At 69.2% G+C, this 57,671-nt stretch carries 45 protein-coding genes and 1 pseudogene (1 of these 46 running past the window's edge); 22 read left to right on the top strand and 24 right to left on the bottom strand.

Going from position 1 to position 57,671, the window contains the following annotated elements; translation table 11 throughout:
• On the top strand, window positions 1-327 hold the 3' portion of the coding sequence (locus IE198_RS35300; protein ID WP_229834092.1) for a peptidoglycan-binding domain-containing protein. It extends 54 nt beyond the left edge of the window; only the last 327 of its 381 coding nucleotides appear in the window; the start codon falls outside the window, past its left edge; it ends in the stop codon at window positions 325-327.
• Window positions 328-428: 101 nt separating this feature from the next.
• Complete coding sequence (locus IE198_RS19020) at window positions 429-1,085, top strand: TetR/AcrR family transcriptional regulator (RefSeq protein WP_189888135.1); 657 nt, start codon at window positions 429-431, stop codon at window positions 1,083-1,085.
• Here the strand turns inward: IE198_RS19020 and IE198_RS19015 are convergent.
• The 4 genes from IE198_RS19015 to IE198_RS19000 form a co-directional block, all read right to left on the bottom strand.
• Entirely contained in the window at window positions 1,069-2,436 is a 1,368-nt protein-coding gene (locus tag IE198_RS19015) for a phenylacetate--CoA ligase family protein (RefSeq protein ID WP_189888133.1), read from the bottom strand. The two genes, IE198_RS19020 and IE198_RS19015, sit on opposite strands and share 17 nt — an antisense overlap.
• A complete protein-coding gene (locus IE198_RS19010; protein ID WP_189888131.1) occupies window positions 2,433-4,094 on the bottom strand; it encodes a carboxylesterase/lipase family protein in 1,662 nt (553 codons plus the stop codon). Before IE198_RS19010 ends, IE198_RS19015 begins: the two co-directional genes overlap by 4 nt.
• 35 nt (window positions 4,095-4,129) lie before the next feature.
• Window positions 4,130-5,377: a right-handed parallel beta-helix repeat-containing protein gene (locus IE198_RS19005; RefSeq protein ID WP_189888129.1), complete on the bottom strand. Its 1,248-nt coding sequence runs from the start codon at window positions 5,375-5,377 to the stop codon at window positions 4,130-4,132.
• 443 nt (window positions 5,378-5,820) lie between these two features.
• Complete coding sequence (locus IE198_RS19000; RefSeq protein ID WP_189888126.1) at window positions 5,821-7,095, bottom strand: ABC transporter substrate-binding protein; 1,275 nt, start codon at window positions 7,093-7,095, stop codon at window positions 5,821-5,823.
• 241 nt (window positions 7,096-7,336) lie between these two features.
• Between IE198_RS19000 and IE198_RS18995 the strand changes: the two genes are divergently transcribed.
• The 4 genes from IE198_RS18995 to IE198_RS18980 all read left to right on the top strand — a co-directional run bounded on the left by IE198_RS18995 (window position 7,337) and on the right by IE198_RS18980 (window position 12,852).
• The gene (locus IE198_RS18995; RefSeq protein WP_189888124.1) at window positions 7,337-7,843 is read left to right on the top strand and encodes a PadR family transcriptional regulator; all 507 of its coding nucleotides are present in this window, start codon (window positions 7,337-7,339) and stop codon (window positions 7,841-7,843) included.
• Window positions 7,840-8,652, top strand: a complete 813-nt coding sequence (locus IE198_RS18990) for an ABC transporter ATP-binding protein (protein ID WP_189888122.1) — start codon at window positions 7,840-7,842, stop codon at window positions 8,650-8,652. The genes IE198_RS18995 and IE198_RS18990 overlap by 4 nt, the downstream gene beginning before the upstream one ends.
• 3 nt (window positions 8,653-8,655) lie before the next feature.
• The gene (locus IE198_RS18985; RefSeq protein ID WP_189888120.1) at window positions 8,656-10,962 is read left to right on the top strand and encodes an ABC transporter permease; all 2,307 of its coding nucleotides are present in this window, start codon (window positions 8,656-8,658) and stop codon (window positions 10,960-10,962) included.
• Window positions 10,963-11,703: 741 nt separating this feature from the next.
• The gene (locus tag IE198_RS18980) at window positions 11,704-12,852 is read left to right on the top strand and encodes an FG-GAP repeat domain-containing protein (protein ID WP_189888118.1); all 1,149 of its coding nucleotides are present in this window, start codon (window positions 11,704-11,706) and stop codon (window positions 12,850-12,852) included.
• 30 nt (window positions 12,853-12,882) lie between these two features.
• On the opposite strand, the gene IE198_RS18975 is transcribed toward IE198_RS18980, so the two are convergent.
• The 5 genes from IE198_RS18975 to IE198_RS18955 form a co-directional block, all read right to left on the bottom strand.
• Entirely contained in the window at window positions 12,883-13,233 is a 351-nt protein-coding gene (locus IE198_RS18975) for a hypothetical protein (RefSeq protein ID WP_189888116.1), read from the bottom strand.
• A 354-nt stretch (window positions 13,234-13,587) separates the two neighbouring features.
• Window positions 13,588-14,571, bottom strand: a complete 984-nt coding sequence (locus IE198_RS18970; RefSeq protein ID WP_229834090.1) for a peptidase — start codon at window positions 14,569-14,571, stop codon at window positions 13,588-13,590.
• Between the two features lie 47 nt (window positions 14,572-14,618).
• Window positions 14,619-15,179 (bottom strand): hypothetical protein, encoded by a 561-nt coding sequence (locus tag IE198_RS18965; RefSeq protein ID WP_229834087.1) that lies wholly within the window; start codon window positions 15,177-15,179, stop codon window positions 14,619-14,621.
• Window positions 15,180-15,593: 414 nt separating this feature from the next.
• Window positions 15,594-15,995 (bottom strand): ATP-binding protein, encoded by a 402-nt coding sequence (locus IE198_RS18960; RefSeq protein WP_189888111.1) that lies wholly within the window; start codon window positions 15,993-15,995, stop codon window positions 15,594-15,596.
• A gap of 649 nt (window positions 15,996-16,644) precedes the next feature.
• A complete protein-coding gene (locus tag IE198_RS18955; protein WP_229834085.1) occupies window positions 16,645-19,095 on the bottom strand; it encodes an XRE family transcriptional regulator in 2,451 nt (816 codons plus the stop codon).
• A gap of 187 nt (window positions 19,096-19,282) precedes the next feature.
• Here IE198_RS18955 and IE198_RS18950 point away from each other — a divergent pair, with 187 nt between their 5' ends.
• The gene (locus tag IE198_RS18950) at window positions 19,283-19,738 is read left to right on the top strand and encodes a carboxymuconolactone decarboxylase family protein (RefSeq protein ID WP_189888105.1); all 456 of its coding nucleotides are present in this window, start codon (window positions 19,283-19,285) and stop codon (window positions 19,736-19,738) included.
• Between the two features lie 368 nt (window positions 19,739-20,106).
• Complete coding sequence (locus IE198_RS18945) at window positions 20,107-20,502, top strand: iron chaperone (RefSeq protein WP_189888325.1); 396 nt, start codon at window positions 20,107-20,109, stop codon at window positions 20,500-20,502.
• 344 nt (window positions 20,503-20,846) lie between these two features.
• Here the strand turns inward: IE198_RS18945 and IE198_RS18940 are convergent, their stop codons facing one another.
• The 8 genes from IE198_RS18940 to IE198_RS18905 form a co-directional block, all read right to left on the bottom strand.
• On the bottom strand, window positions 20,847-21,038 hold the full coding sequence (locus IE198_RS18940) for a hypothetical protein (protein ID WP_189888103.1): 192 nt from the start codon (window positions 21,036-21,038) through the stop codon (window positions 20,847-20,849).
• A gap of 77 nt (window positions 21,039-21,115) precedes the next feature.
• Window positions 21,116-21,568, bottom strand: coding sequence for a DUF6098 family protein (locus tag IE198_RS18935; RefSeq protein WP_189888100.1), 453 nt, complete (start codon window positions 21,566-21,568; stop codon window positions 21,116-21,118).
• 19 nt (window positions 21,569-21,587) lie between these two features.
• On the bottom strand, window positions 21,588-21,815 hold the full coding sequence (locus IE198_RS18930; protein ID WP_189888097.1) for a DUF5133 domain-containing protein: 228 nt from the start codon (window positions 21,813-21,815) through the stop codon (window positions 21,588-21,590).
• Window positions 21,816-22,090: 275 nt separating this feature from the next.
• Window positions 22,091-23,365 (bottom strand): MFS transporter, encoded by a 1,275-nt coding sequence (locus tag IE198_RS18925; protein WP_189888094.1) that lies wholly within the window; start codon window positions 23,363-23,365, stop codon window positions 22,091-22,093.
• Window positions 23,366-23,508: 143 nt separating this feature from the next.
• Window positions 23,509-24,438, bottom strand: a complete 930-nt coding sequence (locus IE198_RS18920) for a 5-oxoprolinase subunit C family protein (RefSeq protein WP_189888091.1) — start codon at window positions 24,436-24,438, stop codon at window positions 23,509-23,511.
• Entirely contained in the window at window positions 24,435-25,106 is a 672-nt protein-coding gene (locus IE198_RS18915) for a 5-oxoprolinase subunit B family protein (RefSeq protein ID WP_189888087.1), read from the bottom strand. The genes IE198_RS18920 and IE198_RS18915 overlap by 4 nt, the downstream gene beginning before the upstream one ends.
• Window positions 25,103-25,867: a LamB/YcsF family protein gene (locus IE198_RS18910; protein WP_189888084.1), complete on the bottom strand. Its 765-nt coding sequence runs from the start codon at window positions 25,865-25,867 to the stop codon at window positions 25,103-25,105. Before IE198_RS18910 ends, IE198_RS18915 begins: the two co-directional genes overlap by 4 nt.
• A gap of 53 nt (window positions 25,868-25,920) precedes the next feature.
• Window positions 25,921-26,736, bottom strand: coding sequence for a putative hydro-lyase (locus IE198_RS18905; protein WP_189888082.1), 816 nt, complete (start codon window positions 26,734-26,736; stop codon window positions 25,921-25,923).
• Between the two features lie 206 nt (window positions 26,737-26,942).
• On the opposite strand from IE198_RS18905, the gene IE198_RS18900 reads away from it, so the two are divergent.
• Complete coding sequence (locus IE198_RS18900; protein WP_189888079.1) at window positions 26,943-27,638, top strand: GntR family transcriptional regulator; 696 nt, start codon at window positions 26,943-26,945, stop codon at window positions 27,636-27,638.
• 10 nt (window positions 27,639-27,648) lie between these two features.
• On the opposite strand, the gene IE198_RS18895 is transcribed toward IE198_RS18900, so the two are convergent.
• The 4 genes from IE198_RS18895 to IE198_RS18880 form a co-directional block, all read right to left on the bottom strand.
• The gene (locus IE198_RS18895; protein ID WP_189888076.1) at window positions 27,649-28,920 is read right to left on the bottom strand and encodes an ABC transporter substrate-binding protein; all 1,272 of its coding nucleotides are present in this window, start codon (window positions 28,918-28,920) and stop codon (window positions 27,649-27,651) included.
• Complete coding sequence (locus IE198_RS18890) at window positions 28,920-31,145, bottom strand: sensor histidine kinase (RefSeq protein WP_189888074.1); 2,226 nt, start codon at window positions 31,143-31,145, stop codon at window positions 28,920-28,922. Before IE198_RS18890 ends, IE198_RS18895 begins: the two co-directional genes overlap by 1 nt.
• 250 nt (window positions 31,146-31,395) lie before the next feature.
• A complete protein-coding gene (locus tag IE198_RS18885) occupies window positions 31,396-32,730 on the bottom strand; it encodes an MFS transporter (protein WP_189888071.1) in 1,335 nt (444 codons plus the stop codon).
• 83 nt (window positions 32,731-32,813) lie between these two features.
• Window positions 32,814-33,248 (bottom strand): ATP-binding protein, encoded by a 435-nt coding sequence (locus tag IE198_RS18880; protein ID WP_189888068.1) that lies wholly within the window; start codon window positions 33,246-33,248, stop codon window positions 32,814-32,816.
• 657 nt (window positions 33,249-33,905) lie between these two features.
• On the opposite strand from IE198_RS18880, the pseudogene IE198_RS36370 reads away from it, so the two are divergent.
• The 12 genes and pseudogenes from IE198_RS36370 to pdxR all read left to right on the top strand — a co-directional run.
• Window positions 33,906-34,051: pseudogene (locus IE198_RS36370) on the top strand (biotin carboxylase N-terminal domain-containing protein); the annotation flags it as partial.
• Between the two features lie 173 nt (window positions 34,052-34,224).
• On the top strand, window positions 34,225-35,802 hold the full coding sequence (locus IE198_RS18875) for an acyl-CoA carboxylase subunit beta (RefSeq protein WP_189888065.1): 1,578 nt from the start codon (window positions 34,225-34,227) through the stop codon (window positions 35,800-35,802).
• Window positions 35,803-35,849: 47 nt separating this feature from the next.
• On the top strand, window positions 35,850-36,065 hold the full coding sequence (locus IE198_RS18870) for an acyl-CoA carboxylase epsilon subunit (RefSeq protein WP_189888062.1): 216 nt from the start codon (window positions 35,850-35,852) through the stop codon (window positions 36,063-36,065).
• A gap of 276 nt (window positions 36,066-36,341) precedes the next feature.
• A complete protein-coding gene (locus tag IE198_RS18865; protein WP_189888059.1) occupies window positions 36,342-38,252 on the top strand; it encodes a glycoside hydrolase family 15 protein in 1,911 nt (636 codons plus the stop codon).
• Between the two features lie 79 nt (window positions 38,253-38,331).
• Window positions 38,332-39,906: a GMC oxidoreductase gene (locus IE198_RS18860; RefSeq protein ID WP_189888056.1), complete on the top strand. Its 1,575-nt coding sequence runs from the start codon at window positions 38,332-38,334 to the stop codon at window positions 39,904-39,906.
• Window positions 39,907-39,937: 31 nt separating this feature from the next.
• Window positions 39,938-41,347 carry a glucose-6-phosphate dehydrogenase gene (gene zwf / locus IE198_RS18855; RefSeq protein WP_189888054.1) on the top strand — a complete coding sequence of 470 codons (1,410 nt, stop codon included), beginning with the start codon at window positions 39,938-39,940 and terminating at the stop codon, window positions 41,345-41,347.
• Between the two features lie 473 nt (window positions 41,348-41,820).
• Window positions 41,821-42,867: a magnesium transporter CorA family protein gene (locus IE198_RS18850; RefSeq protein ID WP_229834084.1), complete on the top strand. Its 1,047-nt coding sequence runs from the start codon at window positions 41,821-41,823 to the stop codon at window positions 42,865-42,867.
• A 247-nt stretch (window positions 42,868-43,114) separates the two neighbouring features.
• On the top strand, window positions 43,115-44,956 hold the full coding sequence (ggt, locus tag IE198_RS18845) for a gamma-glutamyltransferase (RefSeq protein ID WP_189888051.1): 1,842 nt from the start codon (window positions 43,115-43,117) through the stop codon (window positions 44,954-44,956).
• 579 nt (window positions 44,957-45,535) lie between these two features.
• Window positions 45,536-46,495 (top strand): chorismate synthase, encoded by a 960-nt coding sequence (locus tag IE198_RS18840; RefSeq protein ID WP_229834083.1) that lies wholly within the window; start codon window positions 45,536-45,538, stop codon window positions 46,493-46,495.
• On the top strand, window positions 46,492-47,607 hold the full coding sequence (gene menC / locus IE198_RS18835; protein ID WP_189888048.1) for an o-succinylbenzoate synthase: 1,116 nt from the start codon (window positions 46,492-46,494) through the stop codon (window positions 47,605-47,607). Before IE198_RS18840 ends, menC begins: the two co-directional genes overlap by 4 nt.
• A 490-nt stretch (window positions 47,608-48,097) precedes the next feature.
• Entirely contained in the window at window positions 48,098-48,556 is a 459-nt protein-coding gene (locus IE198_RS18830) for an Lrp/AsnC family transcriptional regulator (protein WP_189888045.1), read from the top strand.
• A 498-nt stretch (window positions 48,557-49,054) separates the two neighbouring features.
• Window positions 49,055-50,464 carry a MocR-like pyridoxine biosynthesis transcription factor PdxR gene (gene pdxR, locus IE198_RS18825; RefSeq protein ID WP_189888042.1) on the top strand — a complete coding sequence of 470 codons (1,410 nt, stop codon included), beginning with the start codon at window positions 49,055-49,057 and terminating at the stop codon, window positions 50,462-50,464.
• A gap of 42 nt (window positions 50,465-50,506) precedes the next feature.
• Here pdxR and IE198_RS18820 read toward each other — a convergent pair whose 3' ends face one another.
• Both IE198_RS18820 and IE198_RS18815 read right to left on the bottom strand, forming a co-directional pair.
• Window positions 50,507-51,475, bottom strand: a complete 969-nt coding sequence (locus IE198_RS18820) for a hypothetical protein (RefSeq protein WP_189888039.1) — start codon at window positions 51,473-51,475, stop codon at window positions 50,507-50,509.
• 32 nt (window positions 51,476-51,507) lie between these two features.
• Window positions 51,508-52,944 carry an APC family permease gene (locus IE198_RS18815; RefSeq protein ID WP_189888321.1) on the bottom strand — a complete coding sequence of 479 codons (1,437 nt, stop codon included), beginning with the start codon at window positions 52,942-52,944 and terminating at the stop codon, window positions 51,508-51,510.
• 832 nt (window positions 52,945-53,776) lie between these two features.
• Here IE198_RS18815 and IE198_RS18810 point away from each other — a divergent pair.
• Complete coding sequence (locus IE198_RS18810) at window positions 53,777-54,664, top strand: ABC transporter substrate-binding protein (RefSeq protein ID WP_189888037.1); 888 nt, start codon at window positions 53,777-53,779, stop codon at window positions 54,662-54,664.
• Window positions 54,665-54,721: 57 nt separating this feature from the next.
• Here the strand turns inward: IE198_RS18810 and IE198_RS18805 are convergent, their stop codons facing one another.
• Entirely contained in the window at window positions 54,722-57,460 is a 2,739-nt protein-coding gene (locus IE198_RS18805; protein WP_189888034.1) for a SpoIIE family protein phosphatase, read from the bottom strand.
• Between the last annotated feature and the right edge of the window lie 211 nt (window positions 57,461-57,671).

The following is a 57,671-nucleotide window of genomic DNA, read 5'->3' as shown; positions in this document are numbered from 1 at the left end:
GCGGTTCCCTCTCCGCCCTCCGGGCAACCGGACCGGCCACTGCCCGACTCCCCCGCTCCCCCCGCTCCCCCCGCTCCCCCCTCGCTCCCCGAGATCCCGGGCACGGGCGTGCTGCGCCAGGGCGACAGTGGCCATGGAGTGTACGAGTTGCAGGTACGTCTGCAACAGGTGCCGAACATCTACGACGGCGGCGCGATCGACGGCCGCTACGGCTTGGAGGTCCGGGCGGCCGTGGCCAGATTCCAGGAGCGGTACGGGATTAGCGGTGACGAAACCGGTATCTACGGCGACGACACTCGCCACGCCCTCATGCTGCGGACCAAATAGTCGGCAGCCACGGGACGAGGACGTCTCGGGACGACCGGCCCCCGCCCCGGACTTCCCTTTCCCAGGGCGTCCGGGACCGGCGCTCCTCTAGAGTCGGCAGTATGACGCAGGCACCGGCCCAGCACCGCGGCACGCGGTCCCGCGACGCGATCCTCGATACGGCCGGGGACCTGATGTCGCGGCACGGCTACGCCGCCACGTCCATCTCGATGATCTCCGCCGCCTGCGGCCTGCCTGTCAGTTCCCTGTACTGGCACTTCGGCAGCAAGGACGGGATCTACGTCGCGGTGCTGCAGCGCGCCAGGACCGCTCTGCTGGCGGCGCTGCCCCCCGTCGAGGTGCCAGGGACCGACGTCGCGCAGCGTCTGGACACCTTCCTCGACGAGGTCAAGGACGCGTTCCAGCGCCATCCGCACGGGCTGAAGCTGCTCCTCGGGCTGGGCATGGTGCAGCAGGATGCCAGTGCGGCGGCCGTGGCGGAGGTGCACCACTACCGCGACGCGCTGTTGGCCTGGGCCACGGACTCGGTGAGTGCCGTCTTCGGCCTGCGTGACCGCCCGGAGGTGTCGGACGAACTGGCGCGCTTCACACTCAGGGTGGCGAGCGGAACCGCCGTTGCACGCTGGTTCGAGCCGGCCGCCGCACTGGAGACCGGCCCACTGCGCGTTGCGTTGCTGGCGCTGGCGGCGCACCGCGGCGTTCTCCCGCACGGCGCGCGGCCCGAGGCCCCTTCGCGGGGCGTCACGCGCAGGGAATGACCACCCGGTACTTGCCCCCCGGAGACTGCTCGGGCGGTTCATGTGCGCGCTCGATCCTCACCTGGTCCGTCCGGTGGTCGGTGAGCAGGGCGGCCAGCCCCGTCCGCACCGCGTTCCACAATCGGTCATGATCGGCTCCGGCGGTCGCCCGGATACGCACCCTCAGGGTCGTGGAAGTCGTCTGCACGATCTGGAACAGGTCGATGTCCGGAAGGCTCTCCAGCAGGGTCTCGAAGGCCATGGGCACGATACGGACGGTCCCACCGTCCCGGCTCGGGAAGGACAGGAGGTCTGCGGCGCGACCACGGACCTTGACCGCGGGCAGCGGGTCTCCGCACGGACACGGGTCCGGACGCCACAGGACACTGTCGCCCAGGTCGTAGCGCAGGATCGGCTGCGCCCATCGGCCGAGGCTCGTCAGCAGCACGGTGAAGGACTCCTGACCGGGCGGGACGGGACGGTAATCGGCGTCGACCGGCTCCAGGATCAGCCAGTCGCTGTGGGTGTGCAGCCACCCGAGCGGGCAGCCGTACCCCAGGGCGAGACTCTCGTTGCAGGCGTAGGTGTTGACGACATGCGCCCCGAAGGCGGAGCTGACGCGCCGGTGCTCACGGTCGCTGAGGCCCTCGGCGACCAGTGACACGACGGCCGGGGCGATGCGCAGACGGCCGGCCAGTTGCTCACCGGCGAGCAGCGCGATCACGCTGGCGTAGCCGCTCAGGAGCACCGGGCGGTACCGGTTGAGCTGGTCCACCAGTTCGGGCAGCGGGCTGTGCACCGACAGGACCCGGCTCCCCCGGGCGTGCAGGCGGCCGGCCGCACGCGAGCGGGCGATGACGGCGTACGCGGCCAGATGGCCGCTGGTGGCGACGACGTGCGCCGCCCGCATCCGGTGCACGAGCATCCGCGCCGTCAGGGAAGGGGTGAGGGTGCGGCGGGCGGCGCGCAGCGACAGTGCCCTGACCACCGCCGCGGCCCGGTCGTCGAGCAGGAAGACACCGCGGTGCCCGGTGGTTCCGGACGTGGTGGAGACGAGGTACTTGCCGAGGAAGGGCTCGCCGACCCGGGCAGGGTCCGCGATGAAGTCCCGAACACGGCCGAGGGTCGCCTCCGGATCGGTGACCCAGTCGTCGAAGCGGGCCATGAGGGTGTCCTTGCGTGTCACCGGCAGCAGGGTCGGGTCCACCACGCGTTCCGGCAGCGTCCGGTACAGCTCGCGGTAGTACGGGGAGCGGGCGCGGGCGAAGTCGACCATTGCGGCCAGGCGCTCCCGCTGTCGGTCCGCCAGGGCGGCCGGGCCCTGCCGTACAGCGAGGCGCCCGTCCTGGACCAGGGTGAACGTCGATGTCATCGCACGACTCCTCGGAGAGCGGAGGACTGCTGCCAGAAATCGCAGTGATGGTCCGTCGCAAAATCCGTGGTGGGGGCGACGCGGTCCGGCGCCAGTACCTGGATGCCGTCCCCGTCGGGGGTGTAGCGCGGCCAGGCGGGGGTGCCGGGTCCGTTGGGGTCGCCGGTGGCCGCGAACCGGGCCCAGTAGGCGGTCATCGTGGCGGACAGCCGCCGCTGGGCAGCCGTCAGGGGCGGCACCGAGTCCATGGGGAAGAGGTAGGCCAGTTCGGAGGCGTGGAACGCACCCTGCGGGGTGTGCGGCGCCGGGATGAACGGCGGCGCCTGGGGGTCGTTGAACTCGTAGGCGTAGACCGGCACCCGGCCGCTGTACAGGCGGCTGTCGGCCCGTGCGGGGCAGGCGAACCGCTGGTCGGTGGCCACGGCGGAATAGGCCACGTTGGGAGACGGAAAGGCAGCGGCGGGGTACGTCCCCAGGACCGCGGCGGCCCGGTCGCCGTGCTGGAGCCTGATCAGGGCGGCATACGAGTCGGGTGTCAGGGGACCGCCGCCGAGCAGGTCCACGTAGAGCGCGGTGAAGTAGCGGTATTCGTCGTGGGTACTGCCGCTCAGCGTCGGGACCGCGTTCACCCGCCCCTCGGCCCACGCCGTGCGAGGAGGACGCGGGAGGACTTGTGGTCCGGTGTTCGGTCCCCACAAGGACGCAGCACCCTGCCCGGCGTCGCGGATGAGCTCGGCGGTGGGTACGGCGCGCAGACAGGCTGCCGCGGTGGACGGGTCGGCGCAGCCGACCGAAGCCGCAAATCCGCTCCCCTTCCGCTCGGCCGCGCTGAGCGTGAGCGGTGTGAGACCGCCGTCGGAGGCACAGCTTCCGCTCTGCTGGATGGCCCGGTGGAACAGGCCCCTCGCCGTCGGCGAGGCGATGTGGAAGCAGGTGTCCGCGGACCCGGCGGACTGGCCGCCCAGAGTGACCCGGTTCCGGTCGCCGCCGAAGGCGCCGATGTTCCGCCGTACCCAGCGCAGTGCGGCCTGCTGGTCCATCAGGCCGTAGTCCCCGGAGGCGCGGTCGGCGCTCTCGGCCGACAGGGCGGGGTGGGCGAGGAAACCCAGTGCTCCGAGGCGGTAGTTGACGGTCACGACCACCATGCCGCGCGCGGCCAGCGCCGCACCGTCGTAGTCGCTGCCCGCGCCGTAGGCATTGCCGCCGCCGTGCAGCCACACCAGCACCGGGAGGGGTTCGCGGCCCGTGCGGGCGGGCGTCCACACATTGAGGTACAGGCAGTCCTCCGTGGTGCTGCCGGTCCGGTTGGACTCCCCGGGCAGAACGGGGCCTCCGTCGGGCAGCAGTGTCAGCGGGAGTTGGGGACAGGGGTGGGCCGGTGCAGTGGTGTTCCGTACGCCGGACCACCGCGCGGGGGGCTGGGGCGGACGCCAGCGCCGCTCGCCGGTCGGCGGGGCGGCGAAGGGAATGCCCTGGAAGACCCGACCGCCGTCGTGGCCGGCCGCGCCGCGCACCCAGCCGTGGGAGGTGGGCAGGACCAGGCGGTCGTGGCCGGTGTCGGCCCAAACCGGTGGCGGGGGTGCGGTGAGTGACAGCAGCAGGACCGCGGCGGCGGTGAGGGCGCGGCTCAGGAAGTAGCGCAGGCCGGTGGATCTCATCGAGTCGCTCCTGGTGCCGATACAGGTGGCCGTGGTCATGGCGTGTGCTCATAGGCGCCGATGTCGCAGGCGCCGCCTTGGGGGCGGGCGACCCCGCGCTGATCGGTGGCCGGGCAGTCACGTGCCGCGTCGAGGGCGGGGCTGCCCGGCAGCAGCGCGGCAGTGTCCGTGGGGCCGCCGTTGTCGGTGAGCGGTCCCAGCAGCGGGGTACGACTGGGCAGATCGCCCGCGGCGGTGAGCCGGCAACTGCCGTCGCTGTCGCTGTTGTGACCTCCCGACGCGATGGTGGCGAAGGCCTTCTGGCAGTCGGCCACCGTGCCGTTGACGGTGTTGTTCGCGACGACGGAGTTGCGCAGGGTCAGACGCCCCAGGGGCAGATCGATGATGTCGGGGATCGGCCGGGGCAGGCTGTCGAGGTAGGCGGGGGCGATGTTGATTCCACCCCCGCCGTCGCTGGAACGGTTGCCGGTGATGGTCGAGTTGAGGATCTCGACCGGTCCCAGGCCGCGGATGTCGATGCCGCCGCCGTAGCCGCCGAGGCTGCCGGGACGGTCACCGGGGTCCGTCACCCGGTTGTCGGCGATCGTCGAGTTGGTCACGGTGCCGCTGTCGTCGAACCTGATGCCGCCGGCCTCTCCCGCCACGTTCCCGCTGACGGTGCTGTCGATCAGATCCAGGTGGGAATCGGGGACGTTGAAGATGCCGCCGCCGTAACCGGCGGAGTTCCCGGACACGGTGACTCGTCGCAGGGTCATGTGCTGTGCGTTGGCGATGGCGCCACCACCGGTGTCGGTGAAGGGCAGTTCGCGCTGCTTGGCCAATCCTCCGGTGATCGTCAGATCGGACAGCCGGGTGTCCGCCCGCATGCGGAAGGCACGGTCCAGCCGGTTGGCGTCGATGACGGTGTTCCGCGCCCCGGAGCCCTGGATCGTGGTGGAGGCATTGACGTTCAGGTCGCCCGTGGTCGGGTCGGGATGGTCGCCGATGATCAGCCGGGGATCGGGCGGGATGGTCAGCCGGTAGTGGCCCGGCGGCAGCGTGATGGTACTGCCCGGCCGGGCGTTGGCGGCCATCACCGCGGCACGCAGGCTGCACGCGCCCGATGCGGCGCGGCACCGGCCGTCCGACGGGTCAGCGTCCACCGCGTCGGACGTGGTGTCCACGATGAACGCCGCCGGCCCGTCGGCCGGGGGCGCGGCGGTGCTGGAAGCGGGAGCGGCGAGGTTCGCCGCCATGGCGAGGACGACGGCGGCCAGTGCCGCCGGGGCGCTTGGGTTCCTCATCCGGGGAACTCCTCTCAGCAAAGGAATCTGGACGTGCGAGGACGCCGGCTCGTGCAGTTACTTCTTGCTGGTGCTGGGAATTGCGGCTCGTGCGAGGAACACGGCCGGCGCAGGGGCCGGCGGGATTGCACTGGAGCGGCGAGACAGACAGACAACAGGGGACGCCGGACGCGAACGCCCCTCTCTGTAGCGAGCGTTCCATTCAGATGGGCTCGTGTCTACATGCGCGCCGGACACAAAATCGGACGAGCAGGAGACCGGCGATTCGCCTCATTACGTCGTATCGCCTCACGACGGCGCCGCCGTTCTTCCGGCGTGCAGCGAGTGGCGCGCCGACCCGCCCGCGGGTCGATCCTGCCGGCCGTCACCACCGCGGCGCGGGGACGCCTTGATGTTCAACACAGCGTTTCCTACGGACGGAACGCGCTGTCGGCCGCATGGTGTCAGCGCTGCCGGGCGATGGCCTCGAGTTCCCGCTTCAGCCGGGCGATGGCCTCGTCGGTCGTGTCGCGCTGGGCCATGGCGTCGTGGACGACGGCCTGGATCACGAGGTTCACCTGGTCGTACCGCGGGCTCTTGGGCCGCGGCTTCGCCGCCAGGACGGCCTCCCGGAGCGTGGGCAGGTAGGGGAACTTCCGCACCAGCGCGGGGTCGTTGTAGAGGTCGGCCCGAACCGGTGGCAGGCCGCCGTCGACGAGGACCTGCCGCTGCACCTTCTGGCTGGTCAGGTAGACGAGGAGGTCGGTTGCCGAGTCACGGTGGCGTGAGTCGGCGTTGATCGCGAGATTGGAGCCGCCGAGGATGCCCGCTGCATTCCCGCCCAGTCCCGGCAGCGGCGTCACACCGAACTTGCCTGCGACCTCGGAGTCCTTGCCGCCGGCCAAGGCGTGCACATAGGGCCAGTTGCGCAGGAAGAGGAGCTTCCCGTCCTGGAAGGCCTTGCGCGACTCCTCCTCCTTGTAGGTGAGCGCCTTCTTGGGGATCCAGCCGTCTCGGACACCCCGGGTCAGGAGTTCCAGGCCCCGGCGCGCGGCGGGAGAGTCCACGGTCACCCGCCTGCCCTCGTCGACGAGGATCGTGCCGCCTGTGGACTGCACGGCCTCCGCAGCGTTCACCGTGAGCCCCTCGTAGGGAAGGAACTGCCCCGCGTAGCCGTCAAGGCCGTACTTCGGTGCCACCGTCTTGGCCAGTCGCTCGAGCTCGGCCCATGTGCGCGGCGGTTTCTCCCCCTCCTTCTCCAGCACGTCCTTGCGGTAGTAGAGCAGGCCGGCATTGGTGACATAGGGCAGCGCATAGAGGCGGCCGTCGAACGTGGCCGTCTGCACCACCGGCGGCAGGAACTGCTTGATCGGGAAGCGGTCGGCGTTCAGGGGGGAGATCCAGCCGGCCGCGGCGAATTCCGAGGTCCAGGCCACATCGATGTTGAGAACGTCGTAGCGGGCGCTGCCGGACCGCAGGCTGGTGGCCATCTGGGCCCGGACCTCGTCGGCTGCCTCCGGGAGCTCGACGAGGGTGACCTTCTCACCGGGGTGTGCCTGGTTCCAGTCCTTCAAGACCCCTTCCAGGTACCCGGTGAGGTCTTCACCGGTCACCAGGGTCAACGGTCCTCTCCTGGCCGCGGACTCGTCCACACCGCTCACGGCGGTGTGGCTGACGTAGCCGGCGCAGATCAGCGCAGCGACGAGGAGTCCCCGGCTGGCGATTCGCGTCCACCGCATGGCTCCTCCTGGTACAGCGATGCCAACTCGCCGGGCAACCGTGCCCCGTATATCCGTTGCGTAGTGGAATGCTGACGGCGTAGCGGCGGGTGCAGCGATACAGCACGTCAGGCAGCCGTACGCTGGATACCCGTTATGTAAGCGGAATGCGCCGGTGCGGAGAGGTCCGTAGCCTGCGGCCGCACGCCGGGCTGTGGGGCACCCGCGCCAAATCCTACGCCGGGAAGGGAGGCGGGCGAACGTGCGTCTCCCCCTTCTGGCACTGCTGGCGAAAGGGCCCGCCCATGGCTACGAGCTCAAGCAGGCGCTGGAGGGCCTGCTGGGCGCCGCATACCCTCAGCCGAATATCGGGCAGATCTACGTCACCCTCGGCAGACTGGAGAAGTCGGGACTGATCGAGGGCGAGGACGTCACCCAGGAGAACCGCCCGAACAAGCGCATCTACCGGCTCACCCCGGCAGGGCGCAAGGCGGTGGAGGCATGGTTCGAGAAGCCCACCGACGAGCCGCGGGTGCGGGACGAGTTCTTCATGAAGATCGCCCTGGCGCCGGACTCGGGTGTGGCCGACCAGATCGCGCTGATCAACCAGCAGCGCCGCCATTACCTCAACACCATGCGTGATCTGTCGAAGCTGGCAGCGACCGAGGACCGGGACAACCGGCTCGGGCAACTGCTCATCGAAGGGGCGATGCTGCACCTGCAGGCGGACCTCGACTGGTTGGAGCGCTGTCAGGAGGAGCTGGAATGAATCGCGAGGCGTCTTCCGCAGGCGGCGCCGACGAGATCGCCTCCCCGGCGGCAGGGAAGGAACCCACCGAGGCCCAGCCTCTGCTGCGGGGGGAGGGCCTGGTCAAGACCTACCAGGCCGAGGGCGCCGCCGTCAGGGCCGTGCGCGGGGTCGATCTTCGGGTGGGGCGCGGCGAGTTCCTGGCGGTGACCGGCCCCTCCGGAGCGGGCAAGTCCACGCTCCTGCACCTCCTCGGCGGACTCGACCGGCCCGACAGCGGGCGCATCTGGCTCGACGGCCGGCGGGTCGACGGCTACAGCGAGGCCCGCTGGGCCGTGCTGCGCCGACGCAGCATCGGCATCGTCTTCCAGTTCTTCAACCTGGTCTCCCACCTGACGGTGGCGGACAACGTCGATCTGCCCGCGCTGCTGGCCGGCAAGACCGCGCGGCGCGCACGGGAGGATCGCGCCGAGCTTCTCGCCGACCTCGGCCTGGAGGGCAAGGAGAACAGCACGCCCGGCGAGCTCTCCGGCGGTGAACAGCAGCGCGTCGCTCTTGCCCGCGCCCTGGTCAACCACCCCGCCCTGCTGCTCGCCGACGAGCCCGCCGGCAGTCTGGACAGCAAGGGCACCCGCGAAGTGCTGCGGCTGCTCTCCCGCTTCCACCAGCGCGGCCAGACCATCGTGCTCGTCACCCACGACGCCCGGATGGCAAGCGCCGCGGATCGGGTCATCAGCCTCTTCGACGGCCGGATCGTCGACGACGCCGTACTCGGCCGCGAGGGACCGCGTCGTGGCGGGGTGTCCGGAACGCTGGAACTCGGGGGCTGAACGATGCGTGCCGTGGCGCTGTGGGTACGGGCCGATCTGCGGGTGCGCCGCGGCGAGGCGCTGTTCCTGGTCCTGGCGACCGCCGGGATCATCGTCTCCCTGCTGCTCGCCGGGGCCTTCCTCACGTACGCGGCCAACCCGTGGCAGCGTGTGTTCACCCAGTCCAACGGCGCGCACGTGTGGATCCAGACCAAGGCAGGTTTCGACCCCAGGGGGCTGGCCGGGCTCGAGGGGGTGCGGGCCACGTCGGGGCCGTTCCTCACCGGCCCCGGGACCGCCGACCTCGCCGGGAGCAGAGCGGCGGTGCAACTGCGCGCCGCCACCTCGACACCGCCGGAAGTGGCCAGGCCGCTGATCACCTCCGGGCGCTGGCTCGCCTCCGGGGCCGGCGACGAAGTTGTTCTGGAGAGTTCACTGGCCCGCGCCCTGTGGGCCGAGCCCGGCGACCGGCTGCACGTGCGCGGGGAAGGCGCAGCCGCGGACACCCTGCGCATCATCGGCATCGCCGAGACGGCCGAGCCCCCGTACGAGCCGGGAGAAGTCCCCGGCGTGGCATGGGTGCCCACCGCCACATTCCTGCGGCTCGAGCCCGGCGAGCGCCATGAACAGGTCATCGGGCTGCGGCTCGCCGATCCCGAGCACACCGACTTCGCCGTCCAGCGTGCGGTTACCGAACTCGGCGCCGACCAGATCTCCGGGATCTCCACCTGGCAGGAGGCCCGAGCCGCCGCTCAGGGAAGCGACCGCCTGCTCGGACTGCTGCTGGGCGTCTTCGGCCTGGGCGCTCTGCTGGCCGCAGGATTCGCCGTGGCAGGCGCCGTCAGCACCAGGATCCGCAGCTCGCTGCGCGACATCGCCGTCCTGAAGGCCATCGGCTTCACCCCCGCGCAGCTGATCCGAATGTTCCTGGCCGAGTACCTGACCCTCGCGCTGCTGGGCATCGCCGCTGGGACGCTCCTGACGGAACTGCTCGGCGCCCAGCTGCCCGGCCGGGCCGGCGACGCGGTGCAGCTCTGGCAGGCCCTGCCCGGACACATCTGGGTTCCTGCGGGCATTGCGGTGGGCGCTATCCTCCTGATCACCGCCACGACCAGCTCGGCCGCCTGGCGGGCAGGCCGCGTATCTCCCGTACCCGTCGCACGAGCCAACGTCCCCGCCACCCGGCGGATGTCCGGCACCACCCGTCGGGCGCTGGGCCTGCGCCTGCCGCCCGCCCTGGTCCTCGGCTGGCGCGGCGCCTTCCAATATCCCCTGCGGGCCGGCGCGGCGATCGCCCGGCTGGCCGTGCCCATCGTGCTGATCACGATCGCCCTGGGCACCTGGGCCACCCTCGACCGGTTCGACAGCGACCCGCAGGACGTCGGGATCGCCGCCGCCCTCACCGCCCGCGGCGACGACCTCGACGACGACTCCATGCGGAGGTTGGTCACGGCGGACCCCGCCGTCACCGCGGCCTATCCCGGCGCCGAGGTCGCGGCGCTGGTGCCCGGCCAGACCGGCACGATCACACTGCGCGGCCTGGGCACCGCGGCCCACCCCTATCCCTTTGCCGTGGCTGAAGGCCGCCCGCCCGACGGCCCCGACGAGGCCGTCGCCGGACAAGGACTGCTGGACCTGCTCGACGTCGAAGTGGGCGACTGGGTCCGCATGACCGTCAGAGGCACTCCGCAGATCCTGCACATCGTCGGCCGCATCATCGAGCCCGAGGACAACGGACGGGTGATCTCCACTTCCCTGGACACCCTGCGCGAGCGCGACCCCGCACTCCGGGCGGACTTCTACTCCCTCGTCCTCGTGCCCGGAGCCGACCCCTCCGAGGTCGGTGACCGGCTCTCGGACCGGGCGTCGGACCGGCTGGACATCCGCGAGAGCGCCAACACCGCCGACGAGCTCTCCTCAGTACGCCCTGTGGTCGCCGGACTGATCGGCGTACTGGCGCTGATCGGCCTGGCTGAACTGTCCACCACCATCGCCGCCGGCGTACGGGACCGACGGCGCGACCTGCTGGCCCTCAAGGCCATCGGACTGACACCCCGCCAGATCATCGCGGTCATTGTGGCAGGCACCGGCTTCATCGCCCTGGCTGCCGCCCTCGTCGGTACGGGCCTGGGACTCCTGGCCTCCCGATGGCTCATCGATCTCCAGGCCGCCTCCAGCGGCATCGGCGCGGGCATCGCCCAGCTCCCGTCACCCGGCGCTCTCGTCCTCCTCGGCGTGGCGGCAGTCGCCGGAGCGGTCGCCGTCTCACTGCTGCCCGCCCTGCGGGCCGTCCGGCACCGTCTCGCGGACACCCTCAGCGACACCCTGTAGCAGACCGCGCGCGCCAAGCGTGACCCTGTCGGCCCATGCCCGGGGGTTCTCGGCGGCAATGCGGCCATCGCGCTACAGACTTCCCAGCGCTTCCCAGGCCACACCGGCCGGCGCAGGCAGTCGATGCGCTCGCAGGCCAGGGACAGCCCACTCCAGCCGGGCAAGCGACTCAGCCGGTTCGGTCGGACGTCGTCGCGGTGCCTGAAACTCGATGAACGGAATGACCGTGCAGGACCTTGCCGACGCGATCGAGGTCGACCCGAAACGGTCGAACGCTGGATCACCCAGGGGAAGGTTCCGAACCGGCGTCAGCAGTACGTCTTCATATTCACGCCGTTCATGGGACTTCATGCATGGATCCCGGCGGCTCCGGAGCGCAGTGGAGACTTTCTCACAACCCCATGGAACCCCTGCGCCTCGAAATGGAGGGCCGGCTGCCGGATATCCATTGACGGCTCGTCAATTGAGCGGGAGTGTATGAACGGTTCCATTCACTGCAGTGGATGGCTTCGGTGATCTGCGTGCCGGCGCCGGCCCCTGACCGAAACAGGGAAATGATCAAGCGTCGGCATTGCTGCTCAAGGGTGTTCTCTCGTCGCTTCGGCTCCTGCGGCGTCGACTGGACGAGCAAGAGTGGCCGAAATGCAGAATCCATGACCTGAGCCCGAGTCCCCTTCGCCGGTACGACGACAAGCACAGGTCGACAAAGGCCAAACCACTCCATGACGCTGAGGAGGCATCATGCTGCAGAAACACCCGACCACCACGGCTCGGAAGGGAGGGAGACTCGCGGTGACCGTCCTGCTGGTGGTGATGGGGCTGATCACCGCGCAGGGCACTGCGATGGCGGACCCCCCGACCTTTGCCACCCATGTCGATTATGGCGCAGGCGCCGGGCCGGTGGCCGTGGACGTCGCCGACTTCGACGAGGACGGCTTCGAGGACCAGGCCGTGGCCAACTCCGACGCCGACACGGTGTCCATCCTGCTCGGTAATGGTGACGGCACCTTCGACACCAAAGTCGACTACGGAACCGGTGACTATCCGGATGGACTGGAGCCCGGTGACTTCAACGAGGACGGCGATGTCGACCTGGTGGTGACCAACAGCTTGGGCAACACGGTGTCCATCCTGCTCGGTAATGGTGACGGCACCTTCGACACCAAAGTCGACTACGGCACGGCGACGACTCCGTACAAGGTGGCTGCGGGTGATTTCGACGAGGACGGCAACGTCGATCTGGCAGTCACCGCCCTTGAAGCGGACGTGGTGTCGGTGCTGCTGGGTAACGGAGACGGTACCTTCGACACCAAAGTCGACTACGGGACCGGGTCGTTCCCGTATGGAGTCTCAGTAACCGACTTCGACGAGGACGCCAACGTCGATCTGGTCGTGTCCAACTTCGGCGCGGACACGGTGTCGGTCCTGCTCGGTAACGGTGACGGTACTTTCGACGCCAAGGTCGACTACGGAACCGGAGCCGTCCCCAACCGAATCGAGGTGGGCGACTTCGACGAGGACACCAACGTCGATGTCGCGGTCGCCAACCTCGACGCCTCCTCGGTGTCGGTGCTACTCGGTAACGGAGACGGCACCCTCGACACCAAAGTCGACTACACGACAGACACCGCCCCCTTCTCCCTCGAAGCCGCGGACTTCGACGATGACGCCAACATCGACCTCGTCACGGCCAACGCGTTCGGTGATTCGGTATCGGTGCTGTCGGGCAACGGCGACGGCACCTTCGACCCCAAGGCTGACTTCGCCGTCGACACACAGCCGTTCTCCGTGTCCGTGGGGGACTTCGACGAGGACACTCGCCCTGATGTGACGACCGCCAATATCGGGGCGGACACCGTGTCGGTCCTGCTCAACACAACGACCCCGTAGAACCGGAAAGGAAGCAGCGGGCCAGGCCCGTTACGCGACCGAATGCGTCAGCGTGCCGCTGTAGGTGCCTGCCACGGCCGAGGCAGGCACCGACATCTGCAGCGTAGGTTGCCAGATGACGGAGGTGCTCGTCATGACACCCGAGTACGAGAATGCCGTGCGCGTGACGTCCAGAGGCTGTGCGTTCCCGGCAGTGGGCTGACCAGGGACCCAACTCCCGCTCCCCATCTTCGAGACGACCGGGCCCGACCAGTACGAGAGCCGCACCTTCGAGATGGTCTCGCCGGCCGTGCCCCCACCCGTGGTGAAGTTGCTCGCCGACACCGTCGCGATCCAGGTACGACCGCCGCTGTTGGTGACCCTCACCTGACCGAGTTGCACGCCCGTCGTTTGTCCGGGCTGTACGGCTCCTATGGTGGCCGATGCCGGGACGGTGACAGCCGGGGCCAGAATGGCGCGAGGAATGAGGAACAAGCGTCCGCCCGTTACGGCTTCTGCCCGAGCGGATGCCACCGGGGGCATGGCCAGGACGCCCACCGACATCAGGATGATCCCGCCCCATACACCGAGGCGGTTTGATCTGCGACGAACTCTCACCGACCCTCCCTTCTGTGATACCAAGCCCGGTAAGCACTGAAATGAAGAGTTCGAACATCTCAGGCTTGTCCCCTGCCGCATCAGCCGCGCGCCAGACGATGCTCCCGTTTCACCCTCAGGCGTCATCCATGGCAGGCACTAGGCGCATCCCCGGCGCCGCTGCCTGACGAAAAGAAGAGCCACGGCAGCGCCGAGCGTGACGATCACGCCCGTCAAGGCGTACCGCAGCGAGCCGCTTGACGGGTCCGAGAGCCAGGCGAAACTCCTGCCGCCCGGTTCCGGGAACGTCAATCGAGCTGACAGGCTGCGCCTCACCGTTCCGCTTTCCAGTTGCAGCCGCGCCGTCCACGGCCCCGAAGGCAGCCGCTGGTCGAGATCGATCCGCACCGTTCCCACCCCTCCCGGAGGGAGTGTGGTGCCCGTGATGACGGGATAGCTGCCCGCGGTCAACCCTGCCGGGCCTCCCGAGAGGTGGAGCTTCCCCTTCATGTCCAGCGCCCGCTTTCCGCTGTTACGGACGTCCGCAATGACGCTTGGTCGGCCTTCTTTGCTACGGATGGCAGTGAGCTTTTCAATGTCAAAGGCGGCGTACTCCGCGCTTTCACTGACGTCCAGGTAGACGCGCACTCCTACGCGGGTGACGCTGCCGATGTTGTGTGTGGCATCGGGTGGCGTTCCGATCTCGGCCCACACCACCGCGTACCGCTCACCCGGTGCGGCATCCTTCGGCACCTTGATCGTGACCACGGCTTCCGACTTCTCCCGGGGGTCCAGCGTCTGCCGGGCGGGATGGACCTTGGTCCATTCGCTCAACTCGTTCGCGGTATGCCCGTCGGCGAAGGTGAACCTGTTCTCCTTGATCCCCGCGGCGGCCGCATACAGCCGCACCTCGCGCCGATCATCACTGTTGTTGGCCACCTCGAACCGGCGCTCGATGGTGGTTCCCGGTTTCAGGTGATCGACGATGTACTTCAGTGCCCGCGGGTCATCGCGCCGGGCGACAGGAGCCTCCAGGAGACGGAAGCCCAGATATCCGGGATCGGAGGGCTCGAGGGGGGAAGCCACGGCGGGAGTCGCCATGCCCACCAAGGCGGCCGTCAGTACGCCCAGTGCCACCCTCATGAACGGGCCCGTTCGCTGCTGCCCCGTAAGCCCGTCAGCCGGCTCCTTCATGCCACTGAATGGGTGATGACGCCGCTGTAAGCGCCGGAGACGTTGCCCGCCGGTACGCTGACAGTCAACTGGGGATTCCAACTCACGGAGTTGGCGCCGTCACCGCTGGGTCGGGAGAACGCTGTGCGCGGGGAGGCGAGGTTCCCCGAAGTGCCGGCTGTGAACGGACCGTTGACCGGGTTGATCGCCGTACGGGGGTCGTACACGACAGAGGCGCCACCGATCGTCTCGGAGGCGGTGCCACTGCCTGTGGTGAAGGGCGTGCTCAAGCTCACCGTCGCGATCCAGTCAGTGCTGAGCTCGGAACGCTGGTCGTTCACCGTGACGTTGCCCAGCGCACCGACCGCGTCTCCACCTGGTGCCGCCGAAGAGAGCGACGCATTCGGCTGCGCTCCGACCGTGAGGCCCGTCGTGGCGGTCACTGTGAAGGTCGTAGTCGTGTCGGCGGCATTCGCCGGCACCTCTGTCACCGCGATGGCAGCAATCGCCACCGCAGCGGCGATTGCGGCGTGTCCAGTGCGCATGGTCACCTCTTGTAGCTCATAGGCGGTCGTCAAGACCGTATGCATCCATGCGGTGGTCGAGCGAGGCGAGAAGTCCTATGTTCATGCCTTGCGGTAAAGATATGAGGCTGGATGGCCTTAAGGGCGAGCATCAACGCCCTGCTGCCCCCGACCGCCAAGAAGGTATTCGCCGGGCCACTCCCCAACAGCGAGGCGGACTGTGCGGATCTGCTCCAGGTCTGCAGGTCAGGCACGGCTACGTGCTGGTCGTGGTGACCAGCCGGGTTCGATCGGCGCCCTCCTGCAGCCGGCCTTGGCCGTGGGCTGCCGGGTCGGGGAAGACACCGCATCAAGCCCTCATCCGCCTCGCCCGGCGCCGCATCGACGTCCTCTCCGCCATGCTCCGAGACGGCACCTCCCACCAGCTGCCCACCTCGATTCACCCCTTGCCGAAGCACAGGGCACCTATTACGCGGCCCGGGCAACGTCCGCGGCAACCGTCCGGGAAACACGCAGGCCGACGCCGCAGCGCCAGCTTTCGGGTTGGGCATGGATGTCGATCCACTCGGCCAGATACTCGACGATGCCCAGTCCGCGCCCGTGTTCATCGTCGGCATCGCTTCCGCGGGGGCGGGGCAGGTCGACGGAGGGCTCGGTGTCGACGATGTCGATGCACAGATCCCTATCCGACAGCGACACACTCACCGTCATCTCGGATCCACCGTGCTGGGCGGCATTGCCGGCCAGTTCACTGACCACCAGGACAGCGCTGTCCCGGTCCGAACCGGTCACGCCCCAGCACTTCAGGAGGCCGGAGACGAAAGCCCGGACGGTGCGGACCCGGCAGGTCTCCGCGGGAAGGGCGATCATCGCCCGCCGGAATGTGTCCTCGTCCGGCCCGACCGGAACGGAAGACGAAGCGGGCCGGACGACGGGTGCGGGCCCCGGCAGCGGACGGAGCCTGCCTGATGTGATCGTTGAACCGGCCGGAGTGGGAACCATGACATGCCTCGCTGACCTCAGCCATCCGGGCGGACATCGACACGCGTCCCCGCGTGACAGGCCGACCGGCAGTGTCGGGCACGAGCGCCAGGAAAGCTCCCGGCCGGCCGCGATCAGCCGATCATCTCGTGCGGGTCAAGCTGTTGTACATACATGTTAAGTAGGCCGTGCGAGGGAAGTCAACGTATCCCGGAAGAAAACCGCTGGAAACATACCCAGCCTGACAGTGGCATCGGTCTACAGACAAAACACGGTTAGGTAAACCGGTAGGTACGGGGGCGGTCCGCACCCCGATCCGCGGACCGCCGGGGAGGCAAACCAGGAGCCGACCCGGCGCTCAACCAGCGGTGGCATCCCACCTCCGGGGCGTCAGTCCCCCCTATGAGCAGGCCGCCGTCGTGCCGGATCGTCTCCCACGGCCAAGAGCCGCCCGCCCACCCCACAGGCCCGAATCGGCGGCGGTCCACTGCAAGCAATGAGTGACGCCATGCCCTACGGCCATCTCGTGCCGGACCGATCAGTAGGCCCCGGGGGCGAGCTCCTGGAGGAGAGCCTGACCCGCCGCACGGTGCTCGGCCGCCTCAGCCGGATCCGTCTCTTCGAGCACGATCGCGATGCCTTCGTGGGCCAGCGCTTCCTCAAACCGGTTTCCCAGCCTCGGGGCCAGTTCCAGCGCCTGCCGGTGCAGCCGTAGGGCCTCTTCCGGGAGGCCCGCGAGTCGGCAGGTCTCGCCATAGCCGTTGAGGAAATGGATCTTCCAGTGTTCCTCGAACAGCTCGTCGAGCAGCGCGAATGCCTCCCGGTGACTGGCCAGTGCCTCCTCGTATCGGCCCATCTGCCGCAGCGCGACGCCCAGGCAGTTGAGGCACCACGCCTGGTTGTGAAGGTGCCCGTCGTCGCGGGCCAGCGCCAGCGCCTGATGCAGGTGCTCCGCTGCCTCGTCGGGTTCCTCGTGGGCGATGGCCACGCCGAGCGTGATCCGCGCCGTCAGAGCCGGCGGCCATGCGGGCTCGGTGTGAGGGATGTCCAGCACTTTCCTGGCCCGCTGCGCCGACTCCTCACGGTGTCCCAGCTGCAGCATCGCCCAGGCCTCCGACGCGGCCGCGTGGGCCGCGCCCGCCGGGCAACCGGCCTTCTCGTAGAGCTTCCCTGCCAGCCGAAAGAGTTCGAGCGGCTCCTCGACGTGCCCCGCGTCCCAGCTCAGATAGCCGCGGCGGATGGCCAGCTCGGCTTCCACCCGCGTGTCCCCCGTCCGGGACACCTGGACTCCGGCCGCCTCGTAAGCGGCGGCGGCCTCCGCCATCCGCCCCGCGTTGTAGCGCGCGAAGCCCAGATCGCTGTGCGCTTCGGCCAGTGGCAGCGGATCACCCAGGCGCTCGGCGGCGGCGAGCGACCGCTCGAAGAGGAAGTTGAGATGCGTCGTGCCGCAGCGCCGCGCGAAGTAGGCCCGCAGGAAGCGCGGAAGCTCGCACACGTGCACGTCGGCCCCGACGGCGGCCGCGGTCTCGAACGCGGCCATCAGGTTTCCGTACTCCGCGACGAGCCAGGCGAAGGCCGCGTTCTTGTCCGTGAACCGTGGCAGCTCGGCGGGCGGCCGGCCCGCGGAGGCCGGCCGGCCGGGAGACAGGAAAGGCATCGCGGCGTCGGCAGCGGCCGCCGCGTGCACGTAGTAGTCGAGCACCCGGCCCAAGGCCCGCTCCCGCTCGGCCGCTGAGTCCTGCTCTGCCGCGGCCCGGCGCGCGTGCTGGTGCACCAGGTCGTGCAGCCGGTAGCGGCCCGCCGTCGGCTGCTGGACGAGGTGGGCGTCGAGCAGGTCCTCCAGCATCACCTGGGCGCTCCGCAGCGGCACGTCCGCCAGCGCCGCCACCACGTACTCGTCGAAGGACGCCCCGGGCAGCAGACCCAGCATCCGGAACAGGCGGGCCTGGGACCGGTTCAGCTGCCGAACCGACATGGCGAACGCGGTGTCGAACTCGCTCGCACCCTTGGCCATCCGCTCGACGAGGATGCCCACGGTCCAGCCCGGCCGGTGCCGCAGCCGTGCCGCGGCCAGCCGCAGGGCCAGCGGCAGATGGCCGCACAGCCGCAGCACCTCGGCGGCCGATTCCGGATCGCGGGCCAGCCTTCCGTCTGTGCCGCCCGGGTCGCCGCTGGCACGGGCCAGCAGCTCCGCGCTCTCCTGCGGGTTCAGCACGTCGAGCGAGACCGGGGGCACCTCGTCCAGGCCGAGGAGCCGGTTGCGGCTCGTGATCAGGACGACGGAGGGGCCGGCGCCGGGCAGCAGCGGGCGGACCTGGTCGGCGTCGGCGGCGTTGTCGAGGACCACGACGACCCGTCGGCGGGCCAGTTCGGACCGCCAGCAGGCGGCCAGCTGCTCGACACCTTCCTGCGGGACCTTCTCGGACGGGACCTCGAGCGCGCCGAGCAGCATCCGCAGCGCGGAGTCGGGGTCGAGCGGGGGCCGGCCCTCGGTGAACCCGTGAAGGTCCACATAGAGCTGGGCGTCCGGGAAGTCGGCGGCGAGCCGGTGCGCGGCGTGCACCGCCAGACAGGTCTTGCCGACGCCCGCCATGCCGTCGACGGAGACCGCCCGATGGCTGTCGACTGCGGCGAACACGGCAGCGAGCCGCTCCTCGCGTCCGGTGAAGTCGGGCACGTCACGCGGCAGATCGTTGCGGGGCAGCGGCCGGACCTGGCGACTGCTCTTCGGGGGCGCCGGCAAGGGGTTCGAGGTCCGTTCCCACAGGGGGCGCAGGGGGCGGGGGTCGCGCTTGACGAGGCGGCAGAGGGCGACCACCGCGGGCCAGGGCGGCACGGTCTGCCCGTTGAGGTAGCGCGACAGTGACGAGGAACTGAGGCCGGTGTCCCGCGCGAGGGCCCGTACGCCGAGCCCTGACAGTTCCTGGAGCAGGCGCAGCCGGGCTGCCAGCTCGTCCTGCGGGCCGGCCTTCGCCGTCCGTTCTTCCACGTCCACTGTTCCCCCGCCTTCCCGTCCCGCTCCGGCAGAAGTCTCCCCAGTCAAGTCGCCGCTGGTCAAGGCTGTTTCAGCTGTCCCACGGTGTCCCACCGCCGTGGTCGTGGCAAGCCGGCCCGGCTGTTATGGAGTCACGCCCCGACGGAACGGGGCCACTGACCCGGAAGAGGAGCAGACCGAGATGCAGTCTCGCATGCAGAACCCCGCCGTCGTGCTGTCCGGTGCGATGCAGCCCATCCAGGAGATCCTCAAGGCCGTGCACTCCGGCGGCGTGGACGGACAGACGCTGGAGCTGGTGCACCTGCGGGTCAGCCAGATCAACGGCTGCAGCGCCTGCGTCGACGGCGGCGCCAAGACGGCCCGCAAGGCCGGCGTGAGCGACGAGCGGCTGGCCACGGTCGTCGCCTGGCGGGAGGCCCCGTACTTCACCGACGAGGAGCGGGCGGCCCTCGCGCTGGCCGAGGCCGCCACGCGGCTGGCCGACCGTCCCGACCCGGTGAGCGACGAGGTCTGGGACACGGCCGCCACCTACTTCGACGAGAAGCAGCTGGCCGCGATCGTCCTGATGGTCGGCGTCACCAACCTGTTCAACCGGCTCAATGCCACGACCCGCCAGATCGCCGGCGCGTGGGGATGACGCCCGCCGGCCCCGGCCGGTGGGCACGGATCCGCCGGCCGGGGCCGACTCATCGGCTTCGTCGCCACCCTGCCCACGGCTCACCCCGACACTCCAGCCGGCAGCGAAGTCGCCCCGCGGCCCTCACCGCAGGCCCCGGACGAGTCGTCCGAGTGCTCTGCAGGACCGTCACTGATCGGAGTCTTCTGGGCGACGGTCTCGTGACTCCGAACTTCGGAGAAGCCGCAGCTGCGGCGCCTCTCCGGCATGAAGATCTACCCGTCAATCCGAATACCGGGAGGAAACCCGCCGTGAAGCACGCACAGCAGCCGGCCAGGAGCACCACCGACAAGACGTCCGAGGGATTCACGGACGACGAGCGAGCCGCGATGAAGGAGCGCGCCCGGGAGCTGAAGGCGTCCGCGCGCCGCGGATCGCGCGCCGCCAAGGCGGCGGAGGACGAGGCCGCCGTGGTCGCCAAGATCGCCGAGATGCAGGAATCGGACCGCGCCATGGCCGAACGGCTCCACGCCGTCATCAAGGCAAGCGCGCCTGACCTCGCGCCGAAGCTCTGGTACGGGATGCCCGCGTACGCCAAGGACGGCAAGGTCGTCTGCTTCTTCCAGAGCGCGGAGAAGTTCAATGCGAGGTACGCGACGTTCGGCTTCAGCGACAAGGCGAACCTCGACGAAGATGCCATGTGGCCGACTTCCTACGCCCTGAAGCAGCTGACCGCCGCCGACGAGGGGAGGATCGGCGCGCTCGTGAAGAAAGCGGCGAACTGAGGCCCGATGACGACGCCACACGACGCGGGCGGACGGGGGCAGCGGATCCGCGCCCTCCGCCCGGTCCCGGAGTCCTGCCTCGGGCACCAGCCGCAAAGCAGGGGGTACGCCAGACGCATGCCGCACAACACGTCTGATCAGTCGGCGTATGACCGAGCCGCGCCGGCAGCCGGCTTTCGCCGTGCCGCCCGGACCGTGACCTCGGCCACACGCTCGGCATCGACCACATGGGTCCCCTCGCCCCAGGCCTTGGGACTCAGGCACCAGCCAGGGCCTCGCCGGCGCCTGGCGCAGTCCTTCCTGCTCATCCGGAGGTCTGTGGCGCCCCTCGCCGAGGTCGACGGTCAGGCGGGGTGGTTCGGCTGCTGGTCGGGAGGGGTGCCGCCGCCTTCGCCGCCGCCTTTGTGCCCGCGGTCCGTGCCGTGCGGACGGCCGCCGCCCTTGTCCCGCTCTTCCGCTTTCAGGGACTGGCTGTCTTCCGGTGTGCCGGCTCCCTTGTCGCTGCGCCGCAGCTCCGGCTGCTGAGGATCGGGCATGACGATCACCTTCCTGGCTTGCGACGTCAAGGTGCGAGTAACCCGTGGGCCTGGTCGCAAACGCGGCGCGGTCCTTCTCAGGTTGCTCCGTCGCGGTCGAGAGGGCCCCAGTCGCCGGGCTGCCCGGTAATGATCCTGCAGGCCTCGTCGATGACGTGGTCGGCGATCCAGCCAAGCGGTTCGACGTCTGTCACCAGGGGTTCGTTGTCCGGCCCGCGGGCCGTCTCTGAGCCGTGCAGCAGCCAGGGCCGGGTCCGTGGGTCCTTCACCCGCGGCAGGTGGCAGTAGTCGTACAGCCGCCGAGCGACCCACACGTGGAGCGGCCGCTTGCCCCACCAGTCCTCGAGGTCCAGAGGGCTCGCCGACAGGCCCGGCAGTTTCACGCCGGTCAGGTCGTCCGTACTGGAGACGCCGCGAAGGTCTCGCTCCGGACCGCGGGACCAGCGCACGTAGAGACCCTGGCGGCGGGTGACCAGCCGGGTCAGCTCGTCGAGGCTGCTGAGGGTGGGCATGTTCGCTGTCGTACTCATGGTGCTCAGGGAGTGCGGATCACGCGGTGATCAGGGAGTCGTCCTCGGGGCGGGCGCCGGGCAGCTGGTGGCGGGCGGCGAGGAGGGCGGCGTCGATGTGGCCGGTGCCGGTGGACACGCACAGCATGTAAGCGATGTCGTCCATGCGCTGCCGCACTTCCGGGCTGCCGTTCTCGGCGTGCAGAATCCGCAGCGTGTCGTACTGCTCGACCATGTTCTTCAGCACCGCCGGGTGTGCCATCAGCATCAGACGTCTCCTTTGCACCGTCTCTCACACGGGTCGTTCAGCGACCCGCCTACCCCGAGGCGGCACCGCCATACCGCTCTCCATCGGCCTGGCTCGGCGGTGCGGGGCTCGGATCGGAGCGGGCAGGCTCAATCGGTCTGGGCACCATGCCGACCAGAGCGTCACGAGGAGCAACGAAGAATCCAGCGCGGCTGACCCGATCAGTCCCTTACGAACCGCGAGGACGGGACGGGCACTCACGTGGAGAGGAAATGCGCGCTCAGGCCCCGGAAGTCTCAGGGTAGTTCGGTGCCGCGGGTCTCGGGGAGCCCCGCGAGGGCGACGAGGGCAAGGACGTAGCCCATGACGCCGTAGACAAGGGCGCCGCCGACGCCGGCGTCGCCTGCCGCGAAGCCCACCGAAGTCGGGAAGAAGGCTCCGATGGCGCGCCCGACGTTGTAGGTGAAGCTTTGGCCGGTGCCGCGGACCGCGTTGGGATAGAGCTCGGCCAGGTATGAGCCGAACCCGGAGAAGATGGCGGAGGCGCAGAAACCCAGGGGGAATCCGAGGATCAGCAGCAGGGTGTTGGCGCCCTGGGGGATGTTGATGTAGGCCATCAGCAGCGCCCCGCTGAGGACCGCGAACAAGGCAAAGGATTTCTTGCGTCCGAAGAGATCGACAACGTACCCGGCGGTGAGGTAGCCGGCGAACGCGCCGGTGATGAGCACGGCCAGGTAGCCGCCGGTGCCCACGACGGTCAGGCCGCGCTCCGACTTCAGGTAGGTGGGCAGCCACGTGGCGATGGTGTAGTAACCGCCCTGTATGCCGGTGGCCAGCAGGGTCGCGAAAAGCGTCCTTCGTGCCAGGGTGTTCCGAAAGATCGACGACAGCCGGACATGTGATTCCACCTCGCCGAGCCGCTTGGTCACCTCCGGGGCGTCCTGGACCTTCCGGCGTACGTAGACCAGGAGCAGTGCCGGCAGTGCGCCGGTCCAGAACATGACCCGCCAGGCGATGCTGGGATCGAGGGTGCCCAGCACCACGGTGCTCACGATGACCGCCAGTCCCCAGCCGACGGCCCAAGAGCTCTGGATGAAGGCCAGCGTTCGGCCTCGGTAGCGGCTCCTGGCGTATTCGGCGACCAGAACGGCACCGGCCGCCCATTCACCGCCGAAGCCGATGCCTTGGAGAGCGCGGCTGGCCAGCAGCATCGGATAGCTCGTGGCGAAGCCGCACAGCACGGTGAACAGGGCATAGGTGCCCACCGTGATGATCAGGGTCCTGACGCGGCCCACCCGGTCGATCAGCACGCCGGCGAGGATGCCGCCGAGCGCGGACATCAGCAGCGTGACGGTGGTCAGCAGTCCCGCCTGCGCCTGGGTGAGGCTGAAGTAGGCCGCGATGGCGACCATGCTCAGCGGGAGGACCTGGAAGTCGTAGGAGTCGAGTGCGAACCCGCCGAACGCTCCTTTGAAAGCCCGGCGTCCCTGTGGTGTGAGGGACCGGTACCAGGAGAATGGGCCGCTGCTTTCCCGGCTGGGTGCCGGGAGGGCGGTGGGGGCAGGTTCCATGGAGCGCCTCACAACGAAGGCGGGAGGAGTGCAGTCGCCGGGTCGGCGGCGTGGGCCTGCCGATGTGGGCTGTTTCCAGCGTCCACCCCAACCCTGGCGCCGCGCACCTCGGTCGGTGCCTCCGCAGCAGTGCGCGCCGCCTCTTACACCGGGTGCTCCTGCATGGCGGCGGCAGCTCGCTTCTGTGACGGTGACTGATGCCGGTGGCGGAGGCGGTGTGGCACGAAGCGGACGGTGAGGCCCGGTACCGCCTGAGCGGCTGCGGACAGCTCCTTCTCGGGTACGACTCCGATCACGGGATAACCGCCGGTGGTGGGAGAGTCGGCGAGGAAGACCACGGGGCTGCCGTCGGGCGGTACCTGCACCGCACCCAGCACCATCCCTTCGCTCGGCATTTCACGGTGCACCGCCCGCTCCAGGGCGGGACCTTCCAGCCGTAGGGCGATGCGGTTGGAGTGCTGGGAGATCTCGAAGCGGCCCGCGGCAAGCGTCTTCATCGTGGCAGGGGTGAACCAGTCGTCCCGCGGGCCGAGCAGCAGTGGCAGCACCAGTTCCTCGGGCGGTGCCTGCCACACGAGCGAGTCGGTATGGAGCGGTGAACCGGTCGGCGTCCCCAGCGGCAGGATCTCCCCGCCCGTGAGCGGTGCGGGCCCGAGCCCGGACAGCAGGTCGGTGGAGCGACTGCCGAGGACCGGGGCCACCGCGATGCCTCCGCCGATGGCGACATAGTTGCGCAGGCCGCTGGTCGGTGCGCCCACCTCGAGCAGTGCGCCGGCGGGCACGTGTACGGGGGCGGTCCACGCCGCGGGGCGACCGTTGACCCGTACCGGTGCCGGCGCCCCGGTCACGGCGGCCACCGCGGGGCGCGTGAGGCGCACCGCCACGCCGGTCAGCGTGGTCTCCAGGGTGGCGGCACCGGGGGGGTTGCCCACCAGCCGGTTCGCCAGGCGGTGTGCGGGCTGGTCGAGTGCTCCGGAGCGCGGTACGCCCAGGCTGGCGTGACCGAACCGGCCGAGGTCCTGAAGGGTGGTGAGGGCGCCGGCCCGTACGACTTCCAGCTTGCCGCCGCTCATGCCTTGCGCCCCTTCGTTGCTGTTCCCATTGTCGTTGCGCGGGTGCTTTCCAACGACGCTTCCTGGGGGACGAAGCGCACGCGGGTGCCGGGTGTCAGCAGTGCCGCGGGTTCGCGCTCCAGGTCCCACAGGGGCATCCGGGTCGTTCCGATGAGCTGCCAGCCACCTGGGGAGGCACGTGGATACACGCCGGTGTACGGGCCGGCGAGCGCCACCGAGCCGGCGGGGACCGATGTGCGGGGTGCCGCACGGCGCGGCACGTGGTACCTCTCCCCCAGACCGAGCATGTAGGCGAAGCCCGGGGAGAAACCGCAGAACGCCACCCGGTGTTCCCTGCCGCTGTGGATCCGTGCCACCTCGTCCTCGGTCACGCCCCACAGTGCGGCGACGACGCGGAGATCCGCCCCGTCGTAATGCACGGGGATCTCGATCAGGGGGCCGCTGTCGGCTGCCGACGGGGGCACGGACCACTGCTGCAACTGGGCGGCGGCGTCGGCGACGGCCACGCCGTACAGGAGCACGGTCCTGTCTCCGGGCACGATGTCCCGCACCGGCATCAGGGTTCCCGCGTCGCGTCGGCTCAGGATCCGGGCGTACCAGGCCTGCGCCTCTTCCGGCGTGTCCAGGTCGATGAGCAGGGAGTCCTCGCCGACCGGCCTCAGCCTCATGCGAACGCCTCCACCCTGACACCGGCCGCCTCCAGTGCCGCGCGTACCTGCTTGGCCATCCCAACGGCTCCGGGAGTGTCCCCGTGCAGGCACAGGGAACGTGCTCGTACGGCCACGAACTCGCCGTTCACTGTGGTGACGCGACGCTCTCGCGCGAGAGTGACGGCTCTGCGGGCGACCTGCAGGGGATCCGTGATCACAGCGCCGGGCTCGCTGCGGGGAACCAGCGTCCCCGTCGTTGTGTAGGCGCGGTCGGCGAACGCCTCGTCGGCTGTGGGGAGGCCGACGCGCGCGGCCTGCGCGTGCATGGCCGAGCCCGGCAGGCACAGCACCGGGAGTCCGGGGTCGGCCAGCCGGACCCCTGCTGCCACTGCGGCTGCCTGCTCCGGGTCGGCCACGACCCTGTTGTAGAGGGCTCCGTGCGGTTTGACGTAGGTCACCGCTGCTCCGGCAGCACGGGCGAACACCTGAAGCGAACCGATCTGATAGGTGATCTCGTCGGCGAGTTCGGCCGTCGGCACGTCCATGGCCCTGCGGCCGAAGCCGGCGAGGTCGCGGTAGGACACCTGGGCACCGATCCTCACGCCACGCTCGGCAGCGATGTCGCAGACGCGGCGCATGGTCGCGGGGTCGCCGGCGTGGAATCCGCAGGCGACGTTCGCGCTGGTGACCAGGGACAGCAGGGCCTCGTCGTCGGTGAGGGTCCACCGCCCGAATCCCTCGCCGAGGTCTGCGTTGAGGTCGATCACGATGCCTGTCATCGCTGTTTGGTCTCCTTGGGACAGTCCGTTGGGCACGAGGTACCACCGTGCCGTCATACGAGTCGGTAGTCGGTGTCTCGGGCATCGGTGATCAGCATGTACCCGGGGGCATGGGTGATCGCGAACGACGGCCGTGAGGCCATCAGAGCCGCCTGCGGGGTGACGCCGCATGCCCAGAACACCGGGACGTCGCCCGGCTGGGCATCCACCGGGTCGCCGAAGTCGGGTCGTGCCAGGTCCTCGATCCCGAGGGCGGCGGGGTCCCCGGCGTGGATCGGGCTCCCGTGCACCGAGGGCATCATCGCGCTGATCCGGGTGGCGACACCGACGAGGTCCGCCGGGACGGGCCGCATGGAGACCACGAGCCGCCCGTGCATCCGGCCGGCCGGGCGGCATTGGCGACTCGTCCGGTACATCGCGACGTTGCGGCCCTGGTCGACGTGGCGCATCGGTATGCCCGCGTCGGTCAGTGCCGCCTCGAAGGTGAAGCTGCATCCGATGAGGAAGGTGACCAGGTCCTTGCGCCAGACGTCGATGACGTCGCGGGGTTCGTCGATGAGGCGCCCGTTCTCCCAGACTCGGTAGCGCGGTACGTCGGTGCGCAGGTCGGCGCCGGCGGCCAGCGCAGTGGAGAAGGACCCCGGTTCCGTGACGTCCAGGACGGGGCAGGGCTTGGGGTTGCGCTGGCAGAACAGGAGGACGTCGTATGCCCAGTCGGCGGGCACCATGATCAGATTGACCTGGGTGTGGGAGGAGCACCAGCCGGCGGTGGGCGCACTCCCCCCTTTCCGGAAGATCTCTCGCGCCTCCTGGGGGGTCAGCTCCTCCGGTCGGGGCGTCAGCGTCTCAGGGCGGGTGTGTGCAGTCATCAACGGTCCCTTCGTCACAACCGGTGCCCAGCGGATGGGGAGACATGCCGCGTGCTGCCGGAACTCGTTCCCACATCACCAACATAGAGGATCGTTGAACAATCCGACAAGGCCTCTGTTGTTTCGTTGGCTGATTTGGGGTTGACTGGAATCACAGAGTGAACAGCCGTGGGGAGACCCGCCGGCCTGCGTGAAGGACGGAAGACATGACAGCCGAGATCGACCCTGCCGTGCTCGCCGGCGATCGAGCACTGCTCGGGCGTTCCAGCACCGCTGACCGGGTCGCGGACATTCTTCGCACGCGGATCGCCGAGGGTTATCTCTCCCCGGGGAGCAAGCTCTCGGAGGACGCCATCGGCAACGCTCTGGGCATTTCCCGAAACACCCTTCGAGAGGCCTTCCGTCTGCTCACGCACGAGCGGCTGCTGGTCCATGAGCTCAACCGCGGCGTCTTCGTGCGCATGCTCACCGTGCAGGACGTCACGGACATCTACCAGGTACGCAGGCTCATCGAGTGCGCCGCGGTACGCAATCTCGGGGTTCCTCCCTACGACCTGAGCAAGGCGGAGGCGGCGGTCGCCGAGGGCCAGAAGGCGGAGGAGGAAGGCGAGTGGCGCCAGCTCGGCACCGCCAACATCCACTTCCACCACGCCGTTGTGGCCCTTGCCCACAGCAAGCGCCTGGACGAACTGATGCGCGGTGTCCTTGCCGAACTGCGGCTGGTCTTCCATGCGATGGACAATCCGCGCAGCTTCCACGAGCCGTATCTGGAGCGCAACCGGGAGATCCTCTCCGCCCTCAAAGCCGCGGACAGGGTCAAGGCCGAGCTGCTGTTGGCCGCATATCTCGACGACGCGGAGACACAGTTGGTCCGGAGGTACTCCGAACTCATCGGCTCGTGACCTTGTCTCGTCATCCGCCGCTGCCGCTCATGGGCCATTGCAGCCGCGCGTGGGCGACGTCGAACGGATAGACAAGCCGGTACCGCCCTCTCTGGATCTGCTCGACGACCCCGCGGGCTCCGATGTTCTGATGGTTGTCGTCGAACTTCACACCGTCCCACGGCATGATCGTGTCCCGCCCCGGAACGTCGATGTTCACCAGCGCGGAGCGGATGTCGGCCGGCCTGCGGGACCGGGCATCGTTGATCGCCTGCGCCAGGGTCATGACCGCTGTGAACGCCCGGGCGGCGTCATCGTTCATGGGTGTGTCGTACGTCCGCCTGTAGAGGTCTGCCACGGCTCTGGCAGTGGGGTTGTGCCGCGACAGGTCGGAGGACCAGGCGAAGCGGCTGCAGACTCCCGCCGCGACGTCCCCGTTCCTCTGCAGGAATGCCGGATCCGCGTGGCCTCCCCCGAAGGCTATGAGTGCCGGTGGCCGGTAGGCGAGGCGGTCGAAGGTGGCACTCAAGGCCAGCGCCTGGGGTGTGTAGAGCAGGGTCAGGACGACGTCGGGGACGACTGCGCTCACCCTTTGTGCCTGAGAGGACAGGTCAGTGGCCCGGGGGCTGATCTTCAAGTCGGCGACGACCTTGCCGTCGATGTGGGAGGCATAGCGTTTGATCATGGCGGATCCGTCGTTGCCGTACTGATCGTCCGTATGCAGAACCGCGATGCGTTTGACCGGGGTTCCGCTGCTCTGGCGTTCCTTGAGCAGGGAGAAGATCACGCGTCCGTAGCTCAGGTCTGAGGGGCCCGTACGGAAGAACCAGCCCAGGCCGCGCTCGGTCAGCGATGCCGCCGAGGAACCTCCGTTCACGAAGGGGATGCCCAGCCGCTCGGAGCGGGCGCCGGCGGCTTCCGTGACGGCTGATTCGTATCCTCCTGCCACGGCGACCACGTGATGGGTGTTCACCAGGCGCGCCACTTGGGAGGCACCGCGCGAAACAGGGCCGGCGGTATCCGCGGCCACCAGCTTGATCCTGGCGTTGCCGAGGCCGGGAAGACCGGCTTCCGGCCCGAGCGGCAGGGGGATCGAGCGGTGACGGCCGTTGACGATCGCCACGGCCAGTTCCGCGCCCCGTTTCGTCTCGGCGCCGGCGGAGGCGGCGGGACCGGTCAGCGGTGCGAGGAAGCCGATGTTCACGGGGGCATCGGATGGTGGGACCGGTGCCTGGGGCGAGCAGGCGGAGGCCAGGAGAGCGGTGCAGAGCAGTACGGCGGTGCCAAGGGCCCTTCTGGGCATCAGGTTCGTCCTTCTGCGGCCGGCAGGTTGCCGGGAGTGTCGCTACTGAGGGGATGGGGATGACCGGGAGAGTCAGGAGAGGAACCGCCACCGGTCTGCACGGTGTGCAGCCCTTCGGCGAAACGGCGGATGGCCAGCCACTCCTGCCGGGACGTGAAGGCCGGTTCCGCCGCCTCGGTGCTCCGGAGTGCGGGGTGTGCGACGGCGTCTTGGCTCCCGTGCGGCGAAGCGGACTGCGCCGGAGAGAGGGCATGGGGGACCGAACGGGTTCGGCCAGGCCCTCCATCCGCGGCGGCGGAGTCGGTCAGAGGGCTGGCACGTCCGAGCTCGGCGGATGCGTGCTCTCCCCCGGTGCCGGCCAGCAGGGTCCGGGGAATCCGTACCAGGGCCGTGGTCCCCTGCCCCGGTGAGGGAATGAGGTGCACGCCGATGCCGTGTTTGGCCGCGAGGCGACCGACGACGAACAGCCCCATGCTCCGGCCCGCTCCCGGATCGAGAACCAGAGCCGAAGCCAGGCGGTGGTTCACATGTGCCATCTGCTCTTGCGTCATTCCACTGCCCTGGTCCTCGATGGAGACCACGAGGTAGCTGTGACGGCCGGACATCGGTCGGCAGGTCACGGTGACGCGGGACCGGGCGGCGGAGAACACCGTGGCGTTCTCCATCAGTTCGGCCAGCAGGTGCACGAGGTCCGTGACGGCATCCGCCGCGACGGCAGCCGCACCGATGGACCGGAAGTCGATGCGGGTGAACTGCTCCACCTCGGCGCTGGCGGCCATGAGGATTTCCGCCAGCGGCATCGGCGCCTGCCACTTTCGTCCCGTATCGGAGCCGGCGAGCACCAGAAGGCTCTCGTCCGTGCGCAACATCTGTGTCGCCAGGTGATCGAGCCGAAACAGCCGGGCCAGGCGATCGGGATCGTCCTCGTGCTGCTCCAGGTCCCCGATCTCGCCCAGGAGTTTGCTCACCAGGTGCTGATTGCGGCGGGACAGGTGGATGAACATGCCGTTGATGTGCGCGCGAAGGGCTGCCTGGTCCTTCACCAGGGCGACGGCGGCATTCTGCACGGCGTCGAACGCCTCGGCGACCTCCCCGATCTCGTCGTTGGACGAAACGGCGGCCGGCGTGGCCCGGTAGTCGGCCAGGTCGTCCACGTCGGCCTGCCGCAGCCTGGTGAGCGCCTCGGGCAGGCGTCTGTCGGCGACCTCCCGAGCGGACATCCCCAGGGCCTTGAGCGGACGGGTCATGGACCGAACGACCAGCGTGATCACCCAGCCCGACGCGAGGAACACCGCGAGCAGACCCACCGTTCCCCACAGTGCCGTGCTCTGCCGGGAGTCATGAGCCTGGCTGCTGAGGCTGATCAGGTCCTTCAGGATCTGCGACTCCACCTCACGCATCAGCGTGATCTTCCGGGTCGACACCTCACTCCATGTCGCCGGCTCGACATCGAGCCGGGGAGCCTGTGCCTGTTCGGCGACCCGTTCCTGGATGGCATGGGTGGCGCTGACCGCTACACCCTTGACGGTGTCGGCGTACAGCGTCCGCTGCGCCTGGTCGGCTGTGGCGAGAAACTCCTCGACGGTCTCCTGCTGGCGTGCGACGGCGCCCGCGAAGTCCGGGAATTGGCCGACCAGGAAGGTGCCGGTGGTCAGGACGCCGTTGAGATCCGCTCGCAGTCGGCTGGTGTTCTCCACGGCGCGGGACAGTGTGTTGAGCGCACGCACCTGGGCAGCGGCCTTGCTGCCGCCGTTGCGTGCGGCCAGAGCAGGTCCGAGTTCCATGAGCCTGTTGATGGTGGCTGTGTAGTGGGCCAAAATCGAACTTTGGGTCAGATTGGCCTCGTCCACCGAGGCGCGTAGCGCCGGAAGGCTGCGCAACTCCTCGGCGACGCCGAGGAAGGCTGTGTGCAGCTGCGGGTTGTGGGAAGTGTCGATGCCGGCGGCGGCCTGCCGGTACACAGCGGCGGCGGCGTCCGCCTCTGCACGCCGGCGCGAGGGAGTACCTCCGGAGGCGTCGAGACGGTCGGCGATGAAGCCGGCCGTCACGTCGCGTTCGTCCTGGAGCGAATGCACCAGACGCAGGACCGGCCCTTGAAGACGCGCCAGTTCGGAGAACTGCCCGTAGTCGTCGGCGTCGTTGACGGTACGGCTGAGGCTGACGAGGCCCAGGGCGCCGGCCAGGATCCCGGGGATCAGGACGACGGCTGTCAGTTTGTTTCGCACGCGCCAGTTCTTGGGCCGGGTGACGTGGCGCACCGCTGTGAGGTCGAGCCGGGAGGAATCGCGGGCCCGTCCTCTGGAGGAACGGCTGGCTCTCGTACGCAAGGGAAGGAACCTCTCAAGTGGTGCCGCGGGCCCGTCCTGGCCGGGATGCCCCCGGGACAGGGGGCGGATCGCGGGTCGGCATGGCGGTGGTGGCCGGCTGGGAAGCCGACCACCACCGCACCGGCGGGCGGGGGTGTGCGGCCGTGCTTCAGGAGAGTTCGGAGCCTCGCGTCTCCGGCAGCCACAGAAGGGCGAAAAGGGCAAGCCCGTAGCCGATTGCGCCGTAGAACAGGGCCCCGCCGACACCTGCCGACGAGAAGCCGACAGCGGTGGGGAAGATCGATCCCAGAGCGCGTCCGACGTTGTAGGTGAAGCTCTGGCCGGTACCGCGGACCGCGCTGGGGTACAGCTCGGCCAGGTAGGAGCCGAATCCGGAGAAGATGGCCGAGGCACTGAAGCCGAGGGGGAACCCGAGGATCAGCAACAGGCTGTTCGAGCCGGGCGGGATGTTGACGTACGCCAGCAGCAGGCCTGCGCTGAGGAACGCGAAGGTCGCGAAGGTCACCTTGCGGCCCAGACGGTCGACGAGGTGGCCGGCGGCAACGTAGCCGCAGAAGGCGCCGGTGATGAGCACGAACAGGTAGCCGCCGGTGCCCACGACCGTCAGGCCGCGCTCGGTCTTGAGGTAGGCGGGCAGCCAGGTGGCGAAGGTGTAGTACCCACCCATCACACCTGTGGCCAGCAGGGTCGCAAAGAGTGTCTTACGGGCGAGACCGCCCCTGAAGATCGATGACAACGGGACACGGGCTTCCTTCGTGGCGAGCCGCTCGGTCACCTCGGGGGCGTCCTCGACGTTGCGCCGCACGTATACGAGCAGCAGCGCGGGCAGGGCTCCCGTCCAGAACAGCACACGCCAGGCAAGGTCGGGGTCGATGTTGTCCATGACCACGGTGCCCACGATCACGGCCAGCGCCCAGCCGACCGCCCACGAGCTCTGAACCCAGGCCAGGACCCTGCCGCGGTACCGGGACTTGGCGTACTCGGCGACCAGGATCGCTCCGGCCGCCCACTCGCCGCCGAAGCCGACTCCCTGGAGGGTCCGGAAACCCAGGAGCATCGGATAGTTCGTGGCGAAACCGCAGAGGACGGTGAAAAGTGCGTAGGTACCCACTGTGAGCATCAGGGTTTTGACCCGGCCCACCCGGTCGATCAGCACCCCGGCCAGGATTCCGCCGAGCGCGGACGACAGCAGCGTGACAGTGGTCAGCAGGCCGGTTTGCGCCGTGCTGAGGCTGAAGTAGGCGGCGAGGGCAACCATGCCCATCGGCAGCACCAGGAAGTCGTAGGAGTCGAGGGCGTATCCGCCGAAGGCTCCCTTGAAGGCGCGACGTCCCTGGGGGGACATGGACCGGAACCACGCGAAGGGTCCTGTCGTCTCGCCTTCCACGGTCGTCGTTGGGCTGGTGGGAGTGGATGTCACGGTGACCTCACGGGTGAGAGGAGAAGAAATGACCGATCGAGACGCTTCTCGTCGGCTGGTCATCCCGCGCTCGGCGGAACGGGCGGCTCGATGTGGGACAAACTAGGGATCGTTGAACGATCCTTCAAGAGGGCGGGAGTTCTTTTCTACATTCCTTCGCCGCCCCGCCGTGCGGACGAAGGTTCGGCTCGGACAGAGCCGTCCCGGGATACGCCCATCGGCAGCTCGGCCCACACCAGGTGGCCGTGCGCAAGGCGCCACGCCCCCCAGCCCGAGGAGAGGGCCGCAACCAGGCACAGGCCGCGCCCGTCGCAGTGGACGTCGTCGCCCGCCTCACGCGGAGCCGGGACATCCCCCCACCCCTGGCCGTGATCACCGACCTCGAGACGGATCACATCCCCCGTCGAGGCACGGATGCGCCGCACGGTGTGCCAGATCGGGTCACGCGGCGAGCCATGGCAGACCGCGTTGGTGAGAAGTTCGGAAACGATCAGCTCCGCATCCTCGACGAGGTGCTGCAGACCCCACTCCCTCAACCGGCCGCCGACCTGGCGGCGGGCCGACCGGACGGAAGCGGCCACAGGTGGCAGGACCCAGGTTTGACAGTCGGCAGCAACGGCGCCGGGGGAGGCCGGCTGAGCCTGGACGGAAACGATAGGAGGCATGGCGCGCTCACTGGGAATGTGCACGGACCACGCCGTGCGGCGGTCCGCCCGCGGGGGACGCGAAGCGGCTGGATTGGGAGAAACCACGGCATTGGCCTGACCTGCAGGGCGGAAACCGCCCCACGAGTACAACCTCCGCCTGACCTGCTGCGTAGGATTGTTCTACGATCCCTTCTCTGGATTATCAGTCAATCCTGGAGTTGTCAACCCTCCCCCAAGGGGCTGACCGGCATTCGCGACGCATCCGACACCGGCAGGACCGGCGACTCGCGGCAGGCTCCACGTCAGCTTCCGCGCCGGCGCGAGCGGCAGGGCTCGGGCCGACGGGGCGGCTCCCGCCGGCGATCGCCGCCCTCTCCCGACCAGGAGCTATTGAAGGATTGTTCAACGATCCTTATGCTCGGGTCCGTCCTGGCCACTCAGGGGGACGATGACCTCTGCCCGGGGACGCATCGGCTCGCTGGGGGCGAATCCCGCTCTTCTACTCCGCCAACGCCGCGCCCTCGGTGCTTCGCTCGATGCGGCGAGGGCCTCACCACCACAGCCCACCGCCCAGCCCGCAAAGGAACCTTCGTGCGCAAGGTGCTCATCGCCAACCGTGGCGAAACCGCTGTCCGCGTTGCCCGTGCCTGCCGGACGCCGGGATCGCGAGCGTAGCTCTCTACGCCGACCCCGACCGGGATGCTCTGCATGTCCGCGCGGCCGACGAAGCGTTCGCCACCGTCGCGGCCGGCCGTGTTCACTCTCCTCGGCGTGCATCGCCTCGGTCCAGGCAGGCCTGAGCCGCTTCGCCAGCCACGTCGTGGGCCGTTCGACGACCGGCATCACGCTCTTGCCGCCACTGTCACCCACCACCAGACCCGAGAACGACCTGAAGCAGGGAGGCTGCTCAATGGGCGCAGCACACAGCGACGACCCCCTCGCAGCAGAAAAGATCCAAAGCCTGCTGCACCGGATCGACGAAGCCGCGAACGCCGTTCACGAGCCGCACGTCAGCGACGGCGTGACGGCCCGTGAACGCATGGAGCAGCTGCTGGACGAATGCTCCTTCACCGAGTTCGAAGAAATCACCGACTACCCCCTCGGCCACGCACATCAGGACCGGGTCCATTCCTACGGGGACGGCGTGGCTGCCGGTTACGGCACGGTCGACGGCCGCCCGGTGGCCGTCTTCGCGCAAGACGCCACGGTCATCGGCGGCGCGTTGGGCGAGGCCGCGTGCCGGCGAATCGTCAAGGTGATGGACTTCGCGCTCAAGACCGGCTGCCCGGTCATCGCCATCAACGACGCCGGCTGGGCAGGCACCCCCGACGGCGGCAGTGCGCTGGGCGTGCACGCCAAAATCTTCCACCGTCATGTGCATTGCTCAGGAGTGATCCCCCAGATATCGCTCATCACGGGATCGCCCAGCGGGTGCGCGGTCCACTCCCATGCCCTGAGCGACTTCACCGTGATGACCGAACGGACCTCGCACCTGATCTCGGCCCGGCCGGAGCTCATCAAAGCAGTCACCGGCCAGGACATCGAACTCCATCAGCTGGGCGGAGCACGCAGCCACAGCAACACCTCAGGCGTCGCCCATCACATGGCGGGCGACGAGGGCGACGCCATCGGCTACGTCAAGTCGCTGCTGTCCTATCTGCCGTCCAACAATCTCGAGGAACCACCGGCCATCCCCGGGCCGGCCGACCTGGACCTCCGTGCAGAAGAGCCGGCGTTGGACACAGTCGTCCCGGCCTCCCCCAACCAGCCCTACGACATGGCAGTTGTCGTCCAGCACGTCCTCGACGACCAGGAATTTCTCGAGACACAGCCTCTGTTCGCGCCGAACATCATCACCGGCTTCGGCCGCATCGAGGGCCACCCGATCGGCGTCGTCGCAAGTCAGCCGATGCACTCGGGCGGCTGCCTGGACATCAACGCCTGCGAGAAGGCAGCCCGCTTCATTCGTACCTGTGACGCCTTCAACGTCCCCGTGCTGACGTTCGTGGACGCCCCCGGATTCCTGCCGGGCGCCGACCAGGAGCACAACGGCATCGTTCGCCGCGGAGCCAAACTGATCTACGCATACGCCGAAGCGACCGTCCCTCTCATCACCGTCGTCACCCGCAAGGCATACAACGGCATCCACGACGTCATGGGCTCCACCCACCTGGGGGCGGACCTCACCCTTGCCTGGCCCACCGCGCAGATCGGGAACATGGGCCCCCACAGCGCCGTGGACCTCCTCCATGGCGCCGCACGCCACGAGCCCGTACCGGCCGATCCGGCCCTCGAGGCACAGCGGGCCGAACTGACATCCGGATACGAGGAGACGTTCCTCAACCCCTGCGCGGCCGCCGAGCGCGGACATCTCGACGCTGTGATCAGACCGTCCCGCACACGGCAATACGTCGTCCGCGCTCTGCGGGCACTGCGGAGCAAACGAGAGACGCTGCCGCCCAAGAAGCACGGCAACATCCCGCTGTAGACCGTCCCAACGTCGCCCCCGGCGCCCTCACCACTCAGGACAACTCGATGCAGCTCATCAAGGTGCTTCACGGGCAGCCCAGTCCCGAAGAGCTGGCAGCCCTCATCGCGGCGATCAAGGCCCGCTCAGCTGCCACCGTGGCGTCCGCCCCTGCCCTACCGCGCACGCCGCCGGTGTCCGCGTGGACCAACCGCGCCGCCGCCATCGCCCTGCGCCGGCGATCGCTGCCCCGGTCCGTGAGACACATCTCCACGCCGATGTGACGATCCATCCGCTCGCCGCCCTCGCAGCACCCAACTCCCAGGGGCAGCCCGGGGTTTCATGCCACGTGATAGATCGGATGACAACCCCACCATGAACGTCTGCCGGAACGGGGAGGTGGTCCAAACCACCATCGGCGCCAAACCCAGGAGCGCACTTGAAAGGCCCCCGCCTGCACCGAACCTTGTGGTGAGGCGGAAGAGCCGTGGGAGGCGCCGGGGCGACGGATCCGGGCGGGAGTCGGATAATGACACTGACCGGACCACCTGGAGTGTCTCGTGCAGCGATATCCCCCCATCGCGGACCACGGCCTGGTGGGCGATCTGCAGACGGCGGCCGTGATTTCTTCACAGGGCGTCGTCGACTGGTACGCCGCCCCGCGGTTCGACTCGCCCGGTATCTTCTCCGCCCTCCTCGACCATGACGTCGGCGGGCACTTCAGCCTGGGGCCCGACAGTCCGGACGGGACGAGCAAGCAGTTGTACTACCCCGGTACGGCGGTTCTGGTGACACGGTTCATGTCGCCGGACGGGGTCGGCGAACTCATGGACTGGATGCCTCCCCTGCTCTCCCCCACCCCCTCGGACCGGCATGCCCTGATCCGTGTCCTGCGGTGCATGCGCGGCACCATACGCTTCCGTCTGGAGTGCGCGCCCCGTTTCGACTTCGGGCGCGACCGCCACATCCTCTCGACGAACGAGGGACCGGGCTCGACCGGCGAGTGGCGGGCCGTGTTCCGTGGTACGCGTCTCGACGCCCATCTGCAGGCCACGTTCCCTCTGCGACGGCAGCGCGACGACGTCGAAGGCACGGTCGTGCTGAACGCCGGTGAGACGGCGGGGGTCGCCCTCACCGTCTGTGACGCGGGCGGTGAAGCGCCCGAGCCCATCGCTGCCGGCGGGCTCACCGACCGGCTGTGGCGGGCGATCCTTTTCTGGCAGAACTGGGTACGGACCACCCGCTACGCCGGCCGCTGGCCGGACATGGTGCACCGTGCGGCGATCACGCTCAAACTGCTGACGTACCTGCCCACGGGCGCGCCGATCGCCGCCGCGACCATGGGTCTGCCGGAGCAGGTCGGCGGGGAGCGCAACTGGGACTACCGCTACACCTGGATACGGGACGGTTCCCTGTCCGTCCGGGCCCTGCTCGACCTGGGCTTCGTGAACGAGGCGACAGCCTTCACCGACTGGCTGATGCGGCGGCTCTCCGAGAGGGCGGACCTGCCGCACGGGCCCGACGGCACGCCCTTGCAGATCATGTACCGCGTCGACGGCGACCCCGACCTGCCGGAGGAGATTCTCGGGCACCTGGAGGGCTACCGGCGCTCGTCTCCCGTTCGGGTGGGCAACGCGGCCAAGGACCAGTTGCAGCTGGACATATACGGCGAAGCCCTCTATGCCCTCGCCCAGGGGCGGGGCGCGCACGGCCCGGACGGCGGCCCTGGCCTCTCCTCCCGCGACTGGACGGCCGTCGCACGCGTCCTGGACGAGCTCACCACGTTGTGGGACCAGCCGGACGACGGCATCTGGGAGACCCGGGGCGGCCGGAAGGACTTCACGTTCAGCCGTGTGATGTCCTGGGTCGCCTTCGACCGGGGTCTGCGCCTGGCGGACCAACTGTCCTGGCCGGCCGACGTGGCGCGGTGGAGGACGGCGCGCGACAGCGTCTTCGCCCAGATCATGGAGAAGGGATGGCACAGCGGCCGCCGAGCCTTCGTCCAGCACTACGAGGACGACGTCCTCGACTCCTCGCTGCTGCTGGCACCGCGCGTCGGATTCACCTCCCCCACCGACCCCGACTGGCTGAGCACGCTGGACGCCATGGAGGGCTCCCTGGTCTCCGACAGTCTCGTCTACCGCTACGACCCCCTCGCCTCGCCGGACGGGCTGCGCGGCAGCGAGGGCACCTTCAGCCTCTGCAGTTTCCTCTGGGTCGACGCCGTCGCGCGTGCCGGGCGCCTGGAGCAGGCCCGGTTCGCCTTCGAGAAGATGCTCACCTACGCCAACCACGTCGGGCTGTTCGCCGAGGAAATCGGTCCGTCCGGCGAGCAGTTGGGCAACTTCCCGCAGGCCTTCACCCACCTGGCGCTCATCATGGCCGCGACGACGCTCGACGACGCCATCGACCGGCTGATGCTGGGCCAGGCGCCGAAACGCCTTCTCAGCATGCGGCCCCACCTGTGGTGACGCGGATGCGGTTCGAACGGCACGGAACTAGCCTGAAAGGGCCCGTCCTGTGTCCGGGGCTCACGCCACGGAGGGTCCAGTGGACGATCAGCACTACGACGTCGTCATCGTGGGCAGCGGTGCCGGTGGCGGCACGCTCGCCCACCGCCTCGCCCCGTCGGGCAAGCGCGTCCTCATCATCGAACGGGGCGGCTTTCTGCCGAGGGAGCGTGAGAACTGGCAGTCCCGCGCCGTGTTCGTCGAATCCCGATACCGCGCCGACGACATCTGGTACGACCACGAGGGCCGGCCCTTCCCGCCCGAGGTCAACTACTACGTCGGCGGCAACACCAAGTTCTACGGCGCGGCCCTGTTCCGGTTGCGCCCCGAGGACTTCCACGAGATACGGCACCACGGCGGGCTGTCGCCCGGCTGGCCGTTGGACTACACCGACCTGGAGCCCTACTACTCCCAGGCGGAACAGCTCTACCGGGTGCACGGACAGCACGGCACGGACCCCACCGAAGGTCCGGCGAGCCTTCCGTACCCACATCCGCCGGTGACGCACGAGCCACGGATCCAGCAACTCGCCGACCGGCTCGGCGGGCTGGGGCTGAACCCCTTCCCCCTGCCGATCGGCGTCGACCTCACCGAGGGCCCCGACGGCGTGCCCACCCGTGACAGCGCGTGCGTGCGATGTGACCGGGTCGACGGCTTCCCCTGCCTCCTACTCGCCAAGTCGGACGCCGAGGTCGTCTGCGTCACCCCGGCCCTGCGGCACGAGAACGTCTCACTGCTCACACATGCCAGGGTGGACCGACTGGAGACCGACCCCACCGGCCGGACCGTCACCGAGGCGGTGACCACCCTGGAGGACGGCACGACCGCCCGCTTCCGGGCGGACGTCTTCGCCGTTGCCTGCGGCGCGGTGAACTCCGCCGTCCTGCTCCTGAATTCGGCCTCCGCGCTCCACCCCCGCGGCCTCGCCAACAGCTCGGACGTGGTGGGCAGACACTACCTACGGCACAACAACGAGGCGCTCATGGCGGTGTCGCGGGAACCCAATCCCACGCGCTTCCAGAAGACCCTGGCCCTGAACGACTGGTACCTCGGCGCGGACGACTGGGACTACCCGCTGGGCGGGATCCAGATGCTCGGCAAGTCCGACGCCGAGCAGATCCGCGCCGACGCCCCGCACTGGGTGGGCATTTCACCCCCGGACATGCCCCTGGAGGTCCTGGCCCACCACTCGGTGGACTTCTGGCTCTGCGGAGAGGATCTGCCCGACCCCGACAACCGGGTCACCGTGGGCCCGGACGGCCAGGTGCGCCTCGCGCTCAGGGACACCAACACGGAGGGCCTGCGGCGCCTTCGCCACAAGTTGGCGGGCATGCTGGAGGGACTGGGCATGCACCCCCACCGCCTGCTGCCCCACATGGTCTACCTGCACAAGGACATGCCGATCGGCGCCACTGCCCATCAGGCGGGCACGGTCCGCTTCGGGGACGATCCAAACTCGTCCGCCCTGGACGTCAACTGCCGTGCCCACGACCTGGACAACCTGTACGTCGTCGACGCCGGATTCTTCCCGAGCATCGGCGCGGTGAACCCGTCCCTGACGGTGATGGCCAACGCCATGCGTGTCGGTGACCACCTCGTCGAACGGCTCGGATGACCCCGGCCCCCTCCACCGCACGGGAGACACCATGGCAACCACGGAACGCGTCGACGCCCTCGTCATCTTCGGAGCCACCGGAGACCTCGCCAAACTGGAGACCTTCCCGGCGCTCGCCGGACTCGCCGCGCGGGGGCTGCTCGACGTGCCCGTGATCGGTGTGGCGAAGAGCGGCTGGGGACTGGACCAGTTCCGGGACTACGCGACCGCCTCCTTCCGCAACAACGGCATCGACCCGGCCGGTGCCCCGGCCCGCCGGGTGCTCGATGCGCTGCGCTACATCGACGGCGACCTCACCGACCCGGCGACGTACGACACACTGGCCCGCGAACTGCGGGACTCCCGACGCGCGCTCTTCTATCTGGAGGTCCCTCCGGCGCTCTTCGGGCGCATCGCCCAGGGCATCGCGACCACCGGGCATGCCGAAGGGGCCCGAGTGATGATCGAGAAGCCCTTCGGGACGGACCTGCGCAGCGCCTGCGAGCTCAACGCCACCGTCCATGAGGTGTTCCCCGAGGACTCGGTCTTCCGCGTGGACCACTGGCTCGGCCTGGAGCAGATCGAGAACCTCATGTTCACCCGCTTCGCCAACTCCGTTCTCGAACCGCTCCTGAACCGCACATATGTGGAGAGCATCCAGATCACGATGGCCGAGGCGTTCGGCGTGGACGACCGGGGCCGCTTCTACGACCGTACCGGAGCGGTGCGGGACGTACTGCAGAACCATCTGCTGCAGGTGCTCGCCACCGTGGCCGCCGACCCGCCGGTGGGGCCGGGCCTCGCCGACTGGCAGGACTCCCGGGCACATGTCATCAAGGCACTCCGGCCGCTCGAGCCGAACGACGCCGTGTTCGGGCAGTACGACGGGTACGACGACGTCGAAGGCGTGGCCGCGGAGTCCCGCACCGAGACGTTCGTGGCGGCGCGGTTCGCGGTGGACTCGTGGCGCTGGGCCGGGGTCCCCGTGTACATCCGGGCGGGGAAGAAGCTGCCGGTGACGGCCACCGAGATACTGGTGAACTTCCGGCGCCCGCCGTGCGACACGTTCGGTCTGGGCCCCGCCCTCGGTTCCAACCACCTGCGCATCCGGTTGCGGCCCGACACGGCCATGGCATGGGCCATGGTGGGCAAGAAGCCGGGCCCGGGCGCCCGGCCTCAGATCGACGCGCTCACCTTCCACGAAAGCGCCGGCCAGGACATGCGCCCGTACGACCGTCTCATCGGCGCGGCACTGGAAGGGCAGCGCTGGCTGTTCGCCAGGCAGGACACCGTCGAGGCCGCGTGGAGCGTCGTCGACCCGGTGCTCGGCGGCACGGAGGGCGCCCCGCATCCGTACGAGCAGGCCACGTGGGGCCCGAAGGAGGCCGAGACGGTGCTGAGGCCCGGTGAGCGTTGGCACGACCCCCTGCCCCCCAGGGCCGGCCCTGCCCGGGCGGCGTGAGGGAACCGACGTACGGGCCGCACCGCTCACGCCGCAGGCGACGGCCGTCTGCGTGTGCCCTGCGTGAAGAGGCACTGCACCGAGCCCCGTCGGCGCCTCACCCGGACGGTCGACGGCACCCAGCCCGTCGGAGCTCATCGGGATAGCGTGGCAGAACGTGCACGGTATGCCGCTGTGGAGGCCGAGATGCCCTTGGTCGGACCGGATCCTGTGCTTGCGGCTGATCTGCCGCGACCGGGCGATTCTCGTGCGGTGGGCAGCCGGACCCGCATCCCCCGCCACCCTGGCCCGGCTGCGGCGGCTCCCTGTGCTGGGAGCAGAACTGTGGGACCCGGTGCCCGTCCTATGAACCTTCACCGCGGCCCTGCGCCTCGGGGCGGGACCGGGAGTAGGCCTCCGCGGCGACCCCCCGCAGAGCGCAAAACGGGGCGGGCGCCGGGGCCCGGCCGTGCTCGCGAGGGGAAGTAGACCCAGTGGGCGATTCCTCCGGCCTGCCCGCCCGCGACAGGCGGTACCGCGGTCTGCGTACGATGTTGTGGCGCCGTGGAGAGGAAGTCGTCGAGGGGTTCCCCATCGATGAGATCTCCGGCCATCTGCGCGAGAAGGACTCGCTGGTCTGGGTGGACCTTTGCGCGCCGAGCCACCGGGCCCTCGCCCGCCTCGCCGTCGAACTGTCGTTGGACCGCCGTGCAGTCGAGGACTCACTGGCCAACGCGGAGCGCCCCAAGGCCACATGGCACACGTCGCGCACCGTGGTCACCGTTTACGCGACCCGGCTGAGGACAACGGAACCCACCGCGCGGGGGCTGATGGAGTCACGCCTGGAGACCAGCCCGATCATCTCGATCGTTCTGGCACGCGGGTTCGTGACGGTCCGTCGGGACACCCACTTCGACATGGAGAAGGTGGTTCAAGGCTGGCAGGACCGCACGCATCTGCTGGAGCACGGACCGGAAGCTCTGCTGCACGGTCTGCTCGATGCCGTCGTCGACGCGCACTTCGACACCATCCAGGCGCTGGACGACACCATTGAGGAACTCGAGGACGGGTTGTTCGACGACATGGCCGACGCCCACGAACTGCAGCGCCGTACCTACCGGTTGCGCAAGGAACTCGTGGGGCTGCGCCGCGTCGTACTGCCGATGCGGGAGGTAGTCGGCACGGTCATGCGGCACAGGGCCGACGACACCGACCGCAGCAGCGAACTCGACGTCTGGTACACCGAGCTCTACGACCATGTGCTGCGGGCCTCGGAGTGGACGGACTCCCTGCGGGACATGGTGGCATCGGTCTTCGAGACCAACGTCGCCCTGCAGGACGCCCGCCTCAACGTGATCATGAAAAAGCTCACCGGCTGGGCGGGGATCATCGCCGTGCCCACGGCGGTCACGGGCTGGTTCGGGATGAACGTCACCTACCCAGGCATCAACACGGTGTCCGGCTTCCTCGCCAGCACTGTGGTGATCGGCCTCCTGGTCCTCGTGCTCTACCTTCTGTTCAAACGCCGCAACTGGATCTGACGAGCCAAGCTTCGTTCTCCGGCACTCCTCGCGTGCGGGCCCTCACTGCGCTTGTCGTTCACCCGCGGCGCCCTGACCTCGACCACCTCGACCACGCCGGTGCGCTGCTCCGGGAAACCTCAGATCTTGCGCAAACCTTGCGGCGGTCCGTTGCCGGGTGCCGGTCCGGCGAGGAGCATTCATTCGGTCACTCCCCGGAAGATCTTCATCCGCGATCCCCCTCTGTGAGGGGCGAATCGGAGGTTTGATGCCCACCCGCCGTGTTCTGGTGGCCGCCGCGTCCGCCGCGCTGCTCGCTGTCCCCCTGCTGCTCCCCCATGCCACTGCCGCCCCGTCCCCGGAGGCGTCGTCCGGGCTCCGGCCACCCGCGAAGCAGGCCGTCGCCACCGGCAGCGGAGGTGCGGTCGCGAGTGTGAACCCGTATGCCTCGCAGGCCGGTGTCGACGTGCTGCGGCGCGGGGGCAACGCCGCGGACGCGGCCGTCGCCACGGCCGCCGCGCTCGGTGTCGTCGAACCGTACTCGGCCGGCATCGGGGGCGGCGGCTATTTCGTGTACTACGACGCCCGCACGAAGAAGGTGCACACCATCGACGGGCGCGAGACGGCACCGTCCCGTATGCGGCAGGACTCGTTCACCGAGCCGTCGACGGGCAAGGCGATTCCGTTCGACGAGGCCGTCAACTCCGGGCTGTCCGTGGGCGTCCCGGGCACTCCGGCGACCTGGCAGAAGGCGCTGGACGACTGGGGCACCGTCTCCCTGGCGAAGGCCCTGCGTCCGGCGACCCGGATCGCGGACGTGGGGTTCGTGGTCAACGACGAGTTCCGTGCCCAGACCAAGCTGAACGAGGCGCGGTTCCGTGATTTCAGCTCGACGACCGAGCTGTTCCTGCCGAACGGTGAGTTGCCCGTCGTCGGGTCCCGGTTCCGCAACCCGGGCCTGGCGCAGACGTACCGGGAGCTCGCGCGTAAGGGTGTGGGCGCCATGTACCACGGCTCCATCGGCCGCGACGTGGTGCGCACCGTCCAGAACCCGCCCGTGTCCGAGGACTCCGCGCGGCGTGTGCGCCCCGGGCTGATGGAGACCTCGGATCTCGCGGACTACCGGACGCTCCAGCAGGCCCCGACACACACGTCGTACCGCGGTGTCGACGTGTACTCCATGGCGCCGTCGTCCTCCGGCGGCACGACGGTCGGCGAGGCGCTCAACATCCTGGAGAACTACGACGTCTCGTCCGCCGACACGGCGCACGCACTGCACCACTACCTGGAGGCCGGCCGGATCGCGTTCGCCGACCGCAACCGCTGGGTGGGCGACCCGGCGTTCTCGGACGTACCGACCACGGAGCTGCTGTCCAAGGAGTACGCCAAGGAGCGGGCCTGCCTGATCCGGCCCGACGCCGCGCTCACCAGCCCGCTCGCGCCGGGCGACCCGCGCAGTCCCGGCCAGGGCTGTGCGCAGGGCACGGGCAGCCAAGAGCCGTACGAGGGGCCGTCGACCACGCATCTCGTGGCCTCCGACCGCTGGGGCAACGTCGTCTCGTACACGCTGACCATCGAGCAGACCGGCGGTTCGGCGATCACCGTTCCGGGCCGAGGGTTCCTGCTCAACAACGAGCTGACGGACTTCGACTTCACGCCGCTGCAGCAGGGTGTCCCCGATCCGAACCTGCCGGGTCCGGGCAAGCGTCCGCGCAGCAGCATGTCCCCCACGATCGTGCTGCACGACGGCAGGCCGCTTGTCGCGTTGGGCTCGCCGGGCGGCTCCACCATCATCACCACGGTGCTGCAGACCCTCGTCAACCGCCTCGATCTGGGGATGTCCCTGCCTCAGGCGGTCGCCGCGCCGCGCATCTCGCAGCGCAACCGCACCACGACCGACGCCGAGCCCGCCTTCCTCACCTCGCCGGAGCGCAGCGCGCTCGAAGCCCTCGGCCACCGGTTCGTGCAGGCGCCGCAGACCTTCACGCCGTCGCCCGAGATCGGCGCGGTCGCGGCGCTGGAGTTCGGGCCCCACGGAAAGGTCACGGCGGCCGCTGAGCCGAAACGCCGCGGCGGAGGTTCGGCCATGGTGGTGCACGAGACTCCCTGATCCCCTTGCCGTCGCCGCTCACCTGGTCGATGGCTACCGTTCCGTCACCGGTCCTGTAGACAGCGGGCCGTCGACCGGACCGCTTCACCCTTGGAGCGCCGGTCGACGGCCCGGCTCGCTCGCACCTCGACATCCACCTCCGGCATTGGCCGGAAAGCAAAAGCACCCCCGCCGTCCTGGCCGACACACTCACGCCCCTCCCCATCTCCCGGTTCCGCCTCATCAAGGGCCGCAATGGAAGCTGCGAGAGGGAGTGGACGCGTGGACACCGTGCGGACGAGCCCGCGGGGATCCGTGGGTCAGGTCGGGGCTGCAAGCAGGTCGCCACGGCGGCGGGAGGTCGCCGATCCGGTAGCCGAGGCCCGTGGTGAGGGGGCGCGGCGGACGATGGGGCTCACAGTCACGCTTCTCGACGTGGGCGCCGCGCTCGACGAGCTGGTCGCACAGGTCTGTGGCCGGTGTCCGGTACTGGAGTACGGCGTCTCGGTCGCCGCCGTCGCGCGTTCCGGCCGCCGCGGTCGTCGTCCTCGCCGTGCAGTGCACAGTGGCCGACAGGCCGCGACCCTGGAGACTCGAGGCATGACACCTGTGACGATCCCCGCCGCCGGGTCCGGGGCGGCGGACGGTATGCCGGAGGTGAGCGCCCTCGCCGGGGAGGCGGCCCGTACCGCCGGGGTCACGATCCGTACCGTGCACGACGTAGCCGGGATGCGAGCCGTGGCCGACTTCTTCGCCCAGGTGTGGCAGACGCCGCACGCCACCCCGCCCTACCCCTCGGAGGTGCTGCACAGCTTGGTGCACGCCGGTGGCGCGGTGCACGCGGCGTACTCCGCCTGGCCGTCGGGCGAACGGCTCGCCGGGGCGGCGGTGGCGGTGTTCGGGCCACCCGCCGAGCGGGACGTGTACTCGTTCGTGGCAGCGGCGACCGCGTCCGGCCGGGGCGTCGGCTTCGCGGTCAAACAGGCGCAGCGGCTGTGGGCGCTGGAGCGGGGCGCCACCACCATGCGCTGGACGTTCGACCCGCTGGTCAGCCGCAACGCCCGCTTCAACCTGGTCAAGCTGGGCGCCGTCGGCAGTGAGTACCTGGTCGACTTCTACGGGCCGATGAGCGACGGCGTGAACAACGGCGACGAGAGCGACCGGCTGGCCGTCGTATGGGACCTGGTGTCAGGAACCACGCGGACGGACGACCCCGCCGAGGGCCGCTCCACCGCCGACGTCGTTCGCCGGGCACCGGACGGCGGCCCGCTCACCCTGCGCGCCGGGGACAGGCTGTGGTGCCGCGTGCCCGATGACATCGTCGCGCTGCGAGCCGCCGACCCGGCGCTCTCGCTCGACTGGCGGCACGCCGTGCGCGAGGTCTTCACCGAGGCGTACGACAGGGGTCTGCGCGCGACGGCCATGTCTCGCGACGGCTGGTACCTCCTGACCCGCCCGTCCCCCGGCCTCCCGTCGGCCGGTGCCGTGGCCACGGCCGCGGCCTCGTCCGAGGCCACTTCCCGGATCGCCTCCGAGTCCGCTTCCGAGGAGCAGGAATGAAGCTCGAACGCGTCGAACTTCTCCACGTCGCCATCCCTCTCGTCACCCCGTTCCGTACCTCCTTCGGGACGATGACCAGCAAGGACACCTTTCTGCTGCACGTGGTGACCGACGAGGCCGAGGGCTGGTCGGAGTTCGCCGCCGACCCGGAGCCGCTGTACTGCTCGGAGTTCGTCGCCGGCGCCGAGATCGTCATCCGGGACTTCCTGCTGCCGCGCGTCGCCGCCCTGCCCGAGCCGACGAACGCGGCCGTCGCCCCAGCCATGGCCTCCGTCAAGGGCCACGAACTCGCCAAGGCCGCCCTGGGAACCGCCCTCCTGGACGCCGAACTGCGCGCCTACGGGATGTCACTGGCGACCTTCCTCGGCTCGGTCCACGAACGGGTGCCCGCCGGCGTCTCGGTCGGCATCAAGAACTCCGTGCCCGAACTGCTCGACGAAGTCGAGCGGTACCTCGCCGAGGGCTACATCCGCATCAAGCTGAAGATCGAGCCGGGCTGGGACATCGAGCCGGTGCGCGCCGTGCGGGAACGCTTCGGAGACGAACTCCCGCTCCAGGTCGACGCCAACACCGCCTACACGTTCGCCGACGCCGAGCACCTGCGGAAGCTCGACGACTTCGGGCTGCTGCTGATCGAGGAGCCGCTGGAGGAGAACAACCTCCACCCCCACGCCCGGCTCCAGGAGCGTCTGGCGACGCCGGTCTGTCTCGACGAGTCGATCCACTCCACGCGCGATGCGGCGTCCGCGATCGCCATGGACGCCTGCCGGGTCATCAACGTCAAACCCGCCCGGGTCGGCGGCTATCCGGAAGCCCGTCGCATCCACGACGTGGCCGCCGCCCACGGCGTGCCGGTGTGGTGCGGCGGAATGCTGGAGACGGGCATCGGCCGCGCCCCCAACCTGGCGCTCGCCGCCCTCCCGGGTTTCACCCTTCCCGGCGACATCTCCGCCTCCAGCCGGTACTTCGCCGAGGACATCACCGAACCGTTCGTCCTCCAGGACGGGCACCTGCCCGTACCCACCGCTCCTGGCATCGGCGTCGACCCGCTCCCGGACGCACTGGCCCGGTTCACGACGTCGGTTCGGAGGTTGTCCACGGCACGGCGGTGACGGGGGCGGGGCCGGTGCCGAGGTTGGTCCGTCAGGAGGCGGCTACGAGAAGGACGTGGCCCTGCAGCAGAACAGGCGTCACCACAACAGAATGCGCACGGGCCGCTCACGGAGAGAACCGCCGGCTTCCCCGACGGCACAGCCGAAGTGGTCACAGCACTCGAAGAGCAAGTGGCCATGGTGGCATTCCGATGACGGCTGTAGCGTCGTCAGGACGCTGGAACGTCGGGTCGCGATGTGCTCTCCGCCTTGAGTGCAGTTTTCACCGGCCGGAAGTACGACCCTCCCGAGGAGACCGGACCAGAGAAAGAGGATGGCGGGCTCCTTTCGACGTGACTCGAGCGATCGGGCAGCGTATTGAGCAGTTCTCCCGTAGCCGCCCTGCTACCGGCATGCAGCATCGCCAGACACGCCGCCGACGCTCTCGACACCTTTGCCCTGATTTGTCGATATTTGAAGTTGGACCGCCTCTGTGACTTTTCATCGCTCCATGGTTCCGGACCCCTCGATACCGTCCGCCGACCTCGATGACATCGACCGCGCGCTTCTCGAAATAATGGGGCGAGACAGCCGGACTTCGTACGCGCACGCCGGAGGAGAGATCAACCTCTCCGCGAGCGCCGTCAAGCGCCGCATCGACCGACTGGTCGCCCGGGGAGTCATCCGGGGATTCACGCTGGTCCTCGACCCGGGCCTACTCGGCTGGGCCACGGAGGCCTTCGTCGAGATCTATTGCCGAGAACGCACTCCACCCGAGGAGATTCTGTCATCTCTTCGACAGTTTCCCGAAGTCATCGCCGCCTGGACTGTCACTGGGGACCCGGACGCGCTGGTGCATCTGCACACCCGGGACATCCAGGCTCTGGAAGCCGTCATCGAGCGCATCCGGCGCGAACCGGGAGTGCAACGAAGCCGCAGCTCCGTGGTGCTCTCCCGCCTCATCGGCTGACCGGCCGCGAACCAGCGGGCGAGTCGGAGCCCGACGCAGAGCGGTTTCAGCCGAGCGTTCGACAGGCCGCGCAACGATCTCGCGTGCGCTGGGGATACATGCAGCAATCTGCGCCGACCAAGCAACGAATGCGCATTACGTGTGGCCATTCGCAGCCCGTACGCTTCCTGCCGTACACCGGATCAAAAGCCAATGCCGACACCGGCACACGGGTGACGACCTCATCCGTCCGTGACCCGCGAGTTCCCTCGGTGAACGCCGGTTCATCCGGCCCGCGAATTCCGTGCGCCCACCGGCGCCGCTTCAGCCTCCGCCACAAGATCCGGGACATTCGGTCCGGGGCCGGTTGCACAGCCGCAGCCGGCGCCGGCATGGCGTCCACCTTTCACCTCCGCCCCGCCCCGGCCTCGACGACGAGCAGGCCGCGGCCGGGCGGATCCAGGCCAGGCGAATCTCGTCTGCAGCCACCCCTGAACGAGCTGAAAGTAATCAAGACTCATGCCGTGGCACCTCACGATCACCGTTGACCGCGATGTGGACGTTCCGCTCACCGACCAGATCAAATCGGGAATCCAGCGAGGGATTACCGAGGGGGCGCTGCGACCTGGAACACGACTGCCCTCGACCCGGCAGTTGGCGATCGACCTCGGTGTGTCACGGACTGTCACCCTTCTGGCGTACGAACAGCTGACGGCCGAGGGATATCTGACCGCCCTCCAGGGATCGGGGACACGCGTCGCGGAGACCCCGGCGGCCAGAATCCTCAGGACGCCAGGACGAGTGGAGGAGAAGAATGCTCCGGTGCAGTGGGACCTTCGCGTCGGACAACCCGACACCGCCAACTTTCCCCTGCGTGACTGGCTGGTCTGCTATCGCCGGGTCCTCGCGGGAGCGGCCGGCCGGGACCTCGACGTCCCGCCGCTCGGCGGAGCCCAGAACCTCCAGGAGACGCTGGCCGGTTACCTCGGACGCATGCGTGGCATCCGGGTGACGAAGGAATCCCGTTTGCTGGTCACGTCCGGAGTCACGCAGAGCGTCTCGGCGGTCTGCGAACTGCTCAACGCGCTCGGTATCCGGGAGCTCGCCGTGGAAGACCCTGGCCACAAGAGTTGCTGGCAGACGATGCGGGACGCCGGAATCCGCCCCCGGCCAGTTCCGGTGGACCGCCACGGGCTCGACGTACAGGCACTGTCACGCATGGATGTCCGAGCCGTACTCGTCACGCCGACTCACCAATTCCCGACGGGCGTGGCGCTGGGCGGTGCTCGCAAAGAGGCCCTCATGCGGTGGGCGGCCCACGACGCCCGCATCGTCATCGAGCACGACTGCGGAGGAGAGTTCTGGTACGAAAGGCGTACGCGGCAGACGGCGTTACAGCCCCTGCTGCCGGAGCGCGTGATCTACATGGGCTGCGTCGGCGGCTCCCTGCTGCCTGGCATTCGCATCGGCTGGCTGGCTCTGCCTGCCAGACTTGTGCCCATGGTGAACAGGCCGTGGTCCCGGTGGGAGTTCGGGCCTGACCCCCTTACTCAACTGGCCTTCGCCGAGATGGTCGGCTCGGGGCTTTTCGACCGCCACGTCCGGCGGTTGCGGTCGCGGTACCGGGAACGAGCGGATGCGGTCCGGGAAGCCGTCAGGCACTACCTGCCCCGGTGCGCGATGCTCGGTTCCACATCAGGACGCACCCTCTATGTCGGATTGCCGGCCGCTGTCGATGAGGCGGCCCTGGTGGAAAGCGCCCGACGCCGCTCGGTGCTCGTGCAGGGAGGCAGCCACTTCCACTTCGACGGAACCTCACGCTCACCGGCTCTGGTCCTCGGATACCAGAACCTTCCCAGGACGGGCATTCGAGCCTCGGTGTCAGCGATCCGTGAGGCACTCGACGAACAGATGCCGGCGGCGGAGTGAATCCCGTGCCGCCCGGCGGGGTTCGGGTGATACGGATCAGCCCTACCGCCGATCGGCATGCTCCGCTGCCGCGCGGGAGGCCCGCGCGCGGCAGCGCACGTACTCGGCCTCCGCCTCACCTGTGTACCGCCACGGCACCCGGGTGGCACGTCCCTTGAGCAGATCGAAGACGGTTGCGGCCTCGACGAGAAGCCCGGCCAGCGCGAGGCCGTGGGCGAGATGATTGAGATCGGGCACGTCCTGGGCCGCCTCAAGGGGGGATCGAACCGATATCCAGCGTTCCATGGTCTCCCTCAAGTCCCAGCGCTCCCCGGCCCAGTAGCCGACCAAGGAGTGTGGATCGGCTCCTTCCGTCTCGATGCGGTGACGGAACGCCTCCGCACGGGCGACCTGCGGCAGCACCAGGAGCGACGAGCCGGACGGAGCGTAGACCGCACAGTCACGGGCGAATTCGTAGGCCTGGCCGTGCGAACCGTGCCAGCGTGCCGACATATAGCGCAGCGCCTGATGGTGGGCCTCTCGGTGGTAGGGATCACGGGCCAGGAGTTCTGACCACCACCCGGTCATGGCCTCCGTCCCGTTCTCGTACAGCCTGCCCAGCGTGATCAGCGACACCCACGGATGGGGGTCTTCCGGGAAGGCATCGGCGGCCCTGAGACAGAGTCGGGCCGTGCGGTCCAGGCTCTCGGAGGCCGGCGCGGCTCCCGTACGGGCGCCCGCGAAATGCCGCATCACCTCGGCATCCGCCCGCAGTACGAGGGCGTCCGCACTGTGCGGTTGAGCGGCTTGCCAGGCCTCGACGATCCGTTTGTCGGCAGCAGTGTGGGCGAGCAGCCGGATGCGGTGACTGCGGCGGTCCCAGTCCTTGTGGGAACCGGTGGCCAGGAGATCGTGTGCGCCTTCCCATCGGCCCATGACCATGTCCTCGCATGCGGCGGACAACTCCTTGTCGCCGAAGCTCCGGTCGTAGAGAGGTGCTGCGGAGTGTCTTCGGGTCCGGATCGGGGCCATGGGACGCGTCCTTTGCTGAGGTGGAACGGGGGTCAGAAGTCGGTGAGGAGCTCGTCGCGGCTTCCGGCCGCATGGATCACGTGCGTCTCGATCTCCCCGCCCCCGACGGCGTCGTCCACGGCGCGTGCCCGGCCTGCGTCGAGACGCCCGGGTTCGAAGTACGGCCGTTGCCGCAGCCAGGCGGTGAACATCGGTAGGAGCCCCAGGGCGAGCGTGCCGAAGCCGATGGTCAGTGCCGTCGTGCTCAGTGCGGCAACGGATTCGGTCATGATCCAGAGCATGAACAGCGCACCGGCGAACGGCCACAGACCCATGAGGAGGAAGTTGGCGGCGGAGGTGCGCAGCAGTTTGCGGTGCACGACGACGGCGCCCAGTCCGGCGAGGCTGTAGTAGAGGGTGACGTGCAGGCCCACCCCGCTGACCGCGTCGGAGAGCAGCGAGTCGCCCGGACGACGTCCGGCGGCCTCGACGATGGCGAGGGTGCATGCGACCACGGCAATGGCGGCCGTGGCCACCCAGGGCGTGTGCCGCTTGGCATGGATACGGCCGAAGGCATGCGGCAGGGTTCTGTCGCGGCCCATGGCGAACAGGGTGCGGCCCGCCTGGATGAGGGCGGTCTCCAGCATGGCGACCGTCGACAGCAGCAGCGCGAGTATCAGCAGCGTGCCGCCCACGCCCGGCCAGACCTGCTGTCCGAGCGCAACGAGCAGGCCGTCCGGCGAATTCCTCACGGCGTCCGGTGTCATGAGGACATTGACGGCGACGGTGGTGAGCACGAACAGGACGAACACCAGGACCACTCCGATGACGCCGCCGAATCCGGAGCCACGCGAGCCGCGCCGGGTCTCCTCGCCCAGATTGCTGGTCACGTCCCACCCCCAGAACGCGAAGGTGGCTATCAGCGCGCCCTTCACAAAGGACTCCTGGCCCTCGAAGTGACCGAAGCCGAACCAGGACGGGGAGAACTCCGTCCCGCTGCCGTCGGACAGCAGCGCCCCCACCGCGACACCGGTCAGCAGGACGAGCTGCACGGCGGTGATGACGCCCAGCGAGCGGGCTCCGATACGGGCCCCGTACGCCACCACCCCAGCCATCAGGAGAAACCAGCCCGAGCCGACGACCGCGGCCCAGAGCGGGTCATCGGCCAGGGCGGGCGCAACGAGTGACAACGTCGCACTGCCGGCGGGAACCGTACTGGAAGCCATGAAGACAATGCAGGCGACGACGAGCGACCAGCCGCACAAGAACCCCAGGAAGGGGTGCAGCGACCGGGCGACCCAGCTGTAGGCGGCCCCCGCATTGGGGTCCACCCTGCCGAGTTGCCGGTAGGCCAGAGCGATGCCGATGACCGGTATCGCGCAGTAGAGCAGAGCGGCCGGGCCGGCCACACCGACGGCGGCGATCAGGGCGGGAATGGTCCCGGCGACCGTGTACGCCGGACCGCAACCCGCGATGGCCATGACGACCATGTCGTACGTGCCGAGGGCATCCGCCCGCAGGCCGCCTCCGGTGCCGGATCTCGTGCTCAACGGACCTGCCTTTCATGGCGCACACAAGGGTGCGGTCGGCCCTGCGACCGGATGGGAAGCAGGCCCGCCAGAGTTGACGAAGAGGGATCAGAGGGCTGTCGCTTCAGCGACACACGTGCCCGCGGGCCGCCAAAGACGCCTCACCAGCGACGGGTACTGCGGCGATGCGCACAACCGGCGCAGGAGCCCGTAGCGCATCGCGTTCAGAGCGAGCAGCTGCCGACGCCGGCAAGAGCCGGCGGCGCGATGTCCGGGCACGCACGCGGGGTGGACGGCGGCTGCCAACCGCTCCTCTGTCGTGGCCGCTTGGGGTATGAGTTGCCCTACCGAGTCCGGCACCCCGTGCACCGGCAAGCAGGCATCGGTCAGCACATTCACCTCCCGGGCGGCGTCGTGGGGCGGCTGCAAGGAATGAGGCATGAACGGATCGCTCCTGCGGATGCGGTGAACCTCGGGGCCCGGAGCGCGAGTCGGCACTCGTCGACCCTCCACCTCACGGCTTGGGAGTACGGGCACCAGAGGATTGCGCTCTGACGCTAAGGGCGGCCGGCGCGACCCGCCATGGCCACTGACGTCGTTTCCCGCGATGCCATTTGCCCGCTCCTCCCTTGACGCTCCGCCGGACCGGATGCCCCCAGGGTGATCACCGAGCACCTGCGGACTGGTGACAGCGAGAACTCAGAGCGCTACCGCGATGAATCCCTAACGCAGGGCGGCCCGCAGGTTCAGGATGTTTTACTGGGCATGAGGGGCTTGCCTTACCGGAGGTGCTATGCCTGCCGCAGCAGCGATCGCCGCCCGGGCCGCCACCGGAGCCCTCGTCATCGGGATCGGGACGGCTGCCTGCATCACGCACGGAGAGCCGCGTGAAAGCAATCCGACATACGGTGACTGCGAGGTCTCCGGCAAGTACGGGCAGTTCAAAATCGCTCCGAAGTCGGCCGGTACGCTGACGGTCGAAGTGAGCCTCCCGGCGCCTGGCTGGTGGAACGGCAAGACGCCCGACTCGATCCGGGACGGATACGAGTACTGCATGGCAGCCAATATCGCCTACCGTGCCGGGCTCGACCGAGTGAAGGTGAAGGATGTGCCCTTCGCTGCACTCGTGGCCGGGAAGACCAAGGATTTCGACCTCGCACTGTCCGAAATCACGATCAACCGAGAGCGCGAGAAGGTCGCCGACTACTCCCCGCCCTATCTCTCTGTCGACCAGGGCGTGCTTGCCAAGAGCGATGCGACCATCGACGCGCGCAGCATGCATCGTCTCCGCATCGGCGTCTCCGAGGGCACGACCGGTGAGAAGTTCGTCAAGAGCCGGCTGAAGCCGACCGGCCCGGTGACGGTGTTCCGTAACGACCCGGACATGATCTCCGCCCTGGCTCAGGGGCGTGTGGACGCCGTCGTGCACGACACGACGATCCTGCTGGCGTATGCCCAGCGGTCGGGCGGAACAATGGAGGTGGCCGGCCAGTACCGGACCGGCGAGCACTACGGCGCCCTGTATCCGAAGGGGTCCCCGAACAAGGCGAACCTCGACCGGATCATCCGGCAACTGATCAACGACGGCACCCTCGCCAGGCTCTCGGCTGTCTACCTGGGAAGCGCCTACGGCCGTGATCCCACCCGGATTCCGTACTTCCCGGTCGATTCCAGCACCTGAGGCTCGGGATCCGCGCGGCAAGGTGACCGCCCAGGACAGCTGGGGCCGGCGCAAGGCTCACAGTTCCGTGTCGCTCCACAGATCCAGCAGGGTTGCCTGGGACGTCGCGGTGTCGTCCTCCCTCTCGTCGATGGCTTGCTCGGTCCAGATGATCTTGCCTCGATCCATGTATCGGGTCCCCCACCGCCGGGAGAACTGCGACACCAGGAAAAGACCGCGGCCACCCTCGTCGGTCAGAGTCGCCCGGCGCAAGTGGGGCGAGGTGCTGCTGCCGTCGGTGACCTCGCAGACCAGGCTCTTCCGATCCCGCAGCAGCCTCAGCCGGATCGGAGCGGCCCCGTAGCGGATGGCGTTGGTGACCAGCTCGCTGACGATCAGTTCCGTTGCGAAGGAGATGCCGCCCAGGCCCCAGTGGTCCAGCTTGCGGGTCACCTCCGCACGAATGCCGGGGACTGCGGCGGGGTCGTCCGGAACCTCCCAGTCCTCGACCTGTTCCCGCTCCAGTCGGCGGGTCAGGGCGACCAGCAGGGCGGCGTCGTCGACGGGCCGGGCAGGGAGCATGGCATCGATGACCGTCTGGCAGGTGTCATCCGGGCTGTCGCCCGGATGTGCGGCCGCCAGGGTGTCCCGCAGCAAACCGAGGCCGGCGTCGATGTCGCGGGTGCGGTCCTCGACGAGGCCGTCGGTGTACAGGACCAGTCGGCTGCCCTCCGGAAGCTGAAGCTCGGCGGATTCCACGGGCATGGCGCCGCCCACACCAAGGGGCGGGGAGACGGGGATCTCGGGGAAGGACACGGAGCTGTCGGTGGACACGAGAGCCGGCCCCGGATGACCCGCACTGGCCAGCACGCAGGACCCCGAGACCGGGTCGTAGATGGCGTAGAGGCAGGTGGCGCCGGTAATGGCTTCGGACCCGCCCTCGGCGCCCGCATCCTGGTCGACGCGGGTGACGAGGTCGTCGAGGAGCCCCAGGATTTCGGTGGGGGGCAGGTCCAGGGCGGAGAAGGTGTGCACCGCGGTGCGCAGGCGGCCCATGGTGGCGGCGGCGTGCAGGCCGTGGCCGACGACGTCGCCGACCACCAAGGCCACCCGGGCACCGGGCAGTGGGATGACGTCGAACCAGTCGCCGCCCACACCGGCCTGAGCGGGCAGGTAGCGGTGGCCGACATCCAGGGCGGACTGCTCGGGCAGTTTCCCGGGCAGCAGGCTGCGCTGGAGGGTGACGGCCGTGGTGTGCTCACGTGTGTAGCGGCGCGCGTTGTCGATGCAGACTGCCGCCCGGGCGGCCAGTTCCTCGGCGGACGTCAGGTCGTCCTGCTCGAACGGGTCGTGCTCGGAGCGCCAGAACTCGGCCAGGCCCAGCACCACGCCGCGGGCCTGCAGCGGCACCGAGAGCAGGGAGTGGATGCCGTAGTCCAACACTCTCCGGGTGCGTTCCGGGTCCTGGGAGCGCCAGCCGTCGGAGGCGGCAAGGTCCGGCACCAGAACCGGCCGGCCACTGGCCACGGTGGACGCCACGGGGTTGTCGGCCACGAAGCGGATCAGCTTCCCCACCGGGTAGAGGGGCTGGTCGTCTCTGATACCTGCGGCAGCGATCCGGCGCATCTCGGTGCTCGCGCCGTTCGGCTCTTCCCCCCTGAGGACCGGTTCCAGCAGCTCGACGGTGACGAAGTCGGCGAACCGCGGGACGGCCACCTCGGCCAGTTCCTGGGCGGTGCGGAAGATGTCGAGAGTGGTACCGATTCGGACGCTGGCCTCGTAGAGAAGTTGCAGACGTCCGCGCGCCAGATCGGCCCGGCCGGCGAGCGCGCGCAGCTCGGTGGTGTCACGCAAGGTAGCCACGCTGCCCTGCGTGCGCCCTTCGCTGCCCACCGGCCGCAGGTTGACGGCCAGCAGCCGGTCGCCGGCCTGGTACACCTCATCGGTGGCTGTGCGCCCCGAGACCAGCAGTGAGGACATCGCCGGGCTCAGACCGAGATCGCCGACCCCGTGCTGCTCGACGTCCTCGGGCAGATCGAGCAGCCGCCTCGCCTCGTCGTTGGCGAGCAGCACCTGCCCGCTCCCGCCAATGATCACTACACCCTCGCGGACCGCGTGCAGCACCGCGTCGTGGTGCTCGTACACGCGGGTCATCTCCACCGGCCCCAAGCCGTGGGTCTGGCGCCGCAGCCGCCCGCTCACCAGCGCGGATCCCCCGGCGGCCAGGAGGAGGGCGATGCCGGACGAACCGATGAGCACCGGAAGCTGGTGGTTCACGGTGCTGCTCACCCGCTCCACCGTGACACCCACGGTGACCAGGCCGGCCACCGAACCTTTGTCGTCGAAGACGGCGACCGTGGAATCAACGGCTCGGCCCAGGCTGCTGTCGAAGGTCGTCTGGTAGGGCTCACCGGTCAGCGCCTGGTCGTAGGAAGTGGTGACGTGCTTCCCGATCACCTTCGGGTCCGGGTGGGTCCACCGGAAGCCGTACGGGCTCAGCATGACGATGTAGTCCACACCGGACACCTTCCGGGCCCTCTCGGCAAGCGGCTGCAGCACCGCCGTCGGATGAGAACTCGTCATGGCGTTCACGATGCCCGGCGAGTTGGCGAACGCCGCGGCGACGGCGAGTGACCGGTCACGGGCCTCTGCGGTGGCCTGACGCCGGTCCTGCAGCACCAGCGCCACCAGCGCCACGGCGACCAGCAGCACCACGAGCGCAAGCTGGAGCAGGAAGACCTGGCCGGCAACGCTTCGCGGACTGAACAGAGAGCGTAGCCGCCGTCCCGCCTGGGAAAATGATCCAGGAATGCCCATATGCGCATTATGGATGACATGCTCCGGGCCTCGGAGCCGGATTTGTCTCACCAGAGCATGGCGTTGACCAGCAGGCCGGCGGCACTGGGGTGTCGGCCTGGGCGGGCGCCTGACGAAGGGCTCACTTCGCCGGGCGCCCGCGCCGCTACAGCACCTTGGACAGGAAGGATTTGGTGCGGTCGTGCTGTGGGTTGGTCAGGACGTCGCGGGG

Origin of the sequence: Streptomyces xantholiticus (assembly GCF_014651015.1) — a bacterium.
In the GTDB taxonomy this organism is placed as follows: domain Bacteria; phylum Actinomycetota; class Actinomycetes; order Streptomycetales; family Streptomycetaceae; genus Streptomyces; species Streptomyces xantholiticus.
Note: the sequence above shows the minus strand (reverse complement) of the source record. Positions and strands in the feature narration are given on the sequence as shown.

Excerpts from the sequence above, each read along its gene's own strand:
- IE198_RS18990 (WP_189888122.1), top strand. The coding sequence starts at position 7,840 with ATGAATCGCGAGGCGTCTTCCGCAGGCGGCGCCGACGAGATCGCCTCC.
- IE198_RS18810 (WP_189888037.1), top strand. The coding sequence starts at position 53,777 with ATGCCTGCCGCAGCAGCGATCGCCGCCCGGGCCGCCACCGGAGCCCTC.
- pdxR (WP_189888042.1), top strand. The coding sequence starts at position 49,055 with ATGCCGTGGCACCTCACGATCACCGTTGACCGCGATGTGGACGTTCCG.
- IE198_RS18830 (WP_189888045.1), top strand. The coding sequence starts at position 48,098 with ATGGTTCCGGACCCCTCGATACCGTCCGCCGACCTCGATGACATCGAC.
- IE198_RS18805 (WP_189888034.1), bottom strand. The coding sequence starts at position 57,460 with ATGGGCATTCCTGGATCATTTTCCCAGGCGGGACGGCGGCTACGCTCT.
- IE198_RS18925 (WP_189888094.1), bottom strand. The coding sequence starts at position 23,365 with ATGGAACCTGCCCCCACCGCCCTCCCGGCACCCAGCCGGGAAAGCAGC.
- IE198_RS19005 (WP_189888129.1), bottom strand. The coding sequence starts at position 5,377 with ATGAGGAACCCAAGCGCCCCGGCGGCACTGGCCGCCGTCGTCCTCGCC.
- IE198_RS18970 (WP_229834090.1), bottom strand. The coding sequence starts at position 14,571 with ATGAGGGTGGCACTGGGCGTACTGACGGCCGCCTTGGTGGGCATGGCG.
- IE198_RS18930 (WP_189888097.1), bottom strand. The coding sequence starts at position 21,815 with ATGCTGATGGCACACCCGGCGGTGCTGAAGAACATGGTCGAGCAGTAC.
- IE198_RS18985 (WP_189888120.1), top strand. The coding sequence starts at position 8,656 with ATGCGTGCCGTGGCGCTGTGGGTACGGGCCGATCTGCGGGTGCGCCGC.
- IE198_RS18935 (WP_189888100.1), bottom strand. The coding sequence starts at position 21,568 with ATGAGTACGACAGCGAACATGCCCACCCTCAGCAGCCTCGACGAGCTG.
- IE198_RS19015 (WP_189888133.1), bottom strand. The coding sequence starts at position 2,436 with ATGACATCGACGTTCACCCTGGTCCAGGACGGGCGCCTCGCTGTACGG.
- menC (WP_189888048.1), top strand. The coding sequence starts at position 46,492 with ATGAAGCTCGAACGCGTCGAACTTCTCCACGTCGCCATCCCTCTCGTC.
- IE198_RS18895 (WP_189888076.1), bottom strand. The coding sequence starts at position 28,920 with ATGCCCAGAAGGGCCCTTGGCACCGCCGTACTGCTCTGCACCGCTCTC.
- IE198_RS18980 (WP_189888118.1), top strand. The coding sequence starts at position 11,704 with ATGCTGCAGAAACACCCGACCACCACGGCTCGGAAGGGAGGGAGACTC.
- IE198_RS18905 (WP_189888082.1), bottom strand. The coding sequence starts at position 26,736 with ATGACTGCACACACCCGCCCTGAGACGCTGACGCCCCGACCGGAGGAG.
- IE198_RS18870 (WP_189888062.1), top strand. The coding sequence starts at position 35,850 with ATGCAGCTCATCAAGGTGCTTCACGGGCAGCCCAGTCCCGAAGAGCTG.
- IE198_RS18885 (WP_189888071.1), bottom strand. The coding sequence starts at position 32,730 with ATGACCAGCCGACGAGAAGCGTCTCGATCGGTCATTTCTTCTCCTCTC.
- IE198_RS18910 (WP_189888084.1), bottom strand. The coding sequence starts at position 25,867 with ATGACAGGCATCGTGATCGACCTCAACGCAGACCTCGGCGAGGGATTC.
- zwf (WP_189888054.1), top strand. The coding sequence starts at position 39,938 with ATGGCAACCACGGAACGCGTCGACGCCCTCGTCATCTTCGGAGCCACC.
- IE198_RS18950 (WP_189888105.1), top strand. The coding sequence starts at position 19,283 with ATGCAGTCTCGCATGCAGAACCCCGCCGTCGTGCTGTCCGGTGCGATG.
- IE198_RS18920 (WP_189888091.1), bottom strand. The coding sequence starts at position 24,438 with ATGAGCGGCGGCAAGCTGGAAGTCGTACGGGCCGGCGCCCTCACCACC.
- IE198_RS18945 (WP_189888325.1), top strand. The coding sequence starts at position 20,107 with ATGAAGGAGCGCGCCCGGGAGCTGAAGGCGTCCGCGCGCCGCGGATCG.
- ggt (WP_189888051.1), top strand. The coding sequence starts at position 43,115 with ATGCCCACCCGCCGTGTTCTGGTGGCCGCCGCGTCCGCCGCGCTGCTC.
- IE198_RS19000 (WP_189888126.1), bottom strand. The coding sequence starts at position 7,095 with ATGCGGTGGACGCGAATCGCCAGCCGGGGACTCCTCGTCGCTGCGCTG.
- IE198_RS18900 (WP_189888079.1), top strand. The coding sequence starts at position 26,943 with ATGACAGCCGAGATCGACCCTGCCGTGCTCGCCGGCGATCGAGCACTG.
- IE198_RS18940 (WP_189888103.1), bottom strand. The coding sequence starts at position 21,038 with ATGCCCGATCCTCAGCAGCCGGAGCTGCGGCGCAGCGACAAGGGAGCC.
- IE198_RS18915 (WP_189888087.1), bottom strand. The coding sequence starts at position 25,106 with ATGAGGCTGAGGCCGGTCGGCGAGGACTCCCTGCTCATCGACCTGGAC.
- IE198_RS19010 (WP_189888131.1), bottom strand. The coding sequence starts at position 4,094 with ATGAGATCCACCGGCCTGCGCTACTTCCTGAGCCGCGCCCTCACCGCC.
- IE198_RS18875 (WP_189888065.1), top strand. The coding sequence starts at position 34,225 with ATGGGCGCAGCACACAGCGACGACCCCCTCGCAGCAGAAAAGATCCAA.
- IE198_RS18820 (WP_189888039.1), bottom strand. The coding sequence starts at position 51,475 with ATGGCCCCGATCCGGACCCGAAGACACTCCGCAGCACCTCTCTACGAC.
- IE198_RS18960 (WP_189888111.1), bottom strand. The coding sequence starts at position 15,995 with ATGATCGCCCTTCCCGCGGAGACCTGCCGGGTCCGCACCGTCCGGGCT.
- IE198_RS18840 (WP_229834083.1), top strand. The coding sequence starts at position 45,536 with ATGACACCTGTGACGATCCCCGCCGCCGGGTCCGGGGCGGCGGACGGT.
- IE198_RS18815 (WP_189888321.1), bottom strand. The coding sequence starts at position 52,944 with ATGGTCGTCATGGCCATCGCGGGTTGCGGTCCGGCGTACACGGTCGCC.
- IE198_RS19020 (WP_189888135.1), top strand. The coding sequence starts at position 429 with ATGACGCAGGCACCGGCCCAGCACCGCGGCACGCGGTCCCGCGACGCG.